Source organism: Paraglaciecola marina, assembly GCF_004360155.1.
In the GTDB taxonomy this organism is placed as follows: Bacteria; Pseudomonadota; Gammaproteobacteria; order Enterobacterales; family Alteromonadaceae; genus Paraglaciecola; species Paraglaciecola marina.
In genome coordinates this window covers 57,672-115,172 of record NZ_ML178722.1, presented here as the reverse complement: position 1 = coordinate 115,172, position 57,501 = coordinate 57,672, and the positions used below count along the sequence as shown (strand labels likewise).

49 protein-coding genes (1 of these 49 cut by a window edge) are annotated in these 57,501 nt (G+C 36.2%); 41 read left to right on the top strand and 8 right to left on the bottom strand.

All coding sequences use genetic code 11. From position 1 onward, the window contains the following. The coding region (locus EOK74_RS03785) for a hypothetical protein (protein WP_205964502.1) at positions 1-500 on the bottom strand (500 nt) is incomplete at its 3' end. 514 nt (positions 501-1,014) lie between these two features. Between EOK74_RS03785 and EOK74_RS03780 the strand changes: the two genes are divergently transcribed. The 16 genes from EOK74_RS03780 (at position 1,015) to EOK74_RS03705 (ending at position 19,051) form a co-directional block, all read left to right on the top strand. Continuing rightward, positions 1,015-3,696, top strand: coding sequence for a non-ribosomal peptide synthetase family protein (locus EOK74_RS03780; protein ID WP_133468585.1), 2,682 nt, complete (start codon positions 1,015-1,017; stop codon positions 3,694-3,696). Positions 3,697-4,310: 614 nt separating this feature from the next. Next, positions 4,311-5,552, top strand: a complete 1,242-nt coding sequence (locus EOK74_RS03775; RefSeq protein WP_133468584.1) for an oligosaccharide flippase family protein — start codon at positions 4,311-4,313, stop codon at positions 5,550-5,552. Beyond that, positions 5,549-6,757, top strand: a complete 1,209-nt coding sequence (locus tag EOK74_RS03770; RefSeq protein ID WP_133468583.1) for a hypothetical protein — start codon at positions 5,549-5,551, stop codon at positions 6,755-6,757. The genes EOK74_RS03775 and EOK74_RS03770 overlap by 4 nt, the downstream gene beginning before the upstream one ends. Continuing rightward, the gene (locus EOK74_RS03765) at positions 6,754-7,632 is read left to right on the top strand and encodes a sulfotransferase family protein (protein ID WP_133468582.1); all 879 of its coding nucleotides are present in this window, start codon (positions 6,754-6,756) and stop codon (positions 7,630-7,632) included. Before EOK74_RS03770 ends, EOK74_RS03765 begins: the two co-directional genes overlap by 4 nt. Next, positions 7,632-8,861, top strand: coding sequence for a glycosyltransferase family 4 protein (locus EOK74_RS03760; RefSeq protein ID WP_133468581.1), 1,230 nt, complete (start codon positions 7,632-7,634; stop codon positions 8,859-8,861). The genes EOK74_RS03765 and EOK74_RS03760 overlap by 1 nt, the downstream gene beginning before the upstream one ends. Positions 8,862-8,900: 39 nt before the next feature. Then, entirely contained in the window at positions 8,901-10,007 is a 1,107-nt protein-coding gene (locus EOK74_RS03755) for a glycosyltransferase (protein WP_133468580.1), read from the top strand. Between the two features lie 2 nt (positions 10,008-10,009). Continuing rightward, positions 10,010-11,089, top strand: a complete 1,080-nt coding sequence (locus tag EOK74_RS03750; RefSeq protein ID WP_133468579.1) for a glycosyltransferase family 4 protein — start codon at positions 10,010-10,012, stop codon at positions 11,087-11,089. A 12-nt stretch (positions 11,090-11,101) separates the two neighbouring features. Further along, the gene (locus EOK74_RS03745; protein ID WP_133468578.1) at positions 11,102-12,331 is read left to right on the top strand and encodes a WcaI family glycosyltransferase; all 1,230 of its coding nucleotides are present in this window, start codon (positions 11,102-11,104) and stop codon (positions 12,329-12,331) included. A 48-nt stretch (positions 12,332-12,379) separates the two neighbouring features. Next, positions 12,380-13,495: a GDP-mannose 4,6-dehydratase gene (gene gmd, locus EOK74_RS03740; RefSeq protein WP_133468577.1), complete on the top strand. Its 1,116-nt coding sequence runs from the start codon at positions 12,380-12,382 to the stop codon at positions 13,493-13,495. Between the two features lie 203 nt (positions 13,496-13,698). Further along, the gene (gene fcl / locus EOK74_RS03735; RefSeq protein ID WP_133468576.1) at positions 13,699-14,658 is read left to right on the top strand and encodes a GDP-L-fucose synthase; all 960 of its coding nucleotides are present in this window, start codon (positions 13,699-13,701) and stop codon (positions 14,656-14,658) included. 25 nt (positions 14,659-14,683) lie between these two features. Beyond that, entirely contained in the window at positions 14,684-15,139 is a 456-nt protein-coding gene (locus EOK74_RS03730) for a GDP-mannose mannosyl hydrolase (protein WP_133468575.1), read from the top strand. A gap of 116 nt (positions 15,140-15,255) precedes the next feature. After that, positions 15,256-15,882, top strand: a complete 627-nt coding sequence (locus tag EOK74_RS03725; RefSeq protein WP_133468574.1) for a sulfotransferase family 2 domain-containing protein — start codon at positions 15,256-15,258, stop codon at positions 15,880-15,882. Continuing rightward, the gene (locus tag EOK74_RS03720) at positions 15,872-16,978 is read left to right on the top strand and encodes a glycosyltransferase (RefSeq protein ID WP_166638708.1); all 1,107 of its coding nucleotides are present in this window, start codon (positions 15,872-15,874) and stop codon (positions 16,976-16,978) included. Before EOK74_RS03725 ends, EOK74_RS03720 begins: the two co-directional genes overlap by 11 nt. Beyond that, positions 16,966-17,481: an acyltransferase gene (locus tag EOK74_RS03715; protein ID WP_133468572.1), complete on the top strand. Its 516-nt coding sequence runs from the start codon at positions 16,966-16,968 to the stop codon at positions 17,479-17,481. Before EOK74_RS03720 ends, EOK74_RS03715 begins: the two co-directional genes overlap by 13 nt. Before the next feature lie 98 nt (positions 17,482-17,579). Next, positions 17,580-18,671: a heparin lyase I family protein gene (locus tag EOK74_RS03710; RefSeq protein WP_133468571.1), complete on the top strand. Its 1,092-nt coding sequence runs from the start codon at positions 17,580-17,582 to the stop codon at positions 18,669-18,671. Between the two features lie 26 nt (positions 18,672-18,697). Next, on the top strand, positions 18,698-19,051 hold the full coding sequence (locus EOK74_RS03705; protein WP_133468570.1) for a hypothetical protein: 354 nt from the start codon (positions 18,698-18,700) through the stop codon (positions 19,049-19,051). A gap of 401 nt (positions 19,052-19,452) precedes the next feature. On the opposite strand, the gene EOK74_RS21165 is transcribed toward EOK74_RS03705, so the two are convergent. From EOK74_RS21165 to EOK74_RS03675, 7 genes are all read right to left on the bottom strand, one after another. Then, on the bottom strand, positions 19,453-19,725 hold the full coding sequence (locus EOK74_RS21165; protein WP_275404654.1) for a cytochrome b/b6 domain-containing protein: 273 nt from the start codon (positions 19,723-19,725) through the stop codon (positions 19,453-19,455). Further along, positions 19,685-20,038: a cytochrome b gene (locus tag EOK74_RS21160; protein WP_275404653.1), complete on the bottom strand. Its 354-nt coding sequence runs from the start codon at positions 20,036-20,038 to the stop codon at positions 19,685-19,687. The genes EOK74_RS21165 and EOK74_RS21160 overlap by 41 nt, the downstream gene beginning before the upstream one ends. A 70-nt stretch (positions 20,039-20,108) precedes the next feature. Next, entirely contained in the window at positions 20,109-20,801 is a 693-nt protein-coding gene (locus EOK74_RS03695; RefSeq protein ID WP_133468569.1) for a hypothetical protein, read from the bottom strand. Between the two features lie 737 nt (positions 20,802-21,538). Continuing rightward, complete coding sequence (locus EOK74_RS03690) at positions 21,539-23,098, bottom strand: flavin-containing monooxygenase (RefSeq protein ID WP_133468568.1); 1,560 nt, start codon at positions 23,096-23,098, stop codon at positions 21,539-21,541. Between the two features lie 44 nt (positions 23,099-23,142). Continuing rightward, complete coding sequence (gene hppD, locus EOK74_RS03685) at positions 23,143-24,171, bottom strand: 4-hydroxyphenylpyruvate dioxygenase (RefSeq protein ID WP_205964500.1); 1,029 nt, start codon at positions 24,169-24,171, stop codon at positions 23,143-23,145. 77 nt (positions 24,172-24,248) lie between these two features. Continuing rightward, positions 24,249-25,652, bottom strand: a complete 1,404-nt coding sequence (locus tag EOK74_RS03680) for an undecaprenyl-phosphate glucose phosphotransferase (RefSeq protein ID WP_133468566.1) — start codon at positions 25,650-25,652, stop codon at positions 24,249-24,251. A 553-nt stretch (positions 25,653-26,205) separates the two neighbouring features. Continuing rightward, a complete protein-coding gene (locus tag EOK74_RS03675) occupies positions 26,206-26,853 on the bottom strand; it encodes a hypothetical protein (protein ID WP_133468565.1) in 648 nt (215 codons plus the stop codon). A 409-nt stretch (positions 26,854-27,262) separates the two neighbouring features. On the opposite strand from EOK74_RS03675, the gene EOK74_RS03670 reads away from it, so the two are divergent. The 25 genes from EOK74_RS03670 to EOK74_RS03550 form a co-directional block, all read left to right on the top strand. After that, entirely contained in the window at positions 27,263-27,838 is a 576-nt protein-coding gene (locus EOK74_RS03670; RefSeq protein ID WP_133468564.1) for a D-sedoheptulose-7-phosphate isomerase, read from the top strand. Positions 27,839-28,138: 300 nt separating this feature from the next. After that, complete coding sequence (locus EOK74_RS20925; protein WP_205964498.1) at positions 28,139-29,368, top strand: hypothetical protein; 1,230 nt, start codon at positions 28,139-28,141, stop codon at positions 29,366-29,368. Positions 29,369-29,435: 67 nt separating this feature from the next. Next, a complete protein-coding gene (gene gmhB / locus EOK74_RS03660) occupies positions 29,436-30,002 on the top strand; it encodes a D-glycero-beta-D-manno-heptose 1,7-bisphosphate 7-phosphatase (RefSeq protein WP_133468563.1) in 567 nt (188 codons plus the stop codon). 460 nt (positions 30,003-30,462) lie between these two features. Then, on the top strand, positions 30,463-32,568 hold the full coding sequence (locus tag EOK74_RS03655) for a M4 family metallopeptidase (RefSeq protein WP_133468562.1): 2,106 nt from the start codon (positions 30,463-30,465) through the stop codon (positions 32,566-32,568). Between the two features lie 314 nt (positions 32,569-32,882). Continuing rightward, complete coding sequence (locus EOK74_RS03650) at positions 32,883-34,244, top strand: cytochrome-c peroxidase (RefSeq protein ID WP_133468561.1); 1,362 nt, start codon at positions 32,883-32,885, stop codon at positions 34,242-34,244. Between the two features lie 687 nt (positions 34,245-34,931). Then, complete coding sequence (locus EOK74_RS03645; protein ID WP_133468560.1) at positions 34,932-35,996, top strand: GHMP family kinase ATP-binding protein; 1,065 nt, start codon at positions 34,932-34,934, stop codon at positions 35,994-35,996. Between the two features lie 20 nt (positions 35,997-36,016). After that, on the top strand, positions 36,017-36,796 hold the full coding sequence (locus tag EOK74_RS03640; RefSeq protein WP_133468559.1) for a glycosyltransferase family 2 protein: 780 nt from the start codon (positions 36,017-36,019) through the stop codon (positions 36,794-36,796). Between the two features lie 20 nt (positions 36,797-36,816). Continuing rightward, entirely contained in the window at positions 36,817-38,247 is a 1,431-nt protein-coding gene (locus EOK74_RS03635; protein ID WP_133468558.1) for a class I adenylate-forming enzyme family protein, read from the top strand. A 42-nt stretch (positions 38,248-38,289) separates the two neighbouring features. Further along, positions 38,290-38,877, top strand: a complete 588-nt coding sequence (locus EOK74_RS03630; RefSeq protein ID WP_133468557.1) for a chorismate--pyruvate lyase family protein — start codon at positions 38,290-38,292, stop codon at positions 38,875-38,877. A gap of 11 nt (positions 38,878-38,888) precedes the next feature. Beyond that, positions 38,889-39,137, top strand: coding sequence for an acyl carrier protein (locus EOK74_RS03625; RefSeq protein ID WP_205964496.1), 249 nt, complete (start codon positions 38,889-38,891; stop codon positions 39,135-39,137). Beyond that, positions 39,130-39,711 carry a serine O-acetyltransferase gene (locus EOK74_RS03620; protein WP_133468556.1) on the top strand — a complete coding sequence of 194 codons (582 nt, stop codon included), beginning with the start codon at positions 39,130-39,132 and terminating at the stop codon, positions 39,709-39,711. The genes EOK74_RS03625 and EOK74_RS03620 overlap by 8 nt, the downstream gene beginning before the upstream one ends. A gap of 49 nt (positions 39,712-39,760) precedes the next feature. Then, complete coding sequence (locus EOK74_RS03615; RefSeq protein WP_133468555.1) at positions 39,761-40,309, top strand: LbetaH domain-containing protein; 549 nt, start codon at positions 39,761-39,763, stop codon at positions 40,307-40,309. Next, a complete protein-coding gene (locus tag EOK74_RS03610) occupies positions 40,310-41,158 on the top strand; it encodes a sulfotransferase domain-containing protein (protein ID WP_133468554.1) in 849 nt (282 codons plus the stop codon). Then, positions 41,146-41,823: a hypothetical protein gene (locus tag EOK74_RS03605; RefSeq protein WP_133468553.1), complete on the top strand. Its 678-nt coding sequence runs from the start codon at positions 41,146-41,148 to the stop codon at positions 41,821-41,823. Before EOK74_RS03610 ends, EOK74_RS03605 begins: the two co-directional genes overlap by 13 nt. Beyond that, positions 41,816-43,210, top strand: coding sequence for a glycosyltransferase family 4 protein (locus tag EOK74_RS03600; RefSeq protein WP_205964494.1), 1,395 nt, complete (start codon positions 41,816-41,818; stop codon positions 43,208-43,210). Before EOK74_RS03605 ends, EOK74_RS03600 begins: the two co-directional genes overlap by 8 nt. Continuing rightward, complete coding sequence (locus tag EOK74_RS03595; protein WP_133468552.1) at positions 43,200-43,802, top strand: serine O-acetyltransferase; 603 nt, start codon at positions 43,200-43,202, stop codon at positions 43,800-43,802. Before EOK74_RS03600 ends, EOK74_RS03595 begins: the two co-directional genes overlap by 11 nt. A 25-nt stretch (positions 43,803-43,827) precedes the next feature. Continuing rightward, entirely contained in the window at positions 43,828-44,547 is a 720-nt protein-coding gene (locus tag EOK74_RS03590) for a sugar phosphate nucleotidyltransferase (protein ID WP_133468551.1), read from the top strand. A gap of 65 nt (positions 44,548-44,612) precedes the next feature. Next, a complete protein-coding gene (locus tag EOK74_RS03585; RefSeq protein ID WP_133468550.1) occupies positions 44,613-45,674 on the top strand; it encodes a beta-galactosidase in 1,062 nt (353 codons plus the stop codon). Positions 45,675-45,678: 4 nt separating this feature from the next. Next, positions 45,679-46,287 carry a metal-dependent hydrolase gene (locus EOK74_RS03580; RefSeq protein WP_133468549.1) on the top strand — a complete coding sequence of 203 codons (609 nt, stop codon included), beginning with the start codon at positions 45,679-45,681 and terminating at the stop codon, positions 46,285-46,287. Positions 46,288-46,300: 13 nt separating this feature from the next. After that, entirely contained in the window at positions 46,301-47,461 is a 1,161-nt protein-coding gene (locus EOK74_RS03575; protein WP_133468548.1) for an efflux RND transporter periplasmic adaptor subunit, read from the top strand. Continuing rightward, positions 47,451-48,803, top strand: coding sequence for a TolC family protein (locus tag EOK74_RS03570; protein ID WP_166638707.1), 1,353 nt, complete (start codon positions 47,451-47,453; stop codon positions 48,801-48,803). The genes EOK74_RS03575 and EOK74_RS03570 overlap by 11 nt, the downstream gene beginning before the upstream one ends. Positions 48,804-48,808: 5 nt before the next feature. Beyond that, entirely contained in the window at positions 48,809-50,302 is a 1,494-nt protein-coding gene (locus tag EOK74_RS03565) for a flippase (RefSeq protein ID WP_133468546.1), read from the top strand. Further along, positions 50,303-51,625, top strand: coding sequence for a tetratricopeptide repeat protein (locus EOK74_RS03560; protein WP_133468545.1), 1,323 nt, complete (start codon positions 50,303-50,305; stop codon positions 51,623-51,625). A 13-nt stretch (positions 51,626-51,638) separates the two neighbouring features. Next, positions 51,639-54,629 carry a glycosyltransferase family 39 protein gene (locus EOK74_RS03555; RefSeq protein ID WP_133468544.1) on the top strand — a complete coding sequence of 997 codons (2,991 nt, stop codon included), beginning with the start codon at positions 51,639-51,641 and terminating at the stop codon, positions 54,627-54,629. Beyond that, positions 54,617-57,501, top strand: partial view of a thrombospondin type 3 repeat-containing protein gene (locus EOK74_RS03550; protein ID WP_133468543.1) — the 5' portion only. It continues 181 nt past the right edge of the window; only the first 2,885 of its 3,066 coding nucleotides appear in the window; the start codon lies at positions 54,617-54,619; the stop codon falls past the right edge of the window. The genes EOK74_RS03555 and EOK74_RS03550 overlap by 13 nt, the downstream gene beginning before the upstream one ends.

The following is a 57,501-nucleotide window of genomic DNA, read 5'->3' as shown; positions in this document are numbered from 1 at the left end:
TCAGGGTCAACAACTGGCTCAGGGTCAACAACTGGCTCAGGGTCAACAACTGGCTCAGGGTCAACAACCGGGTCAGGGTCAACAACCGGGTCAGGGTCAACAACCGGGTCAGGGTCAACAACCGGGTCAGGGTCAACAACTGGGTCAGAGGTCGGTATAGTGACCGGGTCAGTCTCAATGACTGACTCAGGATATTTTTCTGTAATAATAGCTCCCGGGGGAGCATTGCTCTCAGGGTTACTAGATTCAGATTCGTCTTCACGGTCTGTTGGCTCTTCGACTTCAGAATCGGTATATTCTTCGTTTGTTGTGTCTTGCTCTTCTTGAGGTGTTTCGGTGGAGGGAGCTGATATTATTACTTCTTCCTCAATATCTTGAGATGAAGTTTCTCCACTACCACACCCTATCATCAGAAGTGCAATTAAAAACACAGAGGAGAGTCTGAGGTTAGCCTTTCCAATTTTGAAAGTTTCATACCAAGCTTCATTGTGTGCTTTCATGCTATAGTTCCCCCAGCTGCTTCAAATCATGTATTTGATTAATTTCGAATAGATTAAATACAAAAAAGAAACGGCCTTAAATATGAAGGTCTATACACAAGTATTGGTATGTCTAAAATTGATGAAATAAATTGGATTAATAAAAGGTCTACACTGGCTATCGCTTAATGAAGCAAACCGTATGATTTTAGATACACAAGTGTCTACAAAAAAGCTGTTATTTTATTTAAATTTGGTATTTTTTGTTTGCAATGCATTTTACGTCATAGATTTTTACTTGGGGGAGGGGAGTCAATTTTGTCTACAAATTCAATATTCAGTGGCTTTTTGCTAGTTATGAATAACTTGCTAGGTGCTAGGTGCTTAGGGTATATTTTTAAATCGTCTCCTTCCATTGCGACGCTTTTGAATCAACATATTATTTAACAAAAGATTCTGAGGGAGCTGAACGAATATGAATACACTTGTATCAATATACCCTTTTAACAAAGGATTGTGAGGAAGCTGAGCGAATATGAATACATTTGTATCAAATATCATACAAAATAGTGAGGTGAAATGTTCTGCTAGTACTGCTGCCGAAGGGGGAAGGAGCTATATCAGTAAAGTATCTGATGATTATCTTCATAAAATAAATGACTATACCTGTATCATATCTAAGATAGCTGAGTATGCTCTTGAGCAGCCGTCGCAATTAGCTGTTGATGATGATTCGTTCTTGTTAACCTACCAAGAGTATTTTGACATATCGTCAGCGTTAGCGGATTACTTAAAATCCATAAATATTGGTACCGAAGATAAAGTTGTTGTGTTCTTGGATGTGTCCCAACATATTCCAGTTGCATTGCTATCAATATTAATGACTGGAGGAGTGTATGTACCTATTGACATCTCGTGGCCTAAAAGCCGTATTGATACAGTATTGACTGATGTCTCACCAAAAGCCATTATAACTCAAACTCTTTACTATAAAAGATTTGATGATTTAAATGGTATTGATGTTATTAATTTAGATGATAAAAAGTATTTGGAACGAAATAGCTCCCCATGCAGCTTCACTCCGCCAAAGAAAGTAGATACTGCAGTAATATTTTATACTTCGGGGTCAACCGGTTTTCCTAAAGGAGTTAAGCTTAGTTATGGGAATATACAGAGTTATATAGAAAGCGCTTCCAAAGCCTACCGGTTTACGTCATCTGATATTCATTTATCTATAGCAAAATATTCTTTTAGTATTAGTCTTTTTGATTTGCTTTTACCATTTTATTGTGGCGGATCCTTAAAATTAAGGCCTCGCCAACAATTGCTCAACAGTGAATTTTTGGTAAATTATATTAAAAGTGTTACTTGTTTTCATATGGGGCCTGCTTTACTTGAATCTTTGGTTAATTATGCTGAAGATAAAAATATGTTTTTTTCAAGTATTACCCATGTTTCAAGTGGTGGAGACATAGTACCTCCATCACTGTTAGAACGATGTAAGTTTGTTTTTCCAAATGCAGAAATTTGGGTTATTTATGGTTGTACAGAAGTTTCCTGTATGGGGACCACTTGGCAAGTTGATAGAACGATTGATACCGACACTACCTATGTAGGCAAACCTTTTGAACACGTTAATTTACTTTTACTTGATGAAAAGCTTAAAACCGTTGATGAAGGTGAGTTTGGTGAAATATATATTAGTGGGGCTGGTGTAACCAAGGGGTATTTAAATAGAGAAGAGTTGAATAATGTAAAATTTACATCAATCGATGGTTCTCGTTATTATGCTTCGGGTGATCTTGGGGTCTTAGCTAGAAATGGAAACATACAACTCAAAGGGCGCAAAGATTTTCAAATAAAAATTAACGGTGTTCGAATAGAAACTGAAGAAATTGAATATTGGCTGAATAGAATAAATAGTATAATCAAAAGTATCGTTTTAGGAGCCAAAGATAAACGAGGCGATTTAAAAATTGTAGCCTTTGTTATTAGTGATAATACATTTGATGAAGTTTTTATAAAGCAGCAACTAGCAGACGCTTTACCAAGTAATATGGTGCCTCATAAAATTTATGCTATCACTGAAATGCCTTTAAATACTAACGGCAAATTGGATCGAAGTGCTCTTATCACTAAAGCTGAAGAGAGCTTAAAGGAAAGTTTTTCTGGAATTTCAACGGATGACAAAGTTGCTAGACGCCTTATGGATATATGGTTTAACGCCGGAGCATTTGGAGCAATTTATGATGATAGTAACTTTTTTGATGTTGGCGGCGACAGTCTCGGAATAGTCCAATTAGTTCATGCAATTAATACTGATTTTAAAATAAGTTGTGATTTTGAACTTATTTATGCACACCCTGTCTTTTCAGAGCAACTAAAAGCAATTAAAAAGGGGGTTTTTGATAGTTATGTTGTTCCTGATAGTCTAGTTGTTCCTTTAGATGGAAAGAGTGACTCCACCCCTAATTCCATTTATATAATTCCAGGTATGGACGGGCATATTGTTTCCTACCATAAATTTGGTGATTTGCTGTCAGATAATTGGCGTGCTTACGGGTTGCTGTATCCAAACTTTGAAGGTGATGAATATGATTTGCTCGAAGATGTTGCGTCTAGGCTAGTGGAAGATATTCTAAAAAAACAGAAGTCAGGACCATACATTATTGCAGGGCATTCTTCTGGAGGGATTGTTGGGTTGGAGATTGCTAGAACTCTCGAATGTATGGGAAAAGAGGTTTATCTAGTTTTAATAGAATCAAGAATTTATGAGGTGTCTCCTAGGAGGCCATTCAGAAAATTGTTTTTTGTCTATCTTAAAAACAAACCAAGGATTATTATTGAACAGTTTTTATTAAGGCAAAAAAATAAATTCAAATCAAAGTCGAGTAACTCAAATATTAGATATAAACAGCGACAAGCTCTATCATTATTTGGCTTAAAAGGTGCATTTACCCTTAAGAAATCAATGTTGGATAAATATAAAATTTCGCAAGTAAATGTTAAAGCTATTTTATTGAAAGCTAAAGAAAGTATTTGGTGGGATGATACCAGAGATTGGCCTGTCGATTATGGTTTCAGTAATTTTGTTAAGCTGCTATCTATCTCCAGTGCACCAGGTAATCACGTCAGTATTACTATGGACGCTACTAACCATAAGGCTCTCGCTAAGATTATTGAGAAAGAAATAACTGAAGTAATATTAAAACGCTAAATTTTATTCTAAAGTCAGATTATTTTTCAATATTAAGTTTGTAAATTGTAGTATAACTTTAAGGTGGTGTAGGTGAGTGGTTTTTATTTGATAAATATAAAGTGTATAGACACCCAACTCATTAATTTATGTTGTTTCCTTTAGCACTCACCTCACACCTTATTGTAATATTTTGTGAGAACTCCCATCTAAGTTGGTTTTTTTATAATTTTTAATAATAAATTGAATCTATTATTTAATTCTTGATAAAGTATTTGTAATAATTATCAATTATAAAGTAACTTGTAGAAGATTCAGTTTGAGTAAAATAAAAAATGTCATGTATGGAAAGTATAATAATCCCTAATTTATATTAATATATGTCCTTATAATTTTTACTTATTACAACAAAGTGCTCAAAGAAGAGGCGTGAACTCCCTATGAATTTTAAAGTAGACGATCGAGTTTAGTCTATTTTGTTATTTTACTCTCCAATTAGAATAAGGTGGGAGTGGGTTTAATGGCCAGTTAATATCGCCAAAAGCTAATATTAAAATTGGAAAAATTGGTCTGTGACTGATTAAGCTTTAGTCTTTTGATGTGACAGGTCGTTTATATATTACGGAATTTAGAGCATGCAGTTAAATAGAGATATAGTAAAATCAATTGCTGGTAATTCTAGTATTAAAATATTGGGTACTGGGATTAACTTCTTACTTCCTATGTTGATATCGAGAGTTAATGGACTTGATGTTCTAGGTCAATATTATATTTTTATTGCGACTGTATATGGCGTATCGCTATTTAGTCGAATGGGATTGGATTATTGGATTATTAAAGAGGTCTCGTCTAAAGACATTAATGTTTGTAAATCAATATATTTTACATGCATTCTTTATTCATTTTTGCTATCTCTTGGTGTTGTAATTTTAATCTACGGTTTAGAGGCTGTAGGAGCCTTGCCTTATATTAACCTAGATAAATTAGGCAGCCTTTCTATTGGTGTGCTGTGTTATTCTATTCTGATGTTGAATGTAGGTTTCTTACGAAGCGTTGAGAAACAAATAACGGCGTCTGTTTTAGAGAATCTTATCATCCCGTTACTTATAATTTTGTTTGTAATTATTACATTCGTCCATGGTGAAATATCATTTATCACTTTAGAAGATATGTTCGTTATATCAGTTCTTACTTCTTTGTTTGTATCTTTTATCTTAATTAGCAAGTTAAAATTCTTATCGGGTCAAAAGTTTTTATTTGAACCAAAAGCTTTAAAAAAAGCATGGCCTTACTTTGGAGTGTCAGTAACTTCTTATGCGCAAAATTGGCTCGCTACAATTATTATATCTATAAATTTGACTAACGAAGATGTTGGCATGTTCAATATTTGTCATAAAGTTATTCAATTCTCTACATCTATTCAAAATATAATAGCTAGTATTTATTCACCAAAATTTGGAAAGGCTTTACTTTCTGATGACTTAAAACGTTTAGCTGTAGAGTCAAGAGCGGTGTCCTTCAAAATTGGTACTTTGCTAATCGTTTTAATCTTACTAATGTCTCCACTTATATTCTCGCTGACCAACATAACAGATCCTGATAGCTTCTATATTGTTGCTGTGCTCAGTTTGGGATTTATCGTCAGTTTAGCTTGTGGACCGGTAGGTAAAGTTTTGGCTATGTCTGGGTTTATAAAATATGAAAGAAATATATTAATGGCAGGACTTTTGCTCTCTTGTTTATTAACTTATGTTTTTACATTGATATTTGGGGTTTTAGGCGCAGCAGTCTCGATGACGACTACTTTAATTATGAGTAATGTTCTGATGGTAATATTCGTTAAAAGAAAATTAGGTTTTACACTTTTTAAATTATGATAATTATTGATAAAAAGAAAACTCACCACATACTACTTTTTAGTGCAATTTCGTTGTTATTGTTAGACCGACCAATTCAGTATGTATTTTATGGATTTATTGGGGTCGAACTACCAACAAATAGATTACTTCCGATGCTAGCTGTTATGTTATTGTTTACATATCCTACTCGTTTTAAGCTTAAAATATTTGACAGTTGGGTATTGGCAACTACTGTTGTAAGTTTAGCGTTAGGGACTATCTTTTTAGCAGAGTATAGGTTTAGTGATGTAATCTCATGTGTAGGGGTGATAGTTTCATTTTTTTTAGGGTTGCAACTTACAAGGATAGAATTTAGTCAAAAGTTAAGTAAAGTATTTTTATTTATTTCAATTGTGGCACCGACTATTTCTTTGATTGCGTTACTAGGGTTAAGTAGCAATTTGCAATTAATTGAACAGTTACATCAAGTCAATGGCGTCATTGTTCCTCGGCCAGAAATATTTACAGACCAAAATTTTCATTTCATTTATGTTTTTATGTCTATTGCACTTATTTATTTATATAGAGGCTTAAATTTAAAAAAATTATTGGTATGTATATTGATTATTATTAATCTGTGGTCATTGAGTGAAGTCCAAACTCGTACTGGAGTCATATTTTTTATGTTCACTTTACTATTCTCTATTTTCTATAATAGGGGGGCAGGCCACAAGTCAAAAAATAAGTTATTGTATTTTTTCATAGCAGCAATGATATTAATAGCATTGGCCGCGGCAATTATTGTTTTTTCTGAAAATCTGTCAATTGTATCTAGGTTCGAAAATAGTGATTCAGATACTGGTTTACACCGTATTCATTCCTTTTTATTTTGGTTAACACATTTATTTGATTTTAAATATTGGATACCTTTCGGTAACAGAGAGTTTGATGCCCTATACGGTGGTATTCCTCATTCTAATGTTTCAGCTTTTTATGTTCTAGGTGGAATAATGGCACTGTTCGGGTATTTTGTTCTGTTTGTAAGGCCAGCCTTCCTTTTACTGATTGAATTTATGTCAAAACGTTGCCGTTTTACAATGTTTGAAAAATTTCTTTGTATTAACGTGTTTGGTATGTTTTTAGTGCAGCAAACATTAAATGTTCCCTTGACTGAGCATACATGGTTTTGGGCAGGCGTTGGGCTAGGGCTGCTTTATAATAGAAAAAAGGTAATTCAAAAATGATTTTTTTGACGGGGTACCCTCGTTCAGGTACAACTTTGTTAGCAAATAAATTAAATAGTATTGAGAGTGTTTATGTTGGTCCTGAGACACAGTTTTACCGAAATATTTACCATCAGCTAGCTGGCCTAGATAAACCTGATTTTTTTCAGGTAGTATCGAATGACAAACGGTTAAAAGATTACAATTTGAAAGCAAATGAAATCCAGCTAATTTGCGAAGAGAGTAAGTATGATAGGGATAACTTCTTGTCGGTTTTTTTGAGTTATGTTGGTAAGCAAAAAAACTGTCCTGTTGTAATAGAGAAAACACCTGCTCATATACTATATTGGGAGAAAATTTTTGAGTGCCACCCTAACGCCAAAATAATCTACCTTGTAAAGGATGTTAGAGATGTAGTACTTTCAAATCTTAAAGTAGATTGGACTCATTCTAACTCTTATTTGCACGCTGCTGAGTGGACCGTGTATAACGAACAATATCAAAAGCTTACAAAAAAAAATTCTAGTAGAGTTATGGTTGTAAAATTTGAAGATTTCATAGCAAGTCCGCTTGAACAAAACAAAAGGGTTTGTGATTTTTTAGGGATAGCGAATAGTTTAAAGACAGAGCAGTCGGCTAATGCAGTACCTGATTGGGAGTTACAATGGAAGGCTGACTCAATGAAAGCGATTGATACTTCTAAGCTATATGCTTGGAAACTTAAAGGTGATAATGAGGTGGTGTCAGTTGCAAATTATGTAGCTAAATCAAGTATTAAGGCTTTAGGGTACGAAGCACTTGTTAGTAGGTTACCATTTTTTCAAAAACTTAAAGGTCTGTTTTATAAAGGCAAGCTGGTTAGAAAGTACTTGATGTTTAAAAGGGTAAAAGTGTAATGCAAAAAAAAAGTAAGGCTATTGCAATATTTAGTTCTTCCTCACCAACTAAAGGTAAAGGGATTTCAACATATTGTAGGCTCGTTTCAGAAGAGTTTAGTCGATTAGGTTACAATGTTTACTTTTTCTGCCCTAAGTGTGATGAACAAACTTGGTTCAGTGAAAATAACATAACCCCTGTTTTCTTTGAAACTGACTCTAATCCAAAAGCTGCTACGATACAGATTTTAAGAGCTATTGAATCTATTGAAAATTTATGTGGCATCATTAATAACGATGTTATTTTTATTCAGTCTATAGCCTCATTGTTGACTGTTCCACTTATTTCGGTCGTCCATCTAGACAATTTCTCTATTGGTAAGGCCGCATTAGTTAATCAAGAGTTCACCGATCACATAGTTGCGATTTCTTACGATATGTATAATGCATTGACTAAGTCTAGAGTACCTTCAAGTAAATGTGCTCTGGTTTACAATGGAGTATTGCCCAACCTCGCTCGATCAACTACTACCTTTGATAAGTTAAGGATGATGACTGGCGTTGAATATAGTAAGCGAAAAGGCGGCTTTGCACTTTTGCAATTATTAAGGCGCTTGAAACAAACAACTATTGACTTCTCTTTTGCATGGTTTGGTAACGTACCAGCAAAAATATCAAAAGAATTTGAGAACGATAAAAGATTTGACTTTGTTAAGCATCTTCCACGAGAAGAATATTTACAAAGAGTCAAAGACGCAAATATTTATCTTTTCCCAAGTAGAGAAGAGGGGTGCCCTATGTCTTTAAAAGAAGCCATGAATGATGGGTTGGTACCTATTGCCGCGGATGGTATTGGGGCAATGAAGAATATCATTTGTAATGGAATTGATGGGTATTTATTGAAAACTAAAAATTGGGATAAAGAGGCATTCTTATTGATTGGGGAACTGAATGAGCAGTTATCCTCGCTACAATCTTTATCTCAACTAGGAAAGGAAAAAATAATCAATAATTTTACTGTTGCACATGTGGTCAAAAATTTAGAAAGCTTAATTTGTAGACCAACTGTTGATAGAGCTGAAATTAAGATGGATAAGTTAAAAATTTACGATTGGCATCGATTACCTCCAAAGTTTGTTAGGAATGGTTATAGAGATTATTGGAGGCAGTTTTGTTATCGTTTTGGAATTCTAACAATTTCTGAAACAATTAGTAGTAAATTATTGGTTAACGTAGAAAAGCCTCAATAAACAACGTTGGTTTAAGATTTCTAGTGGAGGGTTGTTTAAGTGGGTGATAAAAAACGGTTAATGCTAATTCAACCTGTTTTAACTGATTATAGAATTTATTTTTTTAACAAATTCACAGAGAATTATAGTGTAAAACTATTTAGTGATATAGCAGAAGCATCAACTGGTCATGATGTTTATCAAAAGTTGAAGTGTGAACATGTTAAAACCCCTAGGACTATAATTCGATCTTTGAACGTATACTTTCAACGAGGCTTAATTCAAGGCTTTTTTAAATTTAAACCAAATTATATTTTCATTACGGCGCACCCTAAAAATATTACGTTTTGGTTACTTTTATTGGTAGCATATTTTACAAAAACTAAAGTATTTATCCATGGGCAAGGTTTTTATAATAAGCGTAATCCATCTAAGTTGTTAAAGTTAGTTTATAAAATTATGTTCTTCTTTTGTGATAAATACGTTTGCTATACAAAGTCAACGAAAGCTTCGCTCGCTCAACTACCTGAGTGGTGTCTAAGCAAATGTATGGTGGCGGAAAATTCTATTTTCAACCAATTTGATATTCCCCCAGATGATAAAGATTATCTACAGAACGGAATTCTTTATATAGGGAGGATTCGAGATAATTGCAATTTGAATTTACTAGCAGAAGCAGTAGTTCGCATTAACGAAAACAACGAAAACAACGAAAAGATATTCTTGCATATTATCGGAGCTGGTGAGTATGAGGAAAGTTTAAAGAGCAACTTTTCTCGTTTTGATTACATTAAATTTCACGGTAAAATATTTGAACAGGAAGTAGTAGCTAATTTATCGAAAACATGTTTTTTAGGTTGTTACCCTGGTCAAGCCGGTTTGAGTGTTGTTCATTATATGTCTTTATCGTTACCCTCTTTAGTACATAGTGATCTTACGGTCCACATGGGGCCGGAGCCAAGTTATATCGTTAATGGTTTTAATGGTGTGACGTTTGATGACTTTTCATTAGAAAGTATCACTGAATCAATATTAGAAATAATTAGTCTAAAGGCAAGTGCTAGATATCAGGTTATGGGAAAAAACGCATATAAAACATATTTAGATTTAATTAACCCAGACTATTCAGAAAAACTGATGGAAGCTTTTCAGAACCGAGTATCATAATTATGAGTTTTAAGTTGTTAATGTTTGGTCAGTTTTCTCCACCTATAACCGGAGAGGCTGTAGTAAATGATAAAGTGTTCGAAATTTTGCAAAACAATGGTTTTAAATTAGACAACGTGAACTCATCAATCATTAGCAATGCTAATTTAGTTGGTAAATTTACTTTTGAGAAGGTTTTTAAAACAGCGAATGTTTACTGCAAGTTATTAAGGAAACTTAGAAAAGTCAATTTGATGTACCTTACACCTGGCCAAACTTATTTAGGAGTAATTCGGTTGGTCCCTGTGCTAATTGCCTGTAGAGTATTTAATGTTAAGGTCATTGCGCATTGGCATGGCTACGGTCTTCTTTGGCTGCTAAAGAATGATCCTATTGTAACTAGATTTATTCTTAATAGAGTTAATATAAATATTTTACTTACGAAACACCTATTAGAGGAGGTTGAATTAATTAGTGATGCTGTTAAAAATGCATTCGTGATTACAAATTATACAGAAGTGATTAGTAATAAGAAAATTGAAACCCCAATTAAGAATAAAGATTTAACTATACCAATAAGAGTGCTTTATTTAGGCAGCTTGATGAAAGAAAAAGGTATTATGATCTTCCTTCAAGCTGCACAAAAACACCCAGAAATGAATTTTAATATATGCGGTACTGGTTCAAAAGAAGTGGTGAATATTGTTAAAGATTTTAGCAAAAAGCTAGATAATTTAACCTATTCAGGAGTCGTTTATGGAAATGAAAAAACTAACGTTTTAAATAACGCGGATATATTTGTGCTACAAAGTCACTATAAATCTGAAGGGGTCCCTTTATCCATTTTGGAAGCTATGTCAGCAAACTGCGCTATCATAACGACGAATCATAATGGAATACCAGAAACTGTAGGGAATTGTGCATTGTTTGTTGAGAAAAATAATTTAGAAAGCCTAAGTAATAAATTGGTTTATTTAAGTGAAAATAGAGATGTCCTTGATACTCTACAGTCATTTTCACATGCCAGAGCAAGTGACTTTTCATTAGCGAAATTTGAGGAGAAATTACTTATAGCTATACAAAACGGATTAGAATTAATTTAGGCCATTTCTCATATGAAAATACTATTAACAAGTTTAAATTACTTCCCTGAAATGACAGGGATCGGAAAATATAATGGTGATTTTTGCCCTGAGTTGGTGAAGCGCGGTATAGATACTTCAGTGATAGTTGCCCCACCGTATTATCCTGAATGGGAGGTACATGGTGGTTATTCAAGTTTTAAATTCAAAACAGAATTAATTGATGGTGTCAAAGTTACCCGTTGCCCACTATACGTTCCTAAAACACCTACAACTATAAAACGTATATTGCATCTATTTTCATTTTCGCTAACGTCTTCACTTGCGCTATTGGGACGCCTTTTTAATAAGCCCGATTTGATTATATTGGTTCAGCCAACGTTATTCTGTTCACCTTTTGTTCTAATGTTTGCAAAGTTAACCGGTGCTAAAACTGTTATGCATATTCAAGATTTTGAAGTGGATGCAATGTTCGGATTAGGAATGGTAACAGAAGGCAGGGTAATTAAAATCATTAAGTGTGTAGAACGTTGGCTATTAAATAAGTTTGATGCGATTTCGACGATTTCTTATAGTATGGTAGATAATGCAGTCGAAAAGGGAGTTGATAGAGATAAAGTATTATACTTTCCTAATTGGTCAGATATACATTTTGTTACCCCTGAAACATGCGGTGATAATTTGAAAAAAGAATGGGGTTTTAATCATTCTGACAAAATTGTCTTATATGCAGGAAATGTTGGTAAAAAACAAGGCTTAGAAATTGTTCTTGATGCAGCCAAACACTTATCAGAGTTATCAAATGTTTACTTTGTAATTGTCGGGGCTGGTGGGCACGTAGACGTTTTGAAAAAACTTGCACGAGAAATGAGATTAACAAATTTAATTTTTAAACCTCTCCAACCATGGGAAAGGGTACCTGAAATGTTAGCGCTTGCTGATGTGCATTTAGTTATTCAGAAAAAAGGTGTCGCTGATGCTGTGTTGCCTTCGAAACTTACGAATATATTGTCTGCAGGTGGGCATGCATTGGTAACTGCAGAGCTTAGCTCTGAACTAGGGAAGCTTAGTCAGCGTTTCCCTGGTATTTTTACTTGTATAGAACCAGAGTCTATTGACGTGTTTGTAATTGCATTAAATGAAATGTTAAATCAAAAGAGAACTACGTTTAATTCTGTTGCAAGGACGTTTTCTGAAGTGTATTTAGATAAAGATAAGATTATAAATAGTTATATTTCTGATCTTGGAGAGATTCTTGCATGAATTTGGGTCTAAATTTTATTTTAAAAAATATTTGATTAGGGAAAAAAAATGAAAAAAGCGTTAATTACCGGTGTTACTGGCCAAGATGGCTCATACTTAGCTGAGTTTTTGTTAGAAAAAGGGTATGAAGTTCATGGTATAAAGCGCCGTGCTTCATTATTTAATACTGATAGGGTCGACCATATATATGAAGACCCACATATTGAAAATTCTAATTTCAAATTACATTACGGAGACCTATCTGATTCTTCTAACTTAATTCGTATTATGCGTGAAGTTGAGCCTGATGAGGTATACAACTTAGGGGCTCAGTCTCATGTGGCTGTTTCGTTCGAGGCTCCAGAATATACTGCTGATGTGGACGCGATAGGTACATTGCGTTTGTTAGAGGCTATACGCTTTTTGGGGCTAGAAAAAAAGACTAAGTTTTATCAAGCTTCTACCTCAGAGCTTTACGGTGAAGTACAAGAAATACCGCAAAAAGAGACTACACCTTTCCACCCTAGGTCACCTTATGCGGTTGCTAAAATGTACGCCTATTGGATTGCTGTTAACTACCGTGAGTCATACGGTATTTACGCTTGTAATGGGATTCTATTTAATCATGAGTCGCCTCGTAGAGGCGAAACATTTGTTACCCGTAAAATTACTCGTGCAGTAGCAAACATAGCTCAAGGTCTAGAAGAGTGTTTGTATCTTGGGAATATGGATGCCCTGCGAGATTGGGGACATGCTAAAGATTATGTGAGAATGCAATGGATGATGTTGCAACAAGATAAGCCTGAAGATTTTGTTATAGCAACAGGTAAGCAAATTTCTGTTAGGGAATTCGTGACTATGTCGGCACAAAATGCTGGGATCACGCTTGAGTTTTCCGGAGAAGAAATAAATGAAGTTGCTACAGTTACTGCAATAACAGGTGATAATGCTCCAGGTGTTAAAGTTGGCGACGTTATTGTTAAAGTTGATCCAAGGTATTTCCGCCCTGCTGAAGTTGAAACTTTGTTGGGAGACCCAACTAAAGCAAAAGAAAAACTAGGTTGGGTTCCTGAAATTACAGTAGAAGAAATGTGTGCGGAAATGGTCGAAAACGACCTAAATAAGGCTAAGCAAACCGCTCTTTTGAAAGCCCATGGGCATACTATTTCTGTAGCAAAAGAATAAACCCTACTGAGCCTTACACATCAAAACTTTTGAAAAAATTGAGTTATAAATCATGTTTTTAACTCAATTTTTTATTTTATATTAACTAAGGTCTAAGTTTTTAATAACTAATATGATTATAAGATTTAGGATATAAAGAAAGTAAGTTTAGTTGGCTCGCAATAACAATTTCACATCGTTTTAAGAATTACAAAGGATAAAAAATGAAACAGGTATTTGTCGCAGGACATAACGGCATGGTAGGTTCTGCGATTGTACGTCAGCTTACCGACTTGGGTGGCTATGAAATTATCACTAAAACTCGGAGTGAATTGGATTTAACTAATCAACAAGCTGTAAGAGAGTTTTTTGAAAAAAATAATATTCAACAAGTCTATTTGGCTGCTGCTAAAGTGGGTGGAATAGTAGCTAATAATACCTATCCTGCAGATTTCATTTATGAAAACCTAATGATTGAATGCAATATAATTCATGCAGCATTCAAAGCCAATGTAACTCAGTTATTGTTTTTGGGATCAAGTTGTATTTATCCTAAGTTAGCAGAGCAACCAATGAGTGAGTCTGCACTACTTACAGGTACCTTAGAGCCTACTAATGAACCCTACGCCATTGCTAAAATAGCGGGTATCAAACTTTGTGAATCTTATAATCGTCAATATGGTGTTGATTATAGAAGTGTAATGCCAACGAATCTATATGGCCCCCATGACAATTTCCACCCCGAAAATTCACATGTTATTCCTGCTTTATTAAGACGCTTTCATGAAGCTAGGCAAAACGGAGATGCTAAAGTAGTGGCTTGGGGAAGTGGTAAGCCAATGCGTGAATTTTTATACGTTGATGATATGGCTGCTGCGTCAATTCATGTTATGAATTTAGACAAAACCACTTATGATAAAAATACTGAGCCTATGTTGAGCCATATTAATGTCGGGACTGGTGTTGATTGTACTATCCGTGAGTTAGTAGAAACGGTTGCCAAGGTTACAGGTTTTGTTGGTGAAATTGAGTTTGATAGTACAAAGCCTGACGGTGCTCCACGTAAACTTATGAATGTAGATAGGTTAGCTTCTTTAGGCTGGAAGTATTCATATTCATTAGAAGATGGGTTACAAAATGCCTACCAATGGTTTTTAGAGAACCAAGATAATTTTAGAAGATAACTTTATATTCCAAGAAGGTTAGCAATTGTTTTTAAATAAAGATACGTTCTTGACAGTAATTGAAAGTACTCCTTTAGTATCAATAGATTTGATTATTGAAAATGAACATAACGAAATATTGTTAGGAAATAGAATAAATGAACCCGCCAAAGGGTTTTGGTTTGTACCGGGAGGAAGAGTTAGAAAAAATGAAAGCTTACGCTCAGCATTTGAACGATTGACTGTCGATGAATTAGGGCAAACAATAGAAATCAATGATGCAAAGTTTTTTGGGGCTTATGATCACTTTTATAGTGAAAATATCTTTGACAATAAGTGCTCAACACATTATGTAGCTTTAGGTTATAGAATCTTTAAGACCCAAAATTTTTTTAATTCTCTACCTATAAACAAGCAACATCAAAATTATAAGTGGGTAAGTGTAGAACAGTTAATTGAAGATAAGAATACTCACACTTATACAAAAAATTATTTTAGATAGAGAAAATTTTAACACTGGTTTTAATTACAATAACCGTTAAAAGTAAAAATAAGTTTATAGTCTCTAAATTTTATTTTTGGTGTTTTACGGACCTCTTCATTTACAAAGGATTAACTATGTTGATATCAGAAAATAAAAAGTTTCTTTATTATCATTTATATAAAGTAGCAGGTACAAGTATTCGAAAAGCGTTAAGACCTCATTGTTCAATATTACAAGTGACGGCTCAAAATTTAAATTATGCTACTTCTATAATAATTAAAAAAAATATTTTTCAATCTCCACTATGTCAATTTCATCCTAGATTAGCAGACGTAAAGTTGGTTTTAGGTAATGAATTTTATAGTTATTACCGTTTTACATTTGTAAGGGCTCCCTTAGATTGGCAAAAGTCACTTTATTTTTTCGCTTTAAAAAATCCCAGACACCATCAACATAGCATAATTAGTTGTATGAGTTTTGACGAGTATATAGTGTGGCGTATAGATAATGACTTAAAATTACAAACAGATTTAATTATGGATGGTAAGGAGCTACTGGTTAATAATGTATATAAATTTGAAAATATCGACTCTGAATTTAGAAAATTATGTGAAAAGTTAAATATTAGTGCAAATTTACAACATAAAAATGTTGCTGGTACAGGTAAGAAAATTAATATTACTAGTCAAACATTAAAACGCTTTCACGATGCGTATGCTAGAGATTATGAAGTTCTGGGGTATTCTTTTGATGACAACTAAAAGTAAGAGAAAAGCTATGAGTGAAAATGTCATTATACAGACTGCTGTTGGTGATTACAGACAGGCTGTAATGGAGATTGTGACAGAGAAACTACAAGATCAATTTTTGTTAGTAACTGGTGATGTATATTTTGAAGAAAGTACAAAAACTAGGGTCCAATTACCTGATAAAAATATTAAACTTGTAAGAAATTTGTTCTTATTTAAACGAAAATTTTTAATTCAGTTTGGGGTCATTAAGTATGGGATTCTAGCTAAGGGCTTAATTTTAGAACTCAATCCGCGGATTATAAATACTTGGTTTCTTATATTTATTAGAAAAGCACTTGGGAAAAAAACTGTTTTATGGGGCCACGCTTGGCCACGGTTAGGTCGACATTCTAAAAGCGACAATTTAAGGAATGTTCTTAGAAGTCTAGCTTCACATATTTTAGTATATACAGATACTCAGGTGCTTGAATTAAAAGAAAAAATGACTACGAAAAGCATATCATCCGCCCCTAACTCGTTATATAAAAGTGAGGAAATGTGGATTGATTCAAAAGATCGTACTGGGTTTATCTATGTTGGTAGATTGGTTGAATCAAAGAAACCTCAATTAATGATTAATTCATACAGTAATGCATTAAATAAAGAGCCAAGTTTAGGAGACTTAGTTATTGTTGGTGATGGCCCGGAGAGGAAGCAATGTGAGGATTTGGTAAGTAGTTTAAAATTAAATGATAAAGTATTTTTCAAAGGACACATATCTGATTTAGGGACACTAAGAACTTTTTATGAAACATCAGTTGCTAGTTTATCTCCTGGTTATGTAGGTTTATCAATTACTCAAAGCTTTTCTTTTGGAACCCCTATCTTAATTTCAAGAGATGAAAACCATGCTCCAGAAATAGAAGCTGCAGTGGAAGGTCACAACTGTCTTATGTTTGATACAAACTCTTCTTCGGATATGTCTAGTAAAATGCTTGAACTGTGGCGTGGCCGCGCAGTGTGGGGAGCTAAGGAAGACGATATAATACAGAATTGTAAAAATACATATTCAGCAGAAATAATGGCAAATAGTATTATCGAGGCATTTAATAAATGCAAAATATGAGTCCAGATGTACCTAAAGGGCCTTTTTTACATGTAGTTAGAAAAGTGGTGCGATATTTGCGTGTGGTTAGGCTGAAAGTAAGATCAAAAGGTAAAATATTTGTTGGTAATAATATTACCTTTGGTCCAAATGCTAATTTAATGATTCCTAATAGTGCTCACATAGGGAACAATTTTAGCTGTGGTAAAAACTTTTTCGTACAGACGGATTTGGAGTTTGGAAATGATTGTTTGATATCATCCGACGTTTCACTTGTTGGTAATGATCATTATCTAGATATAGTTGGTCAATCAGCTTATTGGAGTGGTAGAAATGAGCCTTCTAAAATAACTCTTGAGGGTGACAATTTTATTGGGTACAGAGCCACTCTTGTCGGAAATATAGTTGTTGGAAAGGGAGCTGTAATTGCAGCTGGTGCCGTAGTGACTAAAAATGTACCAGAATACTCGATAGTTGGAGGGGTTCCAGCTAAAAAGTTGAAAGATCGATTTAATGATGTCTAAAAGGTTGAAGTGCTCTGACTACTTTATAAACGGAGTCGATAAAGATACTGGTATTAGTGATTTTTGAGCTGTTAACCTTATGTTTGAGTATAAAGTGAATGAAATTTTTAGTGCGTTTTTTAATGGCATTTTGTATGTCAGTAAACTTAAATGCTAGTGATGAGAAAGCAGTAAATGCTGTAATTGATTCATATTTTTCCATGTTTACTGAATCTACTGAACTAAAGGAGTTTTTATGGGATGGTTCGACTGTAGGAGAAGTAGGAGCTGATACTCAAAATTGGAATAAATTGAGTTCTCAGAGTTGGGGAATTATCAATATTTCCACAAGTTCATCTACGCCTGTAAGGCCTTACTCAGATACAGACCCTGGTTTTATTGGGCCTAATGATGAGAATTATGGAGTAGAAATTGAGTTTGGTTCAGAGCATTTTCTTAGGAGTGCCGAGTCCAAATCTGTTAGGTTTTATACGGATTTTGGACAGTCGGGGTTAATCAATAGTGGAATTGATAGAGCTGAAATCCATATTAGAACAAGCTTAGAAGAACTTAATATAACTGAAGGAGATACAATTTGGGTTGGTTGGTCTGAATATTACACTGCTCTCGATAAAATTAGATCTAGTACTATTTTTCAGTTTAGAAATCAACCTACGCAATCTATTTTGGAGAAAAGAGGCTTTACTGATATCGAAGTAAATGACCTGATTAATTTAGGTGTTACAGATGGGGGGCCGGCAACTGCTGTTGAATTAAAATCAGTAAATGGAGAATTGTATTTTAAATTTGGAGTGAGAGATGGAACAACAATGGATTGGGCTTTAAATAATGAGCATCTAGTTGAAAGTCCAGTTGAAACTGGCAAGTGGTATGACTTCATTGTTAAGTTAAAGTACTCACAGGGCGAAGATGGAATTTATAAAATTTGGTTTTACGAAAGTCTAGATAAAGAACATACGATTTACGATGACCCTGAGTGGGATTATAAGGGGAATACAATGTATACCTATCCCGAAGGTTATAAATATTTAATAACTTCTCCACAGTTTAGAATAGGAGTGTATCGATGGGCAGCAAAAAATGACTCCAACATGGGTTATAACGACCGTTATCTCAATAAATACTTGGGACCCCTTCGTATCTGGTTAGGTGAAAGTGATGAAGGGTTTGATAAAGTTAAGCCAAGGTAAATCAACTATAAATTTAGAGGTTTGTAATGTATCGACTTATTTTAGTCATTTTAAGTGTTAGTTTATTAAATAGTGCTTCGGCTGATAGTACAGGAGCTATTGCGGTTGATTATTTTAAAGTAAACAGTACATATCTAACCGTATATATAGATAAGGACTACTCTGTAAAAGATAGCCCTTCTTGTATTAGTGATGTAAGTGAGACTCCTGCTGTAGTAATTGAACGTTCAAGAGATGATTTTAAGGAGCTGTATGCTGCAATTATGCTTGGATTTAGTACGAATAAAAAACTTGGCTTCTGGCTGGATGGGAGCTGTTCAACCAATACACAAGGTGGCCCTTTTCCTATATCTACAATGGTTTATGTGTATAGTGATTAGATTTATTAATGAGTAAATGTGTAGATGTCGTAACTTAATCTTATTTAATTGATGTGTGCGATAATACCATGGCTTTTTTGTTAAACGTTGTGGGTTTAGTTCATATTATATGATGATAATATTCGGATATCTAATATTGCAGCTAAATCTTTAGTGACATACCCAAATCTATTGTTAATCTAATGCATTAAAAAGTTTTATGGATTTTATATACTAAGTATTTTCTTCAATAATACTTTGAAAGTATTTTTAGTGGTATAAGCCTTGAAGCTCTGTTTCATAGAGTTGTATTATTTAGGCTGGTTTAGTGGAGGTGAGTCAGGATTTTCTAGACCTACAGCCTTCTTTGTACAACTATACAATTTTATTCTAGGATGCACTTTGATTGAGTTACTCGTTGTTTAAAGTGTCATCTTATTTATGGTTCGATCTTTGTTAATATAATGGTGATACAGCGCAGCGCAGATATGTCCCAATATCAAAAGCCACATAAATAATGCTCCTAGAATTTCTTTATGTATGTAATCTGCGACTTTCTCGAAACTTTGAAAGTCAAGGTGTAAAACGTCAATTATCGTGTAATTATATAACCATGTCCCCTCAAACTTTGGTATTACGAATATGCTAAAATAACTAGTTCCAGTGCCTGTACCTGCATATCCCGAGATGACCATTATGATTATTTATGCATATATAAAGTAGATAGTGACCGGTATGCGCTGCAAAATGCTCTAGGTGTGTTCCAGGTTCTTGGATAGGTCGTTTATTCGTAAATCGCCAAATGATCCGTAAAGTGACTATAACGCCAATAGTTATGCCGAATGACAAATGTAACTGAAGTACTTTTGAACTTTCTGAACTGCCAGGTTCCGTAAATAAGTGACGGTAATATACTGATATATAACTAAACAAAAATAATAAAGCTGTCCCCCAATGGAGACACTTTGCAATAAATCCATAGTCTCTTATCGTATTAGTGAATTGCATTAGTAATCCTTATATGCTCAGTGAAAATACAAATACTAATTTCTAGAGATACATAGGCGTGTATTATAAATCATCTCGAGAAAACTTTAACCATCCAGCCTGAAAACGCATCCCAAAATGGTGTGTGTATTATAAGACGCATCCTAATGTACATCAGGGTAAACAATAGTATCCCAAATACATAAACAGGATGAATGACTTTCTTTTTATGGTAATCATAAAGCATAGAGAGAAGGACTGGTGACAGCCACAAAAGTAAATTACCACCGGGTATAATAATGAATTTTATTCTTACTATTCCCGCAATAGTTAACATTAGCGTAGCAATCAACATTAAACGTTTATGTATTTCAACTCTCTTTCGGAAGCATATTGCGGCCATTACTAAAGCTGGGAACACTATCATATCTGTGAGGGGTTGAAGTAAAAATAGTTTGGCGTTTTCAACTTCACCTTTCTCTATTCGAATAATAAATCCTTCAAATGTCATTAATAAACCATCAATAACAAGAATAATTAAATAAATGATACTTATCTTTCCTAAGTATATATGTAGTTTATGATGACCTAAGCTTGGTAGTAAAGCTTGAGAGAAGTAAAGAAAAATCCAGCCGAAATATAGGATTACGTGTGTATGAATAAGTTGGGTGGAGTCTTTGGCACCATTAAACAGGCCACTAAAGTAGGTGTTAAAACCAAGTAAAGGAATAATTAAAATTAACGCTGAAATGACTAAATAGTATCTTGTTTTATGTGATTTCATAAATGCCTTAAATAAATTCTGGTCATTATTGTAAATAAATAATGCTGGTAGGGTTAGATGGGGTCTAACGATAAACTTACTTTAAGATTACTCCCCGTTACTCTTGAGCTAGTTAAATAGACTCAGAGAGTTTGGAAGTTATCTTACCTTAAATTTTTATTACCTTTCCGTTAGGAGTATTTGAAAAGTATAGGTCCACTATATGATTTTATAATGCTCGAATTAAAGGGGCTCTTAGAAGGTACTTGGAAACATCTAACTCCCCCATTTTTTCTTCAAGCTCGTTGGAAAAGGTAACCCCAATATCTAAACTAGTTGAAGGGGGGTATACCTATTCAGATAGTTATTTTTTTCAAATGTTGTTGTTAGTTTACGTTTGAGCTAAATTCTTTTGTGAGAAAATAATTTTCCGCTAGTGTTCTATCAATCAGAACCATTAGCTTAAGTTGTATAAAGGTATTAATTTGGTTTGACCGTAATATTAATGCTGGGACTTCATTTTTAGTTAATTTTCTCTTATTGATTTGGGATCGCCATTACGTCGATTAAATCACAACATGATGAAGTTTAATGAATTTACATTGTCAAAGACAGAGGGCTTTCATTAACTAGTTCGCGATTCTCTAGTATTTAATATCGCCCTCATAACTTAATAAGTATTGATATTGATAGAGTGATTCTGTTTCTGAGCTAACCTACATTAGAATCATCGATATACTCATGTGACCTTATCTCAGTTAATTTCTATCTGTTACTAAAATTGAACGCCATCTTTCTTTTGTGTTTTTAGCATTACGTGACATAAGCCACTTGATTGACAGCCCGATAATTAGTTTTAACTTCGCTTTTTTACTGTAAATGGAAGGTGCATTAGTCCATTTTTCCTTAGCAATATTTTGTTTTCCTGGTCCTACAACTCTAAATTGACATGGCCAAATATGATGAAGCCAGTAAACAACAAAAGATTTAGGGGAAAATATTATATTGGGGGCTGGTAGTCTACAACCAATTAAATCAGCTATTTTTTCATTAAACCTCTGGCCGTTTACTAAACCAAATACGTGGGGGGTTTCGTAAAACTCTTCCTGCCATAACTTTTTATCTGCAATAGCTAATTCGTACAAGTTTTCTGGAAGCTGTATCTTATCGGATATCACCCTTGCAAAGTATCGCGCTTGAAGCTCGGCAATTAATGGAACACCGCCTTGCTGAGGTCGAGCAAATCCAATAAATGCGACCCGTTCTTTTAAGTCTTTATGAAAAGATTGTAAATAACAGTCTCTAATATCCGAAATCTCACTATCATTTTTCATAAATGGAAGTGAAAATTTAAAACCTGTGCAAAAAACAATAGCATCAAAAGATTCACTTCTGCCAGATTCAAATTCTACTTGTGAACCATTAACTCTCGTGATTCCGCCAATGTCGATTACCATTCCATTCGCTTCAGCTTCAAAAATTCTTTCAGTTTTTGTCACTACTGAACCAGGCTCATCTGGTGCTAAAATGACATGGTCAGCCAATAAAGACAACGCTTTGTTATCAGTTGATTTGCGAATATTTCTCCATATAGTTCTAACCGCTTCAGCTTTTTCATTAGCAGGAATACTGTGCCAAAATCGAGTTTGAACCATATCAATTGTGTTACTCCCACCCACATTTTTTTGGCTAAATAAATGCCTCCGCCGTAATGCAAGTACTGAATGACTGGCTATCCCTGCTATTTCGGTTACTACATCAGCTCCTGATTCCCCTGCGCCTAAGAATAAAACTTTTTTTCCTTTGAGGTGATTGCAATTTTCTACGTTAGTATATTCAGCAGAGTGCATGGTATCGCCAAGAAAAGTATCTAAGCCTTCTATGTCGGGAATGTTGGGCTTTTGAAATTGGCCCGAGCACACAGCGAGAGTGTCCACTGTTTCACTAAATTTTTGGTTGTCACTACCAACCCCACTAATAATAAAGTTTTCGCTAGTATCCTCTATTTGTGTGACGTCACAATCAAACTTTATATACTTAAGTAAATCAAAATGTTTGGCGTATTTATCTAAGTATTGTTTGTACTCTTTTCTAGTCCAAAACTTGACAGGTTCGTCATAGGGCATAAAGTCAGAATAAGCCATGAAATAGTTGGAAACTGTTAGCTCTACGGAGTCATAGGAGCCCATTTTAGAGAACACTCCCCCGATGTCCTTATTCTTTTCCAGACAAATTACGTCATGCCCTTCCTCAATTAGTTCTTTAATTGTTACTAGCCCCGATAGGCCTGCTCCAATAACACCAATTTTTTTCTTCATATCAGCTCCATAAACATCGTTCAATACTTGCCCTGTTGAATATATCAGATAACACCACGCCGCTCTTGATCTAACTCAATAGACTCAAATAGGGCTTGAAAATTACCTTCACCAAATCCTTTGTTACCTTTTCGCTGTATATATTCGAAAAAGATAGGCCCTATGCTGTTTTTGGTAAATATTTGCAATAGGTATCCACCGCCCTGCTTTTCACCACCGTCGACTAATATTTTTTGAGCTTTTAGTTGATTAACTGATTCTCCATGCTCTGGAAGTCTGGCATCTAATAATTCGTAATAGGAGTCTGGAGTGTCTTGAAACTCTACATTACTTGCTCGTAAGTTTTCTACAGTATTGAATAAGTTGTTAGAGCGTAAGGCAATATGTTGAATACCTTCGCCATTGTATTCTTCTAAATATTCAGCAATTTGGGATTTACTATCTTTCGTTTCATTCAGTGGAATAATCACTTTGCCATTGGGGCTAGCTATTACCTCGCTGAGTAACCCTGTTTTCTTACCTTCTATATCAAAGGTTCTTAAACTAGCAAATCCAAATAGCTTTCCATAAAATTCTTTTTGTTTTTTTATACCACCAGAATACAAATTATGGGTTAAGTGATCGACTTCACAAAGGCTGTTATCGAACAAAGGAAGTATGGCTGAATCTGTATCAAAACTTTCTAGAAGAACTGCTTCTGTTTCTTTATCTACTAAATATACGATTGAGTGTCCAATACCCTTGATGGCAGGAATGGCGTAATTTACTTGTTCGGCGGACTCGGCTCCTAATTCAAGCAATTGTTCGTAAGCACTTTGACTATTTTCAACTTTAAACCCTAATGCTGAAGCGCCTCTATTATGTATATCCCTGAACTTTTTGACGTTACCAGTATTAGAAGGGTTAGAAATGAAATTAATATTACCATGTTGGTGTAAGGTGATTTGGCTATCTTCTTTATGAGTAGAAAGCTTCATACCCATACTATCAAATAACTCAACCAACAAACTTGGTTTGCTTCCAGTAAACTCTACAAAACTTATACCCTCAACATTTACAAAACTATTTTCCAAACCAATTTTCCCTATATAAATATTATTTCTTGAACGTATATAAAAAGCTTACAATTTGTTAAATGCTGCCTTTTTCATCAATATGCGTTTTTATCATTAAAACTTCTTAGGAAAGTAAAAATAATAATTTTGAAGTCTAGCCAAAGAGACCAAGTTCTTATGTATTCTAAGTCTAGCTCGATGCGTTTTTGCATTTTATCTAACGTATCTGTTTCACCTCTGGCTCCATTAACCTGAGCCCATCCGGTGATTCCTGGTTTAACTTTATGTCGTAACATATAAAAGTCTATAAGTTTGCGATATTCTTCATTATGTGCTACAGCGTGAGGCCTTGGGCCAATTACTGACATATCGCCCTTTAATACATTGATAAATTGTGGAAGTTCGTCCAACGAGGTTCGTCGTAAAAATGCTCCTACTTTAGTGATACGAGCATCGCCTTTAGTTGCTTGAGTGACTACATTCGCATTCTCTGTCACAGTCATGGACCTAAATTTCCACATTTTAATCTTACGACCATTAAGCCCATACCTATCTTGTTTAAAAATAACGGGGCCCTTCGAGGTAAGTTTTACCGCAATAGCAATAAAAATCATAGGTATAGCGATTAGGCTCATTATTATGGTTGCTAAAAACATATCTTCTAATCGTTTTAGTGCCCCTAAACTGCCTTGCATAGGGTTGTCATAGACACTTATGGTTTGAATATCACCGACATGTGACATCTCACCATGCATTAACGTGTAAATGAATAGGTCTGGCACAACGTGTACATTCGCCGTTGAGTCACCCAACTCATGCAAAATATCTTGAATTCTTACCTTAGCAATCATAGGTAGAGAAATGTAAATCACATCATACTTGCCGTTTTTAGCATTCTGTATTCCTTCTGCGATGCTGCCTCTCAGGTAATAATGATAGTTTTTATCTAATCTATCCTTACTGCGGTCATCATAAAATGCACTTAAGCGATATCCCGTTTCGGGGTTATTAATAACTTCATTTGCCAAGCGTCCGCCTTTCTCTGACAATCCAAAGATTGCAATGTTGCGAGTGTTGTATCCTTTACGACGCATGTTGCGTAAAAAAAGTTGAAAACAATAGCGCCAAGTAATTAGAGAAAATAGACTTAAAACCATCCAAGTACTTAAAGAAACTCTAGAAAAGTCATCACCACTTTTAGAAAAGAAAACGTAACCCAACACTAAAATTCCAGAACATACCCAGCAACATATAGTGTAAAAGATTATTTGTTTAAAAAAACCAGCCCGCCATGAGCGATATAAAGCAAAAGACTCTGCCGCTAAGGCAAAGCCCACTGAGCTGATTAGAGAAACTGTAAAGTAATGTTCGTCATAATTATGTCCATATGCAATGACGCTTATGTATAAAAGTATTTGTATTACAATTACATCAACTAACCGGTATGCGGCTGCCAATCTGTTTGTGTTGTTTTTAACCATGCCATGTTGAGTAGCCATACATCTTATCCTTACCCATTTTGATTTAAATTAGCAGAAAGTTGCTATTTAAATTATCCAAACACTATGCTTACAAGGTATAAAATGCCGTTCAGCTTATAGAGTCGCTTTTATTCTGTCTATATTCTAGCGACATGTAACCTTGCGATTTTCCAGAGTGTTCTGTGACACTTATTATTAATTTTCAAATCAATATTTTATCTGTGGCGTTGGTTGAAGCATATTTTAAGCCACTCTGATTGCGTAATAATGAATCCCCATTTTAAATGAAATTAATTTCTTTGTTTGTTAATTTTTTATGATTATTTTGTACTTGTTTGATGCAATCGGTTAGTTTAAAAGTGAAATTTATCAGCAGTTTTTTTGAGCTATATCTATTTCTTTATTGGTCGAGTCGTTTTTGACTCTAATTAGTACATGCTTTGTGCTAAATCAGTGCAGAAGTAGGTTGTTTAAGTTTATAACTCTTCTCTTACATCAAATAAAAAGCACTAAATGTGAGCGCTTTTTTAATGTTTGTAACTAGCACTAGCCAAAGGTAAGGTGTTTCTTTTTACCTAGTCTTACGGCGTGAATTAGCAATCAACCCTAGCACTGATAGGGCTAAAATAGTGATGGTGGTAGGAGCAGCTACTTCAGCTGTTGCTTCTTCTGGAGTAATCAAATCCACATCAATCATAAAGTCGAAACTGCCGCTACCTAGTAACATGCTTGAACCTCGCCCTAGATAATTAGGGTTAGTTCCGGTTAATAGCATTGAGTAATATAGTTCATCTTCATAATTATCTGAATAGGTCGCAGTAACTGATGAAAGAGCAGTGTCGTAGGTGAAAGCATGACCAGGACCTGTGCCCGAAGCATCCCCAAAAGCAGTGTCAAATACCAAGCCTGCATTTAATCCTTCGATTAATATTGATTCAATACTTCTAATAGTCGTTAAAGTCCAAGTGCCTGAAAGTGAGCTAGGATAAACAGGGCCAATTGTGTCGCCTTCTTGAGTCAGTGACCACACTCTATTCCCCACGCCGCCAGATTCTGACCCTGTAGCTTCCCAGACATCAGACTGAGTGTCGCCATTACCAAAGGTTACGGTTACTAATAGCCCGGTCATGTCAGCGCCAGTAACAATGTTGATTAATCCAGCTTGAGCATTACCTGCGGTAAATGTCGCTAAGAACCCTAAAATTAACAGTTTTTTCATACCTACTTCCTTAGTATTTTAAGAGCACTATAGAAATTTGTTAGCTTGTTCTATATCAAATGGGATATGGTTGCAATATCATCGTGCTTTAAGCATTATTTATGCCTTGTTTTTTTATTTTCTTTTAAAACATAGGTTTACTGTGATTTTGTTGGTTTTGGAACTAGTGTTTACAACCATTTTGTAAATTTATTTGACACCATGTGAGTGGTTACATTCTGTCCACCTGAATGTATGCCTTATTCATCTAAAAGTAAATGTTTTAGTCGGCGAGCTTTTTGATTTTAGTTTGATCAAAAAATGATTTGGCGTACAGTTTGCAGGTTAATACTGTTTTTAAGTTTATCTGATTTAAGTTTTAGTCTTAACAGGAACTAATTTTGCGAGTACATAAAAAGGAGAATACATAGTGATAAATGCTATACAGGAACAAATTAAGGCATCAATAGAGACCAAAGAAATTGTTTTAAAAGATGAACAATTACAACTTGAATTGGTGAGGTTAGTGGAGGCGTGCTTAAAGTCTTTATCTGCTGGAGGAAAAATTATTTTCTGTGGAAACGGTGGTAGCTTTGCTGATGCTCAGCATTTATCTGCTGAGTTTACTTCTAGATTTATGTTTGACAGAGCGCCTTTGCCTTCACTTGCCCTAGGAACAAATAGCTCAGCAATAAGTGCCATTGGGAACGATTATGGATACGAGTTTGTTTTCTCTAGAGAGTTACAAAGTATTGCTACTTCAGATGATGTATTTGTAGCAATATCCACTAGTGGCAATAGTAAGAATGTCATAGCAGCTATTGAAGTAGCAACAGAAAAGTCAGTTCCAACTTACGCTTTTACTGGCGCTAATGGTGGAAAAATGAAGTCGATGTGCAATGCACTTTGTATACCTTCTAATGATACAGCTAGAATTCAAGAGTGTCATATCTTACTCGGTCACATTCTTTGTGGGTTAGTGGAAAAGCAGTATTTTGCGGGATAGATGCTTTTCAAAATTTTATGGGCTAATTGCTTTTTAACTCCTTCATTTTGAAATGAGTCATTATGATAATTTATTGTTGGTATGATTAAATTTCTGTATTTAGAGTCTTTAACGAATTAGCACATAAAAATCACTTACCTCTATACACCATTATATTTATGAATACCGAAGGCTAGAGGTAAGTTTATTAGGATAGTGTCAAGTTTAACTATACTAATAACCAATATTCGCTTTGGTATTTATAATTTTATGCCAAATTAGAGCGCTTATTGTTATTTACCTAACGAATAAGTGACATATATGAATCAAATTATATTGCCCTCAAAGCCTATTAAAACAATAGTTGTGTCAGGCTATAAACTTATATTGGTTGTGTTAGTTAGCTTTTTATTATTTGGTTGCAGTGGCAGTGAGCCAGAAAGCACAAGTGTTGCAGATACTCCTGATCCTGTCATTGTTACTCCAGAACCAGAACCAGAACCAGAACCAGAACCAGAACCAGAACCAGAACCAGAACCAGAACCAGAGCCAGAGCCAGAGCCAGAGCCAGAACCAGAGCCAAAATCAACTGCTAAGCCTGCGCCTCAAGGTATCTTCCATAGTGCCGGAGTTATTAAGTCAAGTAGCGCACGGGCCAGCCTGGTTAGAGAAGATATCGACGGTCAAGACTATGTGTCAGGAACATTAGTTAGAGTTAGTTGGAAAGTTATTAACCCTTCTGAAGGTGTCTTTGATTTTAGTTCGATTGAGAAAGAACTTACACAGGCTGCCATTTACGATACCGGCATTAATTTAGCAGTGGTCGATAGTAAAGAAATACCAGAGTTTGTTTTGGAACAATGTGAGACATTTTCCTATGTTTTTCAGGCCGCCGACACGTTTGAAACATGTTTACCATGGGATACAAGTTATCAAGAATTTAAAAGAGAACTAATTTCTAAATTAGGTGCAGAGTTTGACAGCCACCCCAACTTATCTTCAGTTTATTTTACGTATGCAGCCATGACTAACGGAGTGGAAATGCATTGGAGAGTTGATGAAGATGAGTATAGGGAAGCTGGGTATACTGCAGATAAACTATCTCAAGCATATAATGATGTCATGGATATATATGCGGATTCTTTTGAAACCACCTCTGTTCTTATGGAGATTCATTCAGTGTTTAATGAGTCATATTTGGCTGATAGTGCTTTCGAATATTGTTATGATACCCTTGGTTCTCGTTGTGGTGTTGCTATATGGTGGTGTGCATCGAGGATGGCAACGGATCCTAAAGAAGCAGAGTATAAGGTTTTCCATATTGCTCAGCAGGCTACAGAATTATCGTTTGCTGTATGTCAAACAATAGGAAGCTTTACTACTTCTCCTGAAAGGTTTGATGAAGATCTAGGCTGGACATCGGAAGAGGCTCTGAGATATGAGATGGAATTTTTCTTAGACGAAGGATTCAATACATTTGAGTTGTGGAGTAACGATATAACTAACCCTTCTTTAGTTGAAATTATTACTGAAATATACCCTCAAAAATAAAAGTAACATTGCCATACTTAAATTGTAATAATGTTCAGTATAAATATTAGAGGATGAATAGGCTAATATGGACAAAGGTTTAACAAAGGCAAGCTCGAAGGCCTTCTTTTTAGATAGAGATGGTGTCATAAACGTAGACCATGGATATGTCCATAAAATTAAGGATTTTGAGTTTTTTCCTGGAGTTTTTGAGGCTTGTCAAATTATCGCTCAGGCCGGGTTTAAAATTGTTATTGTCACAAATCAAGCTGGTATCGGGCGTGGTTATTATACTGAGCAAGAGTTTAATGAGCTAACATCATGGATGGTAGAGCAATTTGAACAGCAAGGTGTTTCGATATCAGAAGTTCAGTTTTGTCCTCATCATGCTGAGTCTGGAATTGGGCATTATAAACAAGAATGCTCTCACCGTAAGCCCAACCCTGGAATGCTATTAACCGCCGCAAAAAACTTGAATATTTGTTTAAATCAATCAGTTTTAGTGGGTGATAAATATTCTGATATGTACGCTGGGGCTAATGCTGGGGTAGAGGCTTTATTTTACGTTAATAAGAACGAACTTGAAGTTAAAGAGTCAGATTTTTTTACACGTTGTCATAGTCTGCACCAAGCCGTAACTTTATTTTTTGATTAACAACACATGACTTTGCATTAGCTAGTCGTATAGAAACTTTAATAAGTAAATGAGTGGCTAAGGTTGTACCTTTAGTTTAATCCAACTTACTTCCCACCCAAAAAAACCTTAAATACTATTATCCTGCTCTGTTTCTTAACTCATTGAAAATTATAGTTTTTACATTTTAATCAAAGTTAATTAATTGCTAATGACAGGTTGTCAGTTTGCGCTATACTAGGTTTCCTAGTTTTGTTTTAAAGCAAAACTTAGGAAATTGGCAATGCGTCAATAGCAAGAATTGTCAAAGTTTAATCTAATAAATATAAACATTATTCTCGATGATTCAGGGAACTTTGAGCGGTATTCATATTTTGTTTTGATTTTTAAAGCTTCTAGAAATACAAAGTCGATAGTCGAGCTCAACAAAAGGATAACGGCGATGTTAAATGCTATAGCAAAGCCTGTTAAGTGAGAAAAAATGAAAATAAAACACTCTTTATTGTTAAGTACATTAGCTGCCAGTGTCATTGGTACCAACTTAGTAAATGCGGCAGAACGTAATTTTTTAAGGGACAATGACATTAAACTCTCTGCTCATAAATTAGGGCAAACCTCAATCAATGCAATCAATGATCTTAAGTCATTGGTTGGTCTATCTGGACTAAGTTCACTAAAAGTTAAAAAAACACTGACAGACGATAATGGTTCTACAACAACCCGCTATGAGCAAACCTATGGCGGTTTACCGGTTATTGGTGATGACGTCATCGTTTCTTTAAATGCAGATGGAACATTTAAACGAGCCCACGGTGCGGTATTGCTTGGGATCGATAATGATTTGGCGGACGTTACTCCTCAAATTGAAACAAACACTGCGATTAGTATTGCAAAAAAATATACTCAACCAACTATAGATGTTCTTCCAAGCTTTTCTGGTGAAAAGTCTCGACTTGGGATTTGGCTAGATAAGTCTGGCAAAGCTAAGTTGGTTTATGAAGTTAGTTATGTTCAGCATACAAATAAGCCATCTCGTCCCCATTTAATGGTGGATGCTAAAACCGGTGAAGTGTTAGATTTTTTTGATAATCTACAGACATCAGATGCGACTGGCCCGGGTGGTAATGAGAAAACAGGTGAATATTATTATGGGGTAGATTTTGGTAGCTTAAATGTTACAGAGGCAGGCTCTACTTGCACCATGGAAAATGAAAACGTTAAAACTATCAACCTTAACCACAGAACCTCTGGTTCTGACTCCTATTCTTTTACATGCCCAGAAAATACCTTCAAAACTATCAATGGTGCATATTCACCATTAAACGATGCTCACTTCTTTGGTGATGTAGTGTTTAATATGTACAACGACTGGGTAGGCTCGCCTCCTTTAACTTTTCAACTCCAAATGAAAGTTCATTATTCTAGACGTTATGAGAATGCCTTTTGGGATGGTTCTTCAATGACGTTTGGTGATGGGGCAAACACTTTTTATCCGTTGGTTAGTTTAGATGTTTCCTCCCATGAAGTGAGCCATGGTTATACTGAGCAAAACTCTAATCTCGTATACTCTGGAAAATCAGGAGGCCTGAACGAGGCGTTTTCTGATATGGCTGGTGAAGCTGCTGAATATTACATGTTAGGAGAAAATGATTGGCTTGTGGGCGCGCAAATATTCAAAGGTGAAGGCGCTCTGCGATATATGAATAACCCTCCATTAGATGGGCGTTCAATTGATAATCAAGCTGATTTTACTAATGGCATGGATGTGCATTTTAGTTCAGGGGTTTATAACAAAGCTTTTTATCTTTTAGCAATCAGCTCTGGTTGGGATACCCAAAAAGCCTTTCAAGTTTACGCTAGAGCAAATAGTAACTACTGGACTTCAAATGTGGATTGGGATCAAGCTGGTGATGGTGTAATGGATGCTGCCTGTGACTTAGGGTTTGATGTTGATCAAGTTGAAGCTTCCCTTTCTGCTGTTGGGGTTTCATCGAGTGTTAGTGATGGAAGTGTGTGTAATGGTTCTTCTAACCCTGTGCCCATTGCTGAGTTTACTGAGTCATGTACAGATTTAGTTTGCTCTTTTGACGGAGCAAATAGCTTTGATGATGGTACCATAGAGTCCTATGAGTGGGATTTCGGTGACGGCGCAGTTGCTACTGGCGTTAATACTGAACATTCATACTTCTCTGCTGGCACCTATACCGTGTCATTAACAGTAACCGATGACTTAGGAGCAATGGATACAGCTTCTCAGGTGGTTACAGTGATAGACCCCACTAATGGTGGATTAGACCCAAAAAATGAAGTGATAACTGATGTCTCTATTGATAGAAGAAGCTATAAACGTTTCGAAGTAGAGTTAGAAGATGGATATTCTAATTTTACTGTAACTACATCAGGGGGAACGGGTAATTTGGCTTTATATGTTCGCCCTTCAAGTGGTCCTGCTGCATGTAAATCAAGAACTGCTGGTAATGATGAAACTTGTGTTGTTGCAAACCCCGCTGGTGGAACTTGGTACATCGATCTTGTATCTGGCGCCGCATCATCTGGTATTACTTTAGAGTACACCGCTACACCCTAATATTTAAAACTAGATTTTATAGTTAGTTATCAATTCAGGGGGACTTCATCAGTCCCCCCTTTTTATTTCCATGAAAAGCTATCTGTGCCATCTTTGTTATAAATTTTTTTAATGGTGGTACAAGCACTAGTGCTTAAGTGGTCGTAGCAGATAAATGATGGATTGATTAATGCATACTAAACGAACAATTCGTTAGGTCCACTAATCAATAACGGTACACAAGTTATCAATATTGGAAGGGCTTAAATTTAACAGCTTATAGGGATACTGTGGGTGACTTACTTTAGTAACTCATCAATTTAAGGAAATATTATATGAAAAAAGTTTGTTTTATTTTAATCGTTGCAATAACAAGTATTGGCAGTAATTACGCCGCAGAATTGCCTGAACCCATTGAAAAAACTGACTATTATGATGATGGTACTCCCAATGAGCTTAAGGTTAACTTAGGTAATTTACTATTTTTTGATAAAATCCTTAGTGGCAATAAAAACATTTCTTGTGGTACTTGCCATAGTCCCTTTATGTCCGGTGGTGATGGTTTATCCTTAGGTGTAGGGGAAGGAGGCGAGCATCTAGGTCCTATGCGAACTTTAGGTGCAGGTGAGCAAGCTATTGCATCAAGAGTCGCCCGTAATGCACCATCTTTGTGGAATGTTGGAGCGGCTGAGTTTACAAAGCTAAATTGGCAAGGTGTTCATTCTTATAACGCTGAAAGAGATCAGTTAGAGCTACCTTCTGGTCCAGCTACTCCTGATGGATTGGATAATGTATTAGCGGGACAGGCACTTTTTCCCGTGACCAATGTCACTGAAATGCTAGGGCAGCTAGGTGACAATGATATTATAGATGCGTCTATTGGTTTTCCCAGAGGCACTCCTTTTCTTTTTCCCCCTCAGTGGGATGCAATAGCTGCTCGTCTGCAACAAATTCCTGAATATGTAAGTTTGTTCATAGATGCGTTTTCAGAAATTGATAATGCTGAAGACATTACATTTGTGCATGCTGCTAACGCAATCGCAGCATTTGAAACTCATGCGTTTCGATCCAATCAAAGCCCCTTCGACCGTTATTTAAATGGAGAAAGGCAAGCTCTGACTGTAAAGCAGAGAAGAGGGTTAGATCTATTCTACGATAGAGTTAATGGGGTTGGGGCTGGGTGTTGGTCTTGTCATTCTGGGGCATTTCAAACAGATCATAATTTTCACGCTATAGCTGTGCCACAGTTTGGGCCTGGTGTATTGCCTGCACCAGAGTATCAGGATTATGGTAGAGAGGAAGTAACTAGAGATCCAGCTGATAGGTTTAAATTTAGAACTCCTTCATTACGAAATGTGTCTATCACTTTCCCTTACGGACATAATGGCGCTTTTGGTAGTTTAGAGGCAATGATCAAGCACCATTTGAGTCCCGTCGACTCCTTAAATAATTGGGATAAATCACAGGTAACTATGAAAGTCAGTGATGAATTTAATGATGTCGATTTTGAGGGTTATGATGATCTAACTTTACGTGAAGAACTTGCCGATGCAAATGAGTTAAACCCAGTGCAATTATCTCAATCTGAAATAGATGACCTTATTGAGTTCTTAAATGCATTGACTGACCCAACTGTATTGAACATGCATTGGATGATCCCATCAGAAGTGCCTAGTGGTCTTCCAGTTGGTGATTGATGATTTTTTACCTTGTTAGAAAATAGCATATGTAGTTACAGGTTTTGTGTGTCAGTATTTTTTACAGTTTTTTATTTTGAGGTAATTTATTTGCTCAAATAATTGAAATATTGAGTAATTATTTATGGTCCATTTAATGCATTGTTACTATGTATTGAGTCGGTGTATGTAACTGGAATGAGCAAAATAGCTTGATTTCTATAAATTAAGCGATTGAAATTAATAAGGTTTTTATTGGCTGTTTAATTAATGATTGTTCGCTTTAAATTATCTGAATGGGTTAAAGCGATACATATCTCACTTTATTGCACAAGAATGGCACATTTACTGCCTGTTTGATGTGAGCATATGTTAATTGGTAATTTAATATGTAGTTCCAAAAATATAAAACATAGTTAAGTACATTGTGGTTGTAGATGTATTTAATGATGATTAAGTTTTTGTTTTATATCTAAAATTTATTTATATTGGCTTGCGGTATCATTTTGTAAACTTGATTTTTATGGATGGGATAAAGGTACAGAAGCCAGCATAAGTGTTAACTTTATGTTTGTGCACTTCTATGGTTCAACGTTATAGTGTTGTGCCTTTAAAGATGTATCTCATTTGAATTTGTTTGCCAATTTATTATGGTTTAATTAAATTTAATGTGCTCGATTAGAGCAAAGAAATGGAGGGGCAAAACCCATGGAAGTTTTTCGTTCAAGAGCACCACTGCGTATTAGCTTTGCTGGTGGAGGTACCGATGTTAACCCATTTGCTTCTTTATATGGTGGATTCGTACTTAATGTAACCATAAACAAATATGCATATACGAGTATAGTCAGAACCAAAAGTTCAAACGTTTCGGTCACATCTTATGACTTCGAAAAAACAACAGAGTTTTGTAGTCAATCTTTAGCAACGCTTGAGAATGATGCATGTTTTGTTCGTTCAGTTTATCAACATTTAATGTCAAAAGCTTCGGGACTCGATGTTATCACCCATAATGATGCACCTCCAGGTTCTGGTTTAGGCTCTTCATCTGCAATGATGGTATCTATCATTGGGGCATTTAAAGAAATGGAAAGTCAAGTTATGAGTCCTTACGATATCGGGCGCTTAGCTCACGATATTGAGCGTTTGGAACTAAAACAATTAGGGGGGATGCAAGATCAATATGCCAGCGCCTTTGGTGGCTTCAATTTTATGGAGTTTGATGGAGATAGTGTCTTAGTCAATCGCCTAAAAATCGACCCCTGGGTAGTTAGAGAGCTTGAGTATAATATGATCTTGGTTTACACCCAGAAATCTCGCCTTTCATCAAATATTATCGAAGACCAAATCAAAAATGTTAAAGCTAATAAAGCAGATAATATTGATGCAATGAAGCAGATAAAACAACATGCTCAAGATATGAAGCGAGTGTTACTTACGGGTAAAACCAATGAATTTGGTGAGTTGTTACATGAAGCATGGCAACAGAAAAAAATGATGGCTTCTTCTATAACCAATGATGAACTTGACGAGATGTATGATGTTGCTAAGAAAGCAGGAGCTATTGGTGGCAAGGTCAGTGGTGCTGGTGGCGGTGGCTTCATGATGTTTTACTGTGAAAGTAATAAAAAACGTGACGTGGTGAGTGCTTTAGAAAAAATGGGTGCTAGGGTCGAAAGCTTTAAATTTGAACTTGAAGGTGTCGAAAGTTGGCGAAATGTGAGGTCAGAGCAAAAATTTAAACGTCACTTTAGTCCAGGATTTTTAGCGCAATAATAAAACTTAGGGATATAAAAATGAGTACTAACTCCTCCTCAGCTAGCCTCAGTTACGAGCCGATAGAAGCTGAAGTTCAAGATACAGCAGAAGTATTTAAACTGCCTAAAAAATTAACAAGCGTGTCCATTATTTTCCCTGCATATAACGAGCAGGAAAATATTGAAAACAGTATTAATAATGCTTTAACGGCGTTCGAAAAATATTTCGACATAATTACTGTTATTCCAGTAAATGATGGCGGTGCAGACAATACTGGTAAGATCATTGACGAAATGGCCGCTAAAGATGAGCGTGTTAAACCTGTTCACCATGAGGTGAATCAAGGGTATGGCACTGCACTTAGAAGTGGTTTCAAAGCCGCAAAGCATGACTATATCTTTTTCTCAGATTCTGACGGTCAGTTTGACCTTGAAGAAATATCTAAGCTTTTACTTTACATAGATAGTTATGACATGGTGTTAGGCTACAGAGAAAAAAGAGCTGATCCTTTTCATCGCAAAGCGAATGCTTGGGCTTGGGGTTCTCTTGTGAGAATGTTGTTTAAGATAAACGTAAAAGATATCGATTGTGCATTTAAATTATTTCGTCGCAGTGTGTTTAATGAAATTAAGTTAGAATCTGGTGGCGCTATGGTGAATACAGAATTATTAGCCTTAGCTAGGAAGCGCGGATTTACAATGAAGAATGTTCCAGTAAGTCATTTCTCCCGTGAATTAGGTGAGCAAACAGGGGCGAACCCTCTTGTAATAGTCAAAGCGTTCACAGAACTCTTTAAGTTGTACGCCAAAATTTCATAGTTATTGACGGTGAATTTATAATGCTTTATCAGCAGTTTTTGAATCAAGTGGAGCAGTGCCCCGCGGCCATAGCCGTTTGCGTCGGTGAAGAGCAAGTCACTTATCAAGAGTTATCAGACCGCATAGATACTCTTTCAAATTTCATGGCGCAAAATGGTATCTGTCAGGGCGTTGTGGTTGCTATTTCATTTCCTAATAGCATTGAGTTTGTGGTTGCAAGTTTTGCTACGTTTAAATTGGGAGCAGTTTTACTTCCTCTCAATGTTAACTACACAGATGAAGAGATAGAGAGCTACCTAAAACAAGCTAGTGCTAAATATTTGCTAGGCAATGATGAACAAACAAATAGAATTTCTAAGTTAAATACAGAGTTAAAGTGTATTTCATTAGAAGGAGATTTATCTTCCAGTGTTCATTTGGATAATCGAGATATCTTTGTCAACAAAGCTCTAATTATGTTTTCTTCAGGATCTACGGGTGGCTCAAAGCAAATTATTCGCAGTTATCAGAATTTAGTCTCAGAATGGGTTATTGCACGAGATACAATAGAAATCACTTCATCTGACGTTTTTTTATGTTCTGTACCCCTTCATCACTCCCATGGTTTTGGAAATTGCTTGATTGCTGCTCTTCTAAATGGAGCTAAATTAGTTATTACTATAGGAGAGTTTAATCCTAGGAATGTAGTTAAAACTCTAGCTAAGCACAAAGTAAGTATTTACCCATCTGCTACTTTTATGCTTAAGATGTTGTCGAGAATTAGGATGAGAGAAGAGCCTGATTTGACTAGTTTGCGTTTAATCTATTCAGCAGGGGCCCAACTTGAATTGGAGGTTATAGAGGATTTTCAAAAGACTTTTTCAAAAACTCCTTATCAACTATATGGTTCAACGGAAACGGGTGCTATTGCCATTAATTTGGGAGGTGGCAAGTTAAATTCTGTTGGGAAACCTATGGTTAATACTGAGGTTGACGTTATTAGCGAGAATGGTGAAACCTTACCTGTAAATGAGACCGGTGAAATCGTGGTTTCAAGCCCTTCTGCAACGACTTTCTATGAAGGTAAACCAGAGCAATCTTCGAAAACTTTTAAAGATGGATGTTATTTCACTGGGGACTTAGGCTATTTAGATGAAAGTGGTTTTTTATTTATCACTGGTAGAAAAAAAGCCATGATCAATGTTGCTGGTTTAAAAGTAGATCCTGAAGAAGTAGAGATAGTATTAAATAGAATGCCACAAATTCAAGAGGTGGTTGTGTTAGGTAAGCCTGATGGAGATTATGGAGAGTTAGTTAAGGCGGTTATAGTCGCTGAATCTGCAGTAACTGAAACACAGATTATTGAGTATGCAAAGCAATATTTGGCTGAATATAAGTGGCCAAAAAATATAGAGTTTAGAAGTGAAATTCCAAAAAGTCCTTTAGGAAAAATACTTCGAAAGTATTTGTAAAGGTAGGACGGTTAGCAAACCAGCTCAAATAGGAAGGTATTTATGTTAAAAGAGCATTTTAGAAGTCGGGGTTTTATTGAAGGCGGCATTGTTCGCAACATCAATGAAGATGCAATGGATATGGAGGCTCTTCCGCCTTTTTTGAGAACATTGCTAGTTACCGATGGTACGGTTACAAAAAGCCTAGAAGCTTTCTTCTGGGAAAGTATTAAAGTTGAGAAGCGTTGGCAAGAAGAGTTTATTCTCACAATGGATTTGCCTTTTATTCAAGCTAAGGTCGATGACCTTACTTTGAAAAGAGAAGTCATTTTGCGAGGAGTGTCAACTAATGATATCTACGCTTATGCAACGTCTTATCTACGCACCGAACTATTAGATGAAAACATCAAAGCTCAAATGATAGAAGGTAAAATTGGTATTGGTGAATTATTACGAGAAATCGGCCTAGAAACCTACCGAGAAATTGTTGATTTTGGGCGCGAGGTTTTTCAGGCATATAATAGATTAGATGGCGAACCTGAATACGTTGAAACCATTTATCGAACATACATCATCCACATTGGCGGTAAGCCGGCAATGCAAATCACTGAACGTTTCCCTATTCGTTTATTTCAAAATAAAGCTAAGTAGCAGGTCTCCATATGAGTAACAAATCTGAAATCATGTCGTCTTTGAAGGAATGTTTAACTAAGGTCGTAAAGAAAGACTTTAGTGAATTCAGTAGTGACGATTCATTACATTTAGATTCCATAAACAGAATATCCTTAATTGTTGAATTAGAGTGGGTATATGACGTAGAGATTGATTCTGCTTCATTAGAGCCTGAAGTGTTTGACACGCTAGGATCTCTAGCTTCATATATTGAGAAACTGGTGGACGAACGTGTTTGATTTAATTGCAGGTGACCTTAAATTTAAACAAGACTGGTTTTTAAGTCAAAAGAGCTGGTTTGTTAAAAACATAAGAATTTTTTTAGAGCCGGGCACAATAGCTACTGTGGTGTTTCGATACGGTAATTGGACTCGGTCATTCAAGTTTACGCCTCTTCGCTTTTTACTGCGTATTCCCTATATTTTAGGAAAAATGGTTGTCGTACTTGGGTTTGGTATTTATATCCCTTCAAAAGCTAAAATTGGCAAAGGTTTTACTATTCACAATTTTTCAGGAATTTTTATCAGTGAAGGTGAAATGGGTGAAAATGTAATAGTTTTTCAAGGGGTTACAATAGGTCATCTTAGAGGACAACCGCATCCACCAAAAATAGGAAGTAATGTTTTGATTGCCGCAGGTGCCAAAGTTCTTGGGAGTGTCACCATTGGTAATAACGTTGTTATAGGTGCTAATTCTGTGGTCATAAATGATATTCCAGATAATTGCACTGTTATGGGGAATCCAGCTCGAGTCATATCAAAAGAAACTAACTGGATGTCAGAAAAAATTGCAGGTAAAGACGACAACTATTAAAGCTCAGGCAATCCTAATACTAATAAATAACCTAAGTTGAAATATTAATATGTTTAGTAACATAAAAGCAGATTTAAAAAAACGCATAGAATTTGAAGGGGGGTCCACATCCTTTATTGCATATGTCGCTACTTGGTTCACCCGTAGTTGGTTGGCAACAATAGTGTATCGATTTGGACGTTATGCCGGTGACGTTAAGTTCGCTCCTTTGAGTTTGATTTTAAAAGTGATTTATTATCCCGTTTTTTTTGTCACACAAGGAATAACAGGTATTAGTATTCAAGCCCACTGCCGAATTGGGGCTGGATTTGTTGTTAATGGTGGTGGCGGTATTTTTATTTTGGCCGAGTCAATTGGTACTAACTTTGTCGCCTGTTCAGGTATTACTGTTGGAAATGTTAGGGGGAGTAAGAACCTTCCAATTATTGGAAATGACGTTTTTATAGAGCCTGGTGCCAAAATATTAGGTGAAGTCAAAATTGGTGATAATGTAATTGTCAGAGGTAATAGTTTAGTACTTACCGATATCCCAGAAAATACAATGGCTGTAGGTAATCCCGCTCGTATAAAAAGAAAACCAGTAGAAGAGGGAAGTTAGATGTCTAAGGAAGAGTTTTGCGTGGATTTTATCGGTATTGGGTCTGGTAAATGTGGGTCTACTTGGGTTTATGAAAATATAGTCCAACATCCAGAAGTTTTTTCAGGTAATCCAAAAGAAATACATTATTTTAGCGACCTATATGAGTCTCAAAATTTTGAATGGTATCGCTCATTATTTTCAGGTGCTGAAGACAAACTCAAAGGTGAGTTTTCAATTAGCTATATGTACCACCCAGATGCCGCTCAGCGTATCTACGAGCGTTTTCCTGATGCCAAAATTATCGCTATGGTGCGAGATCCAGTAGAAAGAACCTATTCTGACTTTCAGCATTTTATTCGCAAAGGTGATGTCCCTAAGGATTATCCATTTGCTGAGTTTATAAAGGATACTGATAAATTAAAATTTGGTTATTACACTGCCTATTTAGAACCCTTCTACCAATTATTCCCGAAAGAAAATATCTTAGTTTTAGTCTTAGAAGAAATGCAGCACGACCTTGCTGGGTGTTACCGAGAAATCTTTGAATTTATCGGAGTTAAAGACAGTAGTTTTTTACCTGAAGGCGTAGAAAATAAACGTAATCAGGGTATGAATTATCGATTTTTGAAATTAGAAAGTATCTTGGTTAGAAGTTACCGGTTTATGGCCCGCAGAGGCTTAACTGGTTTTGCTGAAAGACTAAAACGTTCGGGTGTCGCGCAATTTATTCGGCGTTTGAATGCTAAGTCTGCACCGCTTCCTGATATGGACAATGATAGTCGTCAAAAGTTAAATCAATTTTTTGCAGAAGAACAAAATAAATTAGTAGAAATGTTAGGTAGGGAAAACCAGATATGGACTCGCTAAATATGAGTGGTATTAAATCAGTTTTAAATAAAACTCCAACATTACGCAGATTATTAATTCCGGGGCCTTCTGTGGCTTTGTGTTCAATGGGGGGAGTAGGATCAACTGCTTTAGCTCGGCATATAGGTTCTATCGCAGATAAAACTATAAGGGAGCATGCTTATTCTCCCTCTGTTTATCACAATGAAAATCAAATAAAGCTCGGGTATGTTTTTGGTAATCCTTACAACAGTGTTCTATCTGTGTTTAGGCGTGGTTATCAGGACATGCATTGTAAAGCTATGAATGCAAACAGTGGTGATAAACCCGTGAGTTTAAAAGGTGTGGAATTAATTGATTATCTAAACGCAGGGGTTGATCAGTTTGGTTTAGATAGGCAGTTAAGTAATTGGCTCAATCCAGGCCTAGCTAAACATCCAACTATTTTAATTAAATATGAAGAGTTGGCAGATAACATCGACGAAGTATTAGACTTTTTTGATTGTGAAAAGCCCTTTGATGTTAAAACTAGAACGTCTTCATGGAAATCTCAACCGGCACCCATAGTTAATGGTTTAGAAAGCCTTTATGGTGATTTTTATCAAAAGGTGCAAGACATGCCTGCGATAACTATTTTAAATGCTAAAGAAGAAGTTCTGCAATCAGTTAAGTCTAATCATGAGTGAGTCAACATTGAAACATAAAGTAGTAATGGTTGCAGCATGCCCTTTCCCTGCTAATCACGGATCTCCGGCCTCAATTCGAGAAATGTCAGAAGCATTGGTAGACCTTGGTCATGAAGTGCATATTTTGACTTATCCTATCAAGGAAGATATTCCGGTTAATGGTCCGAAAATTCATAGAGTATGGTTTCCTTTTCTCAATAAAAAGAAAGTCACAGTAGGGCCCGCGTTAGAGAAATTTGTTTACGATCCTTTAATGGTTTTGAAACTTATTTGGTTAATTTGGAAATATAAGATTGACGTTATTCATGCTCACAATTACGAAGGAGCCTTAATTGGCTGGTTTGCTAAAGTCGTAACTAGACGTCCTATGTTATATAACGCTGTTAATAATATGGTTGATGAATTAGTGACCTACGATTTTATATGGTCTAAGAAGTTTGCCTTGCGTTTAGCTAGGCTCCTCGATAAAACTATTCCATTTACTGGGGATTTTGTCACTTCAGTATCCGACTCCTTAAAAACCTATTTAGTGGATATTGGAGTTAAAGAAGATAAAGTGCAGGTTTTACCTGCGGGTGTAAATGCCAAAATGTTCGCCCCACAAGAGATTTTGGCCGTAAGAGAGAAATACGGATATACCGCAGAAGACAAAATTGTCATTTATACCGGTAGCCTTGATGCGTTTCAGCGCATAGATTATTTGTTACAAGCCACGAGTTTGATTAAAGATCAAGTCCCAAATTTAAAGCTGATTTTAGCTGCAAATATTGCTAACCAGAAAGACTTAGATTCTATTAGGCAACAAATTACTGACTTAGGGATTGAGGAAATCACATCAATAGTAGAAGGCTTAGAGTTGTCTAAATTGCCTGATTATCTAGCCATGTCAGATGTAGCAACGTTACCACGTACAGATTGCCCCGGTCATCCAGTTAAAATTCTTAATTATATGTGTGGCAGTATTGCAATTGCTGGTTTTACTGGTGCTGCTAAGGGGCTTCATCATATGAAAAACGCTTATCTTGTTGATGATCATAATGTCGCACAGTTTGGTGAAGGGATTGAGTTTTTACTAAAGAATCCAGAGATTGCTAATCAAATTGCAACGAGTGCTAGACAAACGCTAGGTAATTTATATGAGTGGACAGTGCTTGCAAAAGGTATCGCTATTATTTATGAAATGTTGAGAACAAAAGATTTTGATACTAAAAGAGCTGAGTTAAAACAGTATATAAAAGATAGTTATCAACCAAAGTTTTGGGATAAGCGTGACTCAAATAGTGACCAAGTGCCTGCTGATATTATTGAGAAAAGAAAAGGTGATAGACGTCAACAAACCTCAAAAATTAAATTTATTGAGCGCAGGAAAGTGATCGATGCCGAATAGTAGTGAGTCCTTGTCAGTACCTAAGCATGGTATAGCTGCATTAAAAGTGGATTTACGCCGCAAGCGCCAGCATTACACTAGGGTAAATAACTTCGTTAATAAATATATAAAAATGACCTTACAATGGGGCTCTCTTGCCGTTATGGCATTTAGATTACAGCAGCAATGTCGTTTAATTGAAGTGCCCATTGTAGGGTGGTTTTTGGGCGTTTTAGTGGCAATACCTATTGCTATTTTGAGGCTACTAACTGACGTTTACATTAATCCAAAAGCGAATATAGGAACCGGTTTGGTTTTGCATAATTTTGCCGGAATAGAGATAGATCCTGAATTTGCAGGAAAGAACTTAACTGTAAATCAAAATGTCTGTATTGGCCTAGATTATGAAATGACAGGCCGTCCGACTTTAGGAAATAATGTCTTTGTGGGGGCTGGCGCTAAAATATTAGGGCCTGTATCAATAGGTGATAACGTAGTCATAGCTGCTAATTCATTAGTGGTTGATTCTATTCCTGACTGTTGTTCTGTGGTTGGCTGCCCTGCGCAGATTGTATCGCGCGGCGTCACTAGCGATTATTTAAGTTTCGATTGATACAGATATAGGCACAGGAGCCCTTATGAAAACACTAATATTAGCAGGTGGATTAGGAACAAGATTGAGATCTGTTTTGAATGATGTGCCCAAGCCTCTAGCGCCAGTTCAAGATATTCCATACTTAGCTTATGTTTTAAACGCTCTTTATTCACAGGGGCTGCGAGAAGTCATTTTATCAGTGGGTTATAAAGCCGAGCAGTTTCTAGAGTTTGTAGCGATACAAGAAAAGAACCTTCCAGACTTGTCAATCATTTTGGTGACTGAGTCTCAACCTCTTGGTACAGGTGGCGCAATCAAACATTGTTATGACCAGTATCCTGATGAAAGTTATTTAGTGTTTAATGGAGACAGTTATTGTGATTTTTGCTTAGAAACAATGCTTGCGAATAATCCGACAGACATTGCCACTATGGTTGTGGCAAATGTTCCTGACATTAGTCGTTACGGTGAAGTTTCACTTTTTGAAAATGGCAAAGTAAAGGCTTTCCATGAGAAAAAAGGTCTAGCTCAAGAAGGTTGGATTAATGCAGGAATTTATTATTTTTCAACAGATGTTTTTAAAAATATTCCAGTAGGAGAGTCATTTTCATTTGAGCATAAAATAATTCCACAATTGCTAAATGCTGGTCTGGATACACTCAAAGCACGAGGCAATTTTATTGATATTGGAATACCTGATGATTATCAAGCCATGTGTGATAAGCCTGATAAATATTTCGCTTTAACACCCGTTTGGGAATAGTAGCAAACTAAATTCGATTCGGTTTGTTATACGAGGTTTATAGATATTTACACTAGGAGGGAGTAATGAAGTATTTACTTATTTTTGTCTTTACTATGCTGCTGTCTTGTAGTGGAACAGCCAAGAATACAATATCTGAAAATAGAGTAAGTAATAAAAGTGCTCAAATAGCAGCAGAACCAATTGGTATTTTCGTGGGGTCAGGTCCAACTGTAAGCGACAAAGTTTTATCTTTAGAACATGTCACTGGTAACCTTATTCGAGTGGGGTGGAATGAAGTAGAGCCTAGTCCTGGAAAGTATGATTTTACTAAGCTTGATGTTCTTATTGCTCAAGCTGAAAGATTAAATAAAAAGGTTACGTTAAGTATTCTTAATGGGCCAAGAGCTCCTCAATGGTTGTATACAAAAGGGGCCAAAGCTTTTAAATATGAATTCAAGAATCGGCATTCTGAGCGAGGTAACAGACAAGAGATGATACCTTTACCATGGGATTCGGTTTATCTAAAATATTGGCGGCAATTAATTGTTGAACTTGGTCAAAAGTACCAAGCTAACAACACTATATCTTTGATACATATAACGCACTCATCTAAAAACGGTTTTGAGATGCATTTACCAGAAGAGCGTATCGCTGGAAGACCTGAAACTCCTCAAAACGGCCCTTGGAAAGATATGGGTTATCAAGAAACACAGTATATTGACAGTTTAAAGTCAATTGTTGATACCTACATGACTGCTTTTCCAAACCATTTCCTAGATTTAGAAATCCATCCAGTACTAGGTTCATTAAAACCAGCCACTGATGTATTTAACTTTGCTTTTGATAAATATGGCTCACGGTTTGGCTTGTTCTCGGCCTGGTGGAGTGGCAAAAAACAAAGGTGGAATACTGCTATGTACGGTATTTTGTCTGATGCTTGTGATAAAAGCTTTTGCACTGTGCAAATTATTGGTAATCAAACCAGACAGCCAAGCAGACTCTTTGAGGGTGACTTAATTAAGACAATGGAACAGGCTCAGAGCCTAGGTGTCAATTATTTTGAGGTCTGGGATATTGATTTACGAAACGAAAGTTTGCGACCTAGATTGAGTAAGTTTAACACTAGATATCAGGGCGGTAATTAGCTTTATGGCAAGTACTTTAGGGCATGCATTATCAGGTGTAGATTGCTTATTAATTGGTAGGCTGGTGTGCCCTAATTTAATAGGAAAAATAAGTGTAGGCAGTATCATTTTTATTGCATTTTTAGCTAATGTTCCTGATTTAGATCTACTTGTTGGTCCAATGTTGGGGAAACACCATCACTTTTTGCATGGGCAAATGACGCACTCTATAAGCTTCTCTGTGCTGTGGGGAGGCGCCATGTGGTTAGGTGCAAAAATGATAGGGGCGGGGAGCATAAAGTGCAAAACCGCATTTATTTTTGGCTTTGTTGGAATATTAAGTCATGTAGTTGTTGATTGGTTTACTGGGCCAAATCCTGGAGTTCATCCAAGTTTTGGCACTATGATAATGTGGCCTTTTTCTTGGGAGCGGATCCACGCACCATTTACGTTATTTTTAGGGCCACATCACGGATCTTTAGAAGAATTTTTGTCACTTCATAATTTATGGGTGATGGTACGAGAGTTTCTTATTTTTGGTGGTGTTGCTGGGTTATTAATCGCATATTCGGCAAGCTTAAGAGAAGAAATAATAATAATGTGGCGAGATTTGCTCAAAAAATATTTGAAGTAACAACGAGGGTTATATGTCTGATTCAAAGGGAAATAAAAGTAAAAAATCTGAAAAGTTAATATCTGGATTTTTGTTAATACTACTTTTGCTTACGTTAATCGTGATGGGGTTCTGGGCGGTTAATATTGTTTCATCTCATCTTAAGTCAAACAGTGCAAGCTTTGCTCGAGATAATAATTCGCCTATTCCGGTAAAAACTGTGGCTGTTGAAAATAAACCCGTTTCAGCTAGCTTAGTGACTCAGGCAATGTTAGTGGAAAATCAAGAGTTAGAAATCTTTCCCACTTCTAATTCTCTTGTGAAAGCTGTGCATGTTCAGGTAGGAGACTTGGTAAAAAAAGGCGATCCTCTTGTTACTTTTCACTCTGAATTGCTAAAAGCGAAAGTAGAATTAGAAAAATCGATGACTGATATCAGTAAAGAAGAATATGACGATGCAGTTCGAAATTTTGATAAAGTTAAAGGTTTATTTGAAAAAAACTTAGTGGGTCAAGATGAGTTAACTAAAGCCACACTAAATGAAAAGTTAGCAAACTCTAAACTTATTAATAGCCAATACAATCTTACCGCGGCTGAATTTGAATATTCACAAGTTGAAATTAAAGCACCGGTAGGCGGGGTAGTGACTTCGGTTTCAGCCTTTGAAAATACCCTTGTACAGATGAGTACTTCTTTAGTTAATCTCAGTGTAACTAACCCTATTTATGTTGAAGCTAAAGTGGCGCAACGTTATTTTAGCGATCTGTCGTTGGGGCAGATGGTTACCTTAAATTTAGATGCTTTTCCTGATAAAACCTATAACGCAGAAATTTTACGTTTGGGTTACGAAGTAGACCAAGTAAGTGACACAGTATCAGTTTATGCCAAACTTGATAATCCACTCCTTAAACTGAGGCCTGGTATGGGCGGAATTGCCAATATAGAGCTAAATGCTTCAGAAACACAAGGCTTGCGTATCCCTGCTATTTCTTTACTTGGAAGTAATGGTAGAAATGCATTTGTGTTTGTAGTTGATAACAATAATGTAGCCCGTTTAAAGGAAGTAAGCATTGTGGGGTATGAACAAGGTTTTGTTGGTATCAAGTCAGGCTTAGAAGCCGGTGATAATGTTGTGGTTGTGGGCCAACAGGCTTTGATAGATGGAGATACAGTGGAGAGTAAAGATGAAACTTAAACTACTTGCATTGCTTTGTCTAACACACTCCTTTTCGGTAGCCTCACAGTCATTAGCTGTGGGGAATTTCGAAAACTTGATGGCACATGTATGTGTAGATCCGAACATAGCTGCTGCAGCAAAAATGCAAGTGAGTGTGGCAAAAGATAGGTTAAATATCAGTGAATATGATGCTTGGATGCCAGACGTCACACTTGGAGTTGATGTCTATTCTGCTAAAGGACAACCCACTAGTTTCTTTGCTGTTCAAGACGGTGAAGTGCAGGACCCAGCAGAACCTAACTTCTACCAAAAAGGCAAAGCCTGGCAAGGTAAAGTGGACTTTAGCTGGGGTTTATATAATGAAGGAAAGTGGGTAGGTCAAAATGGGTTAACCCACTCAGAAGCTTTTTCAGGATACGAAATTGCACAATCTCAATTGTCTAGCGCTCGCAGAGAGGCGATTGAATTGATAGGTCAGTATTATTTTAATGTTTTGGTCTATAGTGCGCAACTTGAGGTACTTCGCCCTCTAGTCGAGAAACGTAAGGCACAACTTGAGAGTTTTGAAGCTAAAGTTGCCGCGGGTGTTAATACTAAGGATGACTATTTTACAGCAAAATCAGCCTATGCCAGTTTACAAGAACGCTTGGTTCAAGCATCCAGACAACTCGACGTAAATTTGAATTTTTTACAATTAATGACCACTAAAAGCCTAGACGTTTTAAGTAGTAAAAATGAGCGTAGCTTGAGTGAGTTAGCGTCTATAGTTGACCGTGAATTAGCCCTTGGTGATATTAATAAACTTGTCCAAAGTCACCCTGATGTAAGTTTATTAACAGCAAAGCTTGAGTTAGAAAATCAAAAACTAACTGCACAAAAAGGTAAATTAAAACCTAATCTTAATTTATATGTAAAGCTTCGTACGGCTGATAACTTTGATAATGGTTTAAGGAAAGATTATGGAGAAGTGGGACTAACTTTAGAGTATCCACTTGGTGAGGTAGTCAGTAACTATGGTGAGTCACAAGCTCTACAAAAATCAATCACAGCTTTGAGTATCGAGTTAACCTATCTCAAGAAAGTTAAAATGTTACAGGCCGCAAATATAGCCGGTGATCTTGAAAGTGCTAAAGGTAATATTACGGTTGCTAGTATTGATTTAGAGCAAAAGGTACACGCCTTACAAAGTAAAACCGAACAGGTGGAGTCTGGAGTGTTAGGGCTAGATGAGCTTGTTAAATCAGAAGATGACAAAATAAACTCTCAAATAAGCTTATTGAATGCCTATAACCAAGCTTGGATGAAATACATACAGTCTGTTATTTTTACAGATTCCGCCTGCCAGATGGTAAGTAGGTAAATTAAATGAGTAATAAAAGGGTTGTTCAAAATATCTTACTGGTATTTTCCAGTGAAGGTATTGGAGGGATCCTCAGCTTTGTTATTGTCTTATTATCGGCTCGCCTGTTAGGTGTAGATAGTTTTGGGGTGTTTTCATACATCTTAGCCATCACTAGTGTTTGTCAGTTGGTTGCAGATTTTGGTTTAACCAACTTAATCGTTAGAGAAATAGCAAAAGATAAAAGTAAGTCAGAATACATAATGAGTAATGTCTTGTCTTTGGCTTGGATTTTGTCTTTGTTAATTTTGGCTGTTGTGGTGACGGTTTCTTATGTCACTTTAGAAAGCCAGGATGAAATATTAGCAGCTTGTTTGATGGGTTTAGCTGTGTTGGCTACGTATCACTCTGTGGTTTATTCTTCAGTTTGTAGAGCCTACGAGAGAATGGGTTACAATGCCTTTAGCTTTGTGGTTCATAAAGTTATTTTGCTGGGCTTTATTCTATTTTTCACCTCTTCATTTTCGCCTGTTGAGTCTCAATTATTAGGTATCGCTATTGCCTACTTAATTGCAAACCTGTGTCAATATCTATTCTTTTTTGTAGTGGTTACTCGTCATTTTATAACCTTTAGTTTTGGGCGAGATGTTAAGTTTTGTATTCAACTTCTACGTGATGCTGTGCCAATTGGCGCATCAATGGTTATTAGAAGGCTTACTCTGCAGGTGGACATCTTAATACTAACTTTTATTGCGCTACCAAGTGCTGTAGGGGTATTTAGTGCCGCGTATAAAGTTGTGCAAGTAGTGGATATGATCCCATTTGCTATTTGCCTACCTTTATTTCCTGCTTTGTCTAGGTTAGCCAGTACAGACCTAAAGCAATTAAATACGTTCTTTGCTAACTCACTCACAGGTTTTTTGATTGTATCAATTCCCATTTCTGGTTTGCTAATTCTCTCAGCTGAAAACCTAGTGATGATGTTTTACGGTGATGAATATAGTAACGCTGGTCCTGTGCTAAAAGTTCTAGCATTTAGCATTGTTGGTTTGTTTGTAAATATGCTGCTCAGCTATTTGTTTATTTCACTTAATAAACAACGTTTTTATTTATATTCAGCAGCCGCTTGCTTAGGTATTAATGCGATTGTAGATTTTACCTTAATTCCGTTTTGGGGAGAATTAGGGGCTGCGTGGGGAACCATAGCAGGCGAGTTAAGTTATTTTGCTTTATGTGTATTTTTTCTTAAACAGGTCAATATTCAATATGCATGGGTTAAACATACTTGGAGGCCAATTCTTCTTGCTGTAATGGATGTTTGGCTTTGTAGTTTTATTTTAGAAGAAGGAATAAAGAGCCAAATATTAGTATCAATCTTATATGTGGCATTTTATATCCTTGGGTTATTTGTATTAAGGGTATTAACCCTTGCACAGGTAAAGCAAGTTGTCGGTTCAATTTTGGCTAAACAAGTACAGAAAGATAAACAACAAAAAAGTACAGAGTCGGGGCTAAATTAAGTGAGATTTTTTAATCAAAAAATAATTTTTCTACCAGGTCAATTTCTAGAAAATTTCCCAATGTTAATTGTGGCTTGTTTGCTGATTTTTATGGGATTAACTGGGACATGGATTAGTTTTCCTTTATCAGGAGAATTGAGCTTAAAGGAACTTAATGCCAGTGATATTTATAGCCAAACTAAATGGTTATTATTAGCTCTATTAGGTTTGTACTGTGTTACGACTGTGGCCAAATATAGCCAAGTGCGAGTGTTGGTTTCCTTGGGAGTTTTGTGTTTTATCTTGTACCTCGCCTTGCACTATAGCTTTTTTAATGGCGAAAATATTGCTCAATACACCCAGGAAAGTAAAGCCTTTAGAGATATCCAACATGTTCTTGCTTTAAATGAGACACCTAACGCCGGTCGCTCAGTTGAAACGGCCTTAGCCTTTGATGCTTTTAAGTTTATTGATCGTATTGGAGTGACTTTTGGGGTCTTAGGATGGGGAGCTAAACTTGCACTTATCTGTTCTTTTTTGTTGTTTTTGTTTGCTGTTGTACGCTCAAATAAAGTCATTTATTCATCTCTAATAAGTGCCACTGTATTAGTGCTGTTTTTTGTGGGAAGTGGTATCGGTGATGTTTCATTAGCTTATTTAAAAGTCAATCAAGGCGTGCGGGACTTTACTCAAGGTACTAAGGCGGAAGCGATGACACAACTTAATGAAGCTGCCTTACTTGATCCTGTGCTGAATTACTCTAATGGTTTTCCTTTGTTAACATCTTATGCTTATTTTACTACCTACGGGCCTGAAGACAGGAATGCCTATGCATATAGAATTAATCAGGAGTTTGTCGCTGGTGAGTTTTCATCGGTTTTTGCGCTTAACTCTTATATTAAAAACTTTACAGGCAAATCGGCAACTAATACAGAATCTAATGATTTAGGTTTACCTCAGAAATTAGCAATAGAGCGTATTGAAAAGCGTTTGGTTTCAAATGCGTATAATCGAGTTGGGCTGTTATATTTATGGCATCAAGAATGGGCACAAGCAGAACAGCATTTTTTGATGGCGTCAAGATTGACGAATTCTTTGGTAGCCCAAATAGCCTTGCTTAGTATCTACAATGCAACCAAACAGTATGAATCTTGTAATATTTTGTCTGACCAAATCTTAGGGAAAATTCATAATCGTTCTATGTCTGCTGATATTTGGACCACAAAGGGTGAGTGTTTGAGCGCAAGTGGCTATCCATCTGAAGCAAGAAATGCGTTTCAACATTCCATTAAATTAGATGGCGATAAGAATTATCGAGCAGTTAAGGGGCTTAGTGGTACATGAATGGATGTAAATTATGAAAAGCAATATATTTTGGAAGCTATTGTTCCTCGTTTTATTCGGACTGGTCATAGTCGCTTTTAGCTATATCAAATCTGCCGATGAAGCAAACTCAAGGTTTACACTTTCGTGGGGGCATAGCCAATGGATAACCACCCAAGAACCTAGTCCAGTAGGTTATTTTCGTGCTTCATTTGAGTTAGATAGCAAAGCAACCCGAGCACAATTACAAATCGCAACTACAGATGAATTTTCTTTGTACGTTAATGGGTTCCTAGTGGATGAGAAAGTACAAAAATCGATGTTAGCGACGGGAATATTTGATGTCAGTACCTTGTTGAATGTTGGGGAAAATATCATAGCGGTTAAGGTTAAACGTAGCACCTATCCAGCCATCGTTGGCTTAAGATATGAGTTAACAGCTTTAGATGAAATGGGTAGAAAATCTACTTATTTTTCTACACAGAAAGATAAAGCAAGCCATTTACTACCGCAGCAGACCAGTAACCTTTATTGGTATTCAAATGGGTTAGATGACGCTGAGTGGCTAAAGACTAAACATTGGCAAGGTTCAGATGATGTATCAATGATAGGTTTTGACCCAAACTTATTAATGGCTATTGAAGTACCAGAAACCCTCTTAGTAAGCAGTCCACAAAGTTGGAGAGTGTCTACTCAAACTGAGTTCCAATATGAGGCTGCGGAGAATGCCCAAGTTTGGTTTGCCATTGCGAGTGATTCTCCCTATGAAGTATCTGTAAATGGAATTAGTTTGGGGATCTTCCCTGTTAATGACAGAAAATTAAACTTGAAGTCTATTCAAGCTAAGTTAGCCGATGGAAGTAATCTCCTGAGGATTGATTTTTTAAATAGTGGAAATTCTGTTCATGTTGCTGGTGGAATCATTATTGATTCAGTCAAAGGTACAGATACTATCTATTTAGATAAAAGCTGGTTGTTTAGCGAAGTTACTGGCAGCACTATAGATGTGTTTACTGAGTTACACAAAGCAGACCTAAAAAGTAATGTTAAGGTGGCTAGGTCTAGCCTTAGCCCTGATTATTTCTTTGTAGTTGATGAATCATTTGTGGCGCCAAAACTAATTCAAAAAGCCCCATGGTTATTTGTATTGAAGTTTGTCGCTGTAGCTTTGTTTCTTTCTTTGATTTTTAAAGCTCTTGGGCTTTCGATAAAAGAGCAATTAGACGCCACAGTTCTAGCCAATTTAGTTGCCTTGTTATGTCTGTTATGTGCTTGGTTTATGGCACAAGACGTCCGCTTTGATGCCCGGCAGATATTTTCTGATGGTGCATTTGATCTGGTGTTAGTTATTTGGGCTTTGCTTGTGTCAATTTCAATGACGGATCAATGGAGAGTTAAGGGGCAAAACCACTCAGTTACACTAACTACTGCAGTTACACAGTCTTTAAATTTAAATCCTCTTATTTATTGGTTGTTGGTTACCTCCGCTATCGTATTAACTTTTGTGATGCGATTTGAAGGGTTAGATTTAAGAGCATTAACAGTTGATGAAGCTACAATCGCAGGCTTTGCTAGAGGTGTGATTGAAAGAGGGTATCCCTATTTGATGGTGGGAGGTATGGAAGTAGAGCTCGCTACTTATGAGCTAGTTCCTTATTTTCTTGCCGCTTCAATAAAGGTGTTTGGTTATGGTGACTTTGCACTGCGTTTCCCTGCGTTAATGTTTAGTACTTTGACTTGCGGCGCTATAATATACTGTGGTTCTATGTGGTTTGGGCGTTTGTCTGGCTTAATTGCAGGTTTACTATTTGCTGTTTCTCCTTGGGCTATTTATTGGGGACAGAATTGTTTTCATCCGGCACAAACTCAGTTTTTTAACCTAATTGCGCTTATTGTGTTTTACCGCTTATTAAAGAGTGATCAAATATCAATAAAGCTCGCGGTTCTTTCCGCATGTATGTTTGCTCTCAGTTATTTAAGTTGGGAAGGTGCTGGCTTAGTTCTGCCAATAATGGCTATTGTTGCTATTATTATTCGCTGGCGTCAGTGGCAGTGGTTTATGCAGATGAATCTTTGGATTGCAGCCCTGCTAATTCTATTCGTCATTGCATTCCAAGGCATTAGGCGTATGTTACTTCAGTCACCTTTTGTTATGGTTGGTTTTGGTAAAAGTGACTTAGCGACTCCAAAGCTTACCTTCACGGATTCTTCATACGAACCTTGGTATTATTTACAAAACTTCTTTTTTACTGAATCACATTTTGCCCTTAGTTTGTTTTTTATTATTGGCTTTATTCTTATTTTTTACGACAAAAAATTAAGCTTTGTGGTGCTGTTTGTGTTGATGGCCTACCTATCTTTGACTAACTTATTGGGTTATTACAACGCTCATTATTTCTATTTTGTATTACCCGCATTCTTAATCGCTGTGGCGGCTATTTTTGTGAAATTATTGATGTTAATTCAAGCCTATACTTCGGCTAAGGGATTAACCTCGTGGCGTATACAAGGCGCTGTGGTTGGCATGTTAATGGCCTTTGTATTGTTTATACCCACTAGTTCTGGTGTGTTACATATGTATCGCTTAATGGCAGGTAGTATTGATGGCCTAAGAGTGGACTATAGAGAAAATTTATCGGGTATGGATGGGCGAGAGGTATCTAGTGCACTGCGCAAATATAAGCGTGAAGGCGACCTAGTGTTGACCTCTATTCCTTTGGTTACCGAACATTACATTGAAGAAAAGGGTGACTACTTTGTGCAAACTATTACAGATAGGAAGGTAGTTTACGATACCGTTAAAAAATCTCCCTATTATGTAGACAAATTTGTAGGTAACCCAGTGTTACGAAGTAAACAGGAATTACAAGATGTACTGCAGCACAACGATAGAGTCTTCTTTGTTGCCGCGCCTGTTAATGGGCTCACTCGTATAATTGATGAAGAAACTTTAGATTACATTAATCAAAATATGCGAGTGTTAGAAGAAAGTTATGATAGTAGGTTGTATATATGGGAACGCTAAGTTTTATTGATTTACCTAACATTAGATTTTATTTGAGGTTAAAGCTTTACCTTGTTAATTCTTTAAAATCTTTATTTGCTCTGGTATTCCTCACTTTTCTTTTATTTGCCTGTGGAGAAGGAAATTCTTACCTAGATACTGAAGAAAATAGGTGCTCAGCCACAGTCAATCCCAATGCTGGTGACATGGACAGTGATGGTATTATTAATCAATGTGATCTAGATAATGATAATGATCTTGTAGACGACGAGTTTGATAACTGCCCTCTAGTTGTTAATAGTGACCAATTAGACTCAAATAGTGATGGCTTAGGAGATGCCTGTGATACAGATAATGACGGCATTGAGAGTTTATTGGATAACTGCCCATTACTTGAAAACGAGGACCAACTTGATAGCAATGGGGATGGGGTAGGAGACGCCTGTGATGCCGATAGCGATGGCATCAGTATCGATTCAGATAATTGCCCGGCTATTGCTAATACAGATCAACTCGACACTAACGGTGATGGCGTTGGGGATGTATGTGATACTGATAATGATGGTATCTCAAGTACCGAAGATAACTGCCCACTTTTAACCAATGCAGATCAACTTGATAGTAATGGCGATGGCGTAGGTGATGCCTGTGATTTTGATGATGACGGCATCAGTATTGATATTGATAACTGCCCATTAATTCCAAATGCAGATCAGATCGATAGTAACCAAGATGGTATCGGTGACGCCTGCGACTTAGATGATGATGGTATTGGTTTTAGTGTCGATAATTGCCCTCTTGTCGCCAATGAAGATCAATTAGATTCTAATAATGACAATGTAGGTGACGCCTGTGACCAAGATGGCGATTCAATAGCCGATAATCAAGATAATTGCACCATTATTCCAAATGTTGATCAAGCAGATGAAAATGAAAACGGTATAGGGGACCTTTGTGATGTGGGGGAAGGTGCTAATAAGTTTGGTTTTTTTGAACCCTTAAACCTTTCAGACAACCCTGGATTAACCTTTAGACCAAGTATTGCATTTGATGAACGAGGTTATATACATGTGGTTTGGGATGACAACACTGGTATTGAAGGTGCCTTGGAGGTTTATTATAGTGCAGTGAAGGTGCAAGGCCTTGAAGCCAGTGAGCCTGTTAAGCTATCGAATACCGAGTCAAATATTATTGGTCTTGCACAAAGGCCACAGATAGCAATAGCGCCAGATGGTGATGTACATGTTATATGGCAAGATACTAAGTCAAATTTCTCGGATATTTATCACTTATCCTTAACCTTCAATGAAGAGTTAGAAACATTTGAAATTGTGCCTTCTAATGACCCAACTGAGATCAACCCAGAAAAGAATATTTCTAATTCCGAAGAATCAAGTGTAGAGCCGACTATTGCCATTGATGAAGAAGGTAATATCTTTGTTGCTTGGTCTTCTAATAGTGAAGTGTCAGTTATTCGCTCATTGGATGGTGGTAATACATTTTCTCCACTCGATGAACAAGTAACTTTTCCTATATCTGTGATTGTAGAGCCGTCATTGTTCGCCAATGGTAGTGGCGATGTTAAATTAGTTTGGACTGAAAAAGATAAGCTTCAATTTACCCAATCTAATGATCTTGCTGAGAGTTTTGGATCAATTAGTACTTTGAATACCTCTGAGTTTTCCATGCAACGTGCTGATATAGAGGTGTTTGGGGAAAATGTCTACATATCATGGGATGAAGAGTTAGAGGCTGGCGGAAACCCTGAGTTATTCTTTTTAGCATCAAATGATGGTGGTGCCACATTTAATGAAAAAGTGAACATTTCTGATAATAGTGGTACGTCTATCTATGGCTCTTTAAAGGTAGGACCAACGGGGGATATTTTTATATCTTGGTCTGATACGACTACGGGGAATTATGAAACAGAATTTAGCTTTTCAGATGATGGCGGTTTAACTTTTTCTGAATCGCTGGTTATCTCACCTAGTGACAATGGTTCATTAGTGGTGAGTATGGATGTTGATAGTAACAATAATGTTGCCGTAGCTTGGGATGACAACCGCTTTGACTCATTTGATATTTTAATGTCCTATGGCGCAATTGATCTTCCAGTCATTAGTGATCTATCTGATATCCCTGATTTTTACGACCCTAACTCGGAAGCACCTATTGTTATTAGTGCTGCTTTATCTGATTTAATGTATTGGCAGGTACTTATAACAAATGATGTAGGTAAAGTGCTTCAAAATTCGAGTGCTATTGCAAACAGTGTGAACCTAATATGGGATGGCTCTGATACCGAGGGTAATATAGTTGAGCCAGATACCTATACTTATTCTATATCTGCTGAAAATGGGGACGGTGTAAACGCGGTAAGTCGCTTTGGAAGCATATTAATCAATGATGCAGATTCTGCCGACCGAGATCCTAGAATAGAATCTTTAATTTCTGACAGGGAGGCATTTTCACCCAATTTTGATGGTCGAACCGATACTGCCATTATTAATGCTACGTTTAATCAAACATTAGATTGGAATATGGAAGTTAAAGATCAAGAAGGAACCGTATTAACAAGTGCTTCGGGTACTGGTCCTTCTGGTTATTTAGAATGGGATGGCCTTCAGGAAAATGGAGAGCCAATGCCTGAAGAAATATATACTATTACTGCCTCTATCGTTAATGACAAAGGACAAACGGATGAAGCAAGTACTGATATCGTTATAGATTTAACCCCGGTTGTGGTTGAAAATCTAACTATTACTCCGGTTTATTTAACGGATGGTACGCCTGGTAATATTTCATTTTACATTACCGAAAGTGCTGTTGTTACCATCTATATATTTGATGAGTCAGGATTTACGACTATTAATGAATTAGTACGAACCCAATT

Bases quoted from the DNA above. Each gene is read 5' to 3' on its own strand.
- EOK74_RS03585 (WP_133468550.1), top strand. From the start codon at position 44,613: ATGAAGTATTTACTTATTTTTGTCTTTACTATGCTGCTGTCTTGTAGT.
- EOK74_RS21160 (WP_275404653.1), bottom strand. From the start codon at position 20,038: ATGCAATTCACTAATACGATAAGAGACTATGGATTTATTGCAAAGTGT.
- EOK74_RS03675 (WP_133468565.1), bottom strand. From the start codon at position 26,853: ATGAAAAAACTGTTAATTTTAGGGTTCTTAGCGACATTTACCGCAGGT.
- EOK74_RS03625 (WP_205964496.1), top strand. From the start codon at position 38,889: ATGAGTAACAAATCTGAAATCATGTCGTCTTTGAAGGAATGTTTAACT.
- EOK74_RS03650 (WP_133468561.1), top strand. From the start codon at position 32,883: ATGAAAAAAGTTTGTTTTATTTTAATCGTTGCAATAACAAGTATTGGC.
- gmd (WP_133468577.1), top strand. From the start codon at position 12,380: ATGAAAAAAGCGTTAATTACCGGTGTTACTGGCCAAGATGGCTCATAC.
- EOK74_RS03770 (WP_133468583.1), top strand. From the start codon at position 5,549: ATGATAATTATTGATAAAAAGAAAACTCACCACATACTACTTTTTAGT.
- EOK74_RS03580 (WP_133468549.1), top strand. From the start codon at position 45,679: ATGGCAAGTACTTTAGGGCATGCATTATCAGGTGTAGATTGCTTATTA.
- EOK74_RS03690 (WP_133468568.1), bottom strand. From the start codon at position 23,098: ATGAAGAAAAAAATTGGTGTTATTGGAGCAGGCCTATCGGGGCTAGTA.
- EOK74_RS03590 (WP_133468551.1), top strand. From the start codon at position 43,828: ATGAAAACACTAATATTAGCAGGTGGATTAGGAACAAGATTGAGATCT.
- EOK74_RS03725 (WP_133468574.1), top strand. From the start codon at position 15,256: ATGTTGATATCAGAAAATAAAAAGTTTCTTTATTATCATTTATATAAA.
- EOK74_RS03595 (WP_133468552.1), top strand. From the start codon at position 43,200: ATGCCGAATAGTAGTGAGTCCTTGTCAGTACCTAAGCATGGTATAGCT.
- EOK74_RS03610 (WP_133468554.1), top strand. From the start codon at position 40,310: ATGTCTAAGGAAGAGTTTTGCGTGGATTTTATCGGTATTGGGTCTGGT.
- EOK74_RS03765 (WP_133468582.1), top strand. From the start codon at position 6,754: ATGATTTTTTTGACGGGGTACCCTCGTTCAGGTACAACTTTGTTAGCA.
- EOK74_RS03745 (WP_133468578.1), top strand. From the start codon at position 11,102: ATGAAAATACTATTAACAAGTTTAAATTACTTCCCTGAAATGACAGGG.
- EOK74_RS03605 (WP_133468553.1), top strand. From the start codon at position 41,146: ATGGACTCGCTAAATATGAGTGGTATTAAATCAGTTTTAAATAAAACT.
- EOK74_RS03775 (WP_133468584.1), top strand. From the start codon at position 4,311: ATGCAGTTAAATAGAGATATAGTAAAATCAATTGCTGGTAATTCTAGT.
- EOK74_RS03720 (WP_166638708.1), top strand. From the start codon at position 15,872: ATGACAACTAAAAGTAAGAGAAAAGCTATGAGTGAAAATGTCATTATA.
- EOK74_RS03680 (WP_133468566.1), bottom strand. From the start codon at position 25,652: ATGGCTACTCAACATGGCATGGTTAAAAACAACACAAACAGATTGGCA.
- EOK74_RS03630 (WP_133468557.1), top strand. From the start codon at position 38,290: ATGTTAAAAGAGCATTTTAGAAGTCGGGGTTTTATTGAAGGCGGCATT.
- EOK74_RS03600 (WP_205964494.1), top strand. From the start codon at position 41,816: ATGAGTGAGTCAACATTGAAACATAAAGTAGTAATGGTTGCAGCATGC.
- EOK74_RS03695 (WP_133468569.1), bottom strand. From the start codon at position 20,801: ATGAAATCACATAAAACAAGATACTATTTAGTCATTTCAGCGTTAATT.
- EOK74_RS03640 (WP_133468559.1), top strand. From the start codon at position 36,017: ATGAGTACTAACTCCTCCTCAGCTAGCCTCAGTTACGAGCCGATAGAA.
- EOK74_RS03780 (WP_133468585.1), top strand. From the start codon at position 1,015: ATGAATACATTTGTATCAAATATCATACAAAATAGTGAGGTGAAATGT.
- EOK74_RS03705 (WP_133468570.1), top strand. From the start codon at position 18,698: ATGTATCGACTTATTTTAGTCATTTTAAGTGTTAGTTTATTAAATAGT.
- EOK74_RS03565 (WP_133468546.1), top strand. From the start codon at position 48,809: ATGAGTAATAAAAGGGTTGTTCAAAATATCTTACTGGTATTTTCCAGT.
- EOK74_RS03760 (WP_133468581.1), top strand. From the start codon at position 7,632: ATGCAAAAAAAAAGTAAGGCTATTGCAATATTTAGTTCTTCCTCACCA.
- EOK74_RS03710 (WP_133468571.1), top strand. From the start codon at position 17,580: ATGAAATTTTTAGTGCGTTTTTTAATGGCATTTTGTATGTCAGTAAAC.
- EOK74_RS21165 (WP_275404654.1), bottom strand. From the start codon at position 19,725: ATGGTCATCTCGGGATATGCAGGTACAGGCACTGGAACTAGTTATTTT.
- EOK74_RS03555 (WP_133468544.1), top strand. From the start codon at position 51,639: ATGAAAAGCAATATATTTTGGAAGCTATTGTTCCTCGTTTTATTCGGA.
- fcl (WP_133468576.1), top strand. From the start codon at position 13,699: ATGAAACAGGTATTTGTCGCAGGACATAACGGCATGGTAGGTTCTGCG.
- EOK74_RS03655 (WP_133468562.1), top strand. From the start codon at position 30,463: ATGAAAATAAAACACTCTTTATTGTTAAGTACATTAGCTGCCAGTGTC.
- EOK74_RS03575 (WP_133468548.1), top strand. From the start codon at position 46,301: ATGTCTGATTCAAAGGGAAATAAAAGTAAAAAATCTGAAAAGTTAATA.
- EOK74_RS03635 (WP_133468558.1), top strand. From the start codon at position 36,817: ATGCTTTATCAGCAGTTTTTGAATCAAGTGGAGCAGTGCCCCGCGGCC.
- EOK74_RS03715 (WP_133468572.1), top strand. From the start codon at position 16,966: ATGCAAAATATGAGTCCAGATGTACCTAAAGGGCCTTTTTTACATGTA.
- EOK74_RS20925 (WP_205964498.1), top strand. From the start codon at position 28,139: ATGAATCAAATTATATTGCCCTCAAAGCCTATTAAAACAATAGTTGTG.
- EOK74_RS03750 (WP_133468579.1), top strand. From the start codon at position 10,010: ATGAGTTTTAAGTTGTTAATGTTTGGTCAGTTTTCTCCACCTATAACC.
- gmhB (WP_133468563.1), top strand. From the start codon at position 29,436: ATGGACAAAGGTTTAACAAAGGCAAGCTCGAAGGCCTTCTTTTTAGAT.
- EOK74_RS03570 (WP_166638707.1), top strand. From the start codon at position 47,451: ATGAAACTTAAACTACTTGCATTGCTTTGTCTAACACACTCCTTTTCG.
- EOK74_RS03645 (WP_133468560.1), top strand. From the start codon at position 34,932: ATGGAAGTTTTTCGTTCAAGAGCACCACTGCGTATTAGCTTTGCTGGT.
- EOK74_RS03615 (WP_133468555.1), top strand. From the start codon at position 39,761: ATGTTTAGTAACATAAAAGCAGATTTAAAAAAACGCATAGAATTTGAA.